At 66.0% G+C, this 56,411-nt stretch carries 49 protein-coding genes, 1 tRNA gene, 1 other RNA gene and 2 pseudogenes (1 of these 53 running past the window's edge); 19 read left to right on the top strand and 34 right to left on the bottom strand.

Annotation, left to right across the window (positions count from 1 at the left end):
- The 7 genes from HLH25_RS06650 to cas2 all read left to right on the top strand — a co-directional run.
- On the top strand, nt 1–40 hold the 3' portion of the coding sequence (locus HLH25_RS06650) for an alpha/beta hydrolase family protein (protein WP_182973335.1). 842 nt of this gene lie to the left of the window's left edge; only the last 40 of its 882 coding nucleotides appear in the window; its start codon lies off the left edge, out of view; its stop codon occupies nt 38–40.
- Between the two features lie 20 nt (nt 41–60).
- A complete protein-coding gene (locus HLH25_RS06645) occupies nt 61–2,388 on the top strand; it encodes a CRISPR-associated endonuclease Cas3'' (protein WP_182973334.1) in 2,328 nt (775 codons plus the stop codon).
- A gap of 138 nt (nt 2,389–2,526) precedes the next feature.
- Complete coding sequence (cas5c, locus tag HLH25_RS06640; RefSeq protein ID WP_182973333.1) at nt 2,527–3,198, top strand: type I-C CRISPR-associated protein Cas5c; 672 nt, start codon at nt 2,527–2,529, stop codon at nt 3,196–3,198.
- Nucleotides 3,195–4,985 carry a type I-C CRISPR-associated protein Cas8c/Csd1 gene (gene cas8c / locus HLH25_RS06635; protein ID WP_182973332.1) on the top strand — a complete coding sequence of 597 codons (1,791 nt, stop codon included), beginning with the start codon at nt 3,195–3,197 and terminating at the stop codon, nt 4,983–4,985. The genes cas5c and cas8c overlap by 4 nt, the downstream gene beginning before the upstream one ends.
- The gene (cas7c, locus tag HLH25_RS06630) at nt 4,982–5,890 is read left to right on the top strand and encodes a type I-C CRISPR-associated protein Cas7/Csd2 (protein WP_182973331.1); all 909 of its coding nucleotides are present in this window, start codon (nt 4,982–4,984) and stop codon (nt 5,888–5,890) included. The genes cas8c and cas7c overlap by 4 nt, the downstream gene beginning before the upstream one ends.
- 67 nt (nt 5,891–5,957) lie before the next feature.
- On the top strand, nt 5,958–6,374 hold the full coding sequence (locus HLH25_RS20850; protein WP_456305501.1) for a hypothetical protein: 417 nt from the start codon (nt 5,958–5,960) through the stop codon (nt 6,372–6,374).
- A 3-nt stretch (nt 6,375–6,377) separates the two neighbouring features.
- Nucleotides 6,378–6,668, top strand: a complete 291-nt coding sequence (cas2, locus tag HLH25_RS06615; protein ID WP_182973330.1) for a CRISPR-associated endonuclease Cas2 — start codon at nt 6,378–6,380, stop codon at nt 6,666–6,668.
- A gap of 464 nt (nt 6,669–7,132) precedes the next feature.
- Here the strand turns inward: cas2 and HLH25_RS06610 are convergent, their stop codons facing one another.
- The 23 genes from HLH25_RS06610 to rnpB form a co-directional block, all read right to left on the bottom strand.
- Nucleotides 7,133–8,263, bottom strand: coding sequence for a Gfo/Idh/MocA family protein (locus HLH25_RS06610; RefSeq protein ID WP_182973329.1), 1,131 nt, complete (start codon nt 8,261–8,263; stop codon nt 7,133–7,135).
- Nucleotides 8,264–8,341: 78 nt separating this feature from the next.
- Entirely contained in the window at nt 8,342–9,664 is a 1,323-nt protein-coding gene (locus HLH25_RS06605) for a pepsin/retropepsin-like aspartic protease family protein (RefSeq protein ID WP_182973328.1), read from the bottom strand.
- 137 nt (nt 9,665–9,801) lie between these two features.
- On the bottom strand, nt 9,802–11,955 hold the full coding sequence (ligA, locus tag HLH25_RS06600; RefSeq protein ID WP_182973327.1) for an NAD-dependent DNA ligase LigA: 2,154 nt from the start codon (nt 11,953–11,955) through the stop codon (nt 9,802–9,804).
- Nucleotides 11,956–11,963: 8 nt separating this feature from the next.
- On the bottom strand, nt 11,964–13,673 hold the full coding sequence (gene recN, locus HLH25_RS06595) for a DNA repair protein RecN (protein ID WP_182973326.1): 1,710 nt from the start codon (nt 13,671–13,673) through the stop codon (nt 11,964–11,966).
- 40 nt (nt 13,674–13,713) lie between these two features.
- Nucleotides 13,714–14,688 carry an outer membrane protein assembly factor BamD gene (locus HLH25_RS06590; protein ID WP_182973325.1) on the bottom strand — a complete coding sequence of 325 codons (975 nt, stop codon included), beginning with the start codon at nt 14,686–14,688 and terminating at the stop codon, nt 13,714–13,716.
- Between the two features lie 195 nt (nt 14,689–14,883).
- Nucleotides 14,884–15,864, bottom strand: coding sequence for a UDP-3-O-acyl-N-acetylglucosamine deacetylase (lpxC, locus tag HLH25_RS06585; RefSeq protein WP_182973324.1), 981 nt, complete (start codon nt 15,862–15,864; stop codon nt 14,884–14,886).
- Between the two features lie 947 nt (nt 15,865–16,811).
- The gene (ftsZ, locus tag HLH25_RS06580) at nt 16,812–18,269 is read right to left on the bottom strand and encodes a cell division protein FtsZ (RefSeq protein WP_182973323.1); all 1,458 of its coding nucleotides are present in this window, start codon (nt 18,267–18,269) and stop codon (nt 16,812–16,814) included.
- Between the two features lie 80 nt (nt 18,270–18,349).
- Nucleotides 18,350–19,741, bottom strand: a complete 1,392-nt coding sequence (gene ftsA, locus HLH25_RS06575) for a cell division protein FtsA (RefSeq protein WP_182973322.1) — start codon at nt 19,739–19,741, stop codon at nt 18,350–18,352.
- Nucleotides 19,738–20,889: a cell division protein FtsQ/DivIB gene (locus tag HLH25_RS06570; RefSeq protein ID WP_182973321.1), complete on the bottom strand. Its 1,152-nt coding sequence runs from the start codon at nt 20,887–20,889 to the stop codon at nt 19,738–19,740. The genes ftsA and HLH25_RS06570 overlap by 4 nt, the downstream gene beginning before the upstream one ends.
- Nucleotides 20,890–20,939: 50 nt before the next feature.
- Complete coding sequence (locus HLH25_RS06565; RefSeq protein WP_182973320.1) at nt 20,940–21,896, bottom strand: D-alanine--D-alanine ligase; 957 nt, start codon at nt 21,894–21,896, stop codon at nt 20,940–20,942.
- Nucleotides 21,893–22,870, bottom strand: a complete 978-nt coding sequence (gene murB, locus HLH25_RS06560) for a UDP-N-acetylmuramate dehydrogenase (protein WP_182973319.1) — start codon at nt 22,868–22,870, stop codon at nt 21,893–21,895. The genes HLH25_RS06565 and murB overlap by 4 nt, the downstream gene beginning before the upstream one ends.
- Nucleotides 22,867–24,306 (bottom strand): UDP-N-acetylmuramate--L-alanine ligase, encoded by a 1,440-nt coding sequence (gene murC, locus HLH25_RS06555; protein WP_182973318.1) that lies wholly within the window; start codon nt 24,304–24,306, stop codon nt 22,867–22,869. The genes murB and murC overlap by 4 nt, the downstream gene beginning before the upstream one ends.
- Complete coding sequence (gene murG, locus HLH25_RS06550) at nt 24,303–25,505, bottom strand: undecaprenyldiphospho-muramoylpentapeptide beta-N-acetylglucosaminyltransferase (RefSeq protein ID WP_182973317.1); 1,203 nt, start codon at nt 25,503–25,505, stop codon at nt 24,303–24,305. Before murG ends, murC begins: the two co-directional genes overlap by 4 nt.
- Nucleotides 25,502–26,665: an FtsW/RodA/SpoVE family cell cycle protein gene (locus HLH25_RS06545; protein ID WP_182973316.1), complete on the bottom strand. Its 1,164-nt coding sequence runs from the start codon at nt 26,663–26,665 to the stop codon at nt 25,502–25,504. Before HLH25_RS06545 ends, murG begins: the two co-directional genes overlap by 4 nt.
- Nucleotides 26,665–28,059: a UDP-N-acetylmuramoyl-L-alanine--D-glutamate ligase gene (murD, locus tag HLH25_RS06540; RefSeq protein WP_182973315.1), complete on the bottom strand. Its 1,395-nt coding sequence runs from the start codon at nt 28,057–28,059 to the stop codon at nt 26,665–26,667. The genes HLH25_RS06545 and murD overlap by 1 nt, the downstream gene beginning before the upstream one ends.
- Nucleotides 28,056–29,147 (bottom strand): phospho-N-acetylmuramoyl-pentapeptide-transferase, encoded by a 1,092-nt coding sequence (gene mraY / locus HLH25_RS06535; protein ID WP_182973314.1) that lies wholly within the window; start codon nt 29,145–29,147, stop codon nt 28,056–28,058. The genes murD and mraY overlap by 4 nt, the downstream gene beginning before the upstream one ends.
- Nucleotides 29,147–30,541: a UDP-N-acetylmuramoyl-tripeptide--D-alanyl-D-alanine ligase gene (locus HLH25_RS06530; protein ID WP_182973313.1), complete on the bottom strand. Its 1,395-nt coding sequence runs from the start codon at nt 30,539–30,541 to the stop codon at nt 29,147–29,149. Before HLH25_RS06530 ends, mraY begins: the two co-directional genes overlap by 1 nt.
- Nucleotides 30,538–32,010 carry a UDP-N-acetylmuramoyl-L-alanyl-D-glutamate--2,6-diaminopimelate ligase gene (locus HLH25_RS06525; protein WP_182973312.1) on the bottom strand — a complete coding sequence of 491 codons (1,473 nt, stop codon included), beginning with the start codon at nt 32,008–32,010 and terminating at the stop codon, nt 30,538–30,540. Before HLH25_RS06525 ends, HLH25_RS06530 begins: the two co-directional genes overlap by 4 nt.
- Nucleotides 32,007–34,061 (bottom strand): peptidoglycan D,D-transpeptidase FtsI family protein, encoded by a 2,055-nt coding sequence (locus HLH25_RS06520; RefSeq protein ID WP_259657211.1) that lies wholly within the window; start codon nt 34,059–34,061, stop codon nt 32,007–32,009. Before HLH25_RS06520 ends, HLH25_RS06525 begins: the two co-directional genes overlap by 4 nt.
- Nucleotides 34,062–34,112: 51 nt before the next feature.
- Nucleotides 34,113–35,033 (bottom strand): cell division protein FtsL, encoded by a 921-nt coding sequence (gene ftsL, locus HLH25_RS06515; protein ID WP_182973310.1) that lies wholly within the window; start codon nt 35,031–35,033, stop codon nt 34,113–34,115.
- Nucleotides 35,030–36,043, bottom strand: a complete 1,014-nt coding sequence (gene rsmH / locus HLH25_RS06510) for a 16S rRNA (cytosine(1402)-N(4))-methyltransferase RsmH (protein WP_182973427.1) — start codon at nt 36,041–36,043, stop codon at nt 35,030–35,032. The genes ftsL and rsmH overlap by 4 nt, the downstream gene beginning before the upstream one ends.
- A 5-nt stretch (nt 36,044–36,048) precedes the next feature.
- Nucleotides 36,049–36,522 carry a division/cell wall cluster transcriptional repressor MraZ gene (mraZ, locus tag HLH25_RS06505; RefSeq protein ID WP_182973426.1) on the bottom strand — a complete coding sequence of 158 codons (474 nt, stop codon included), beginning with the start codon at nt 36,520–36,522 and terminating at the stop codon, nt 36,049–36,051.
- A gap of 352 nt (nt 36,523–36,874) precedes the next feature.
- Nucleotides 36,875–37,287: RNase P RNA component class A (gene rnpB, locus HLH25_RS06500), an RNA gene on the bottom strand.
- An 88-nt stretch (nt 37,288–37,375) separates the two neighbouring features.
- On the opposite strand from rnpB, the gene HLH25_RS06495 reads away from it, so the two are divergent.
- On the top strand, nt 37,376–38,350 hold the full coding sequence (locus HLH25_RS06495) for an alpha/beta hydrolase (RefSeq protein ID WP_182973309.1): 975 nt from the start codon (nt 37,376–37,378) through the stop codon (nt 38,348–38,350).
- Here the strand turns inward: HLH25_RS06495 and petA are convergent.
- Genes petA through zwf form a run of 3 tightly spaced genes read right to left on the bottom strand, consistent with a single transcriptional unit; the run spans nt 38,334 to nt 40,967 of the window.
- The gene (petA, locus tag HLH25_RS06490; protein ID WP_182973308.1) at nt 38,334–38,990 is read right to left on the bottom strand and encodes a ubiquinol-cytochrome c reductase iron-sulfur subunit; all 657 of its coding nucleotides are present in this window, start codon (nt 38,988–38,990) and stop codon (nt 38,334–38,336) included. The genes HLH25_RS06495 and petA overlap by 17 nt on opposite strands.
- A 34-nt stretch (nt 38,991–39,024) precedes the next feature.
- Nucleotides 39,025–39,489 (bottom strand): hypothetical protein, encoded by a 465-nt coding sequence (locus tag HLH25_RS06485; protein WP_182973307.1) that lies wholly within the window; start codon nt 39,487–39,489, stop codon nt 39,025–39,027.
- Entirely contained in the window at nt 39,486–40,967 is a 1,482-nt protein-coding gene (gene zwf, locus HLH25_RS06480) for a glucose-6-phosphate dehydrogenase (protein ID WP_182973306.1), read from the bottom strand. The genes HLH25_RS06485 and zwf overlap by 4 nt, the downstream gene beginning before the upstream one ends.
- Nucleotides 40,968–41,221: 254 nt before the next feature.
- Between zwf and HLH25_RS06475 the strand changes: the two genes are divergently transcribed.
- Together HLH25_RS06475 and HLH25_RS06470 are read left to right on the top strand one after the other, a co-directional pair.
- Nucleotides 41,222–41,497: a DUF2312 domain-containing protein gene (locus HLH25_RS06475; RefSeq protein ID WP_114727655.1), complete on the top strand. Its 276-nt coding sequence runs from the start codon at nt 41,222–41,224 to the stop codon at nt 41,495–41,497.
- Between the two features lie 293 nt (nt 41,498–41,790).
- A complete protein-coding gene (locus HLH25_RS06470) occupies nt 41,791–42,501 on the top strand; it encodes a hypothetical protein (RefSeq protein WP_182973305.1) in 711 nt (236 codons plus the stop codon).
- Between the two features lie 337 nt (nt 42,502–42,838).
- On the opposite strand, the gene proB is transcribed toward HLH25_RS06470, so the two are convergent.
- From proB to rplU, 4 genes are all read right to left on the bottom strand, one after another.
- The gene (proB, locus tag HLH25_RS06465; protein ID WP_182973304.1) at nt 42,839–43,987 is read right to left on the bottom strand and encodes a glutamate 5-kinase; all 1,149 of its coding nucleotides are present in this window, start codon (nt 43,985–43,987) and stop codon (nt 42,839–42,841) included.
- Nucleotides 43,966–45,018, bottom strand: coding sequence for a GTPase ObgE (gene obgE / locus HLH25_RS06460; RefSeq protein ID WP_182973303.1), 1,053 nt, complete (start codon nt 45,016–45,018; stop codon nt 43,966–43,968). Before obgE ends, proB begins: the two co-directional genes overlap by 22 nt.
- A 123-nt stretch (nt 45,019–45,141) precedes the next feature.
- Nucleotides 45,142–45,411 carry a 50S ribosomal protein L27 gene (gene rpmA / locus HLH25_RS06455; RefSeq protein WP_114727575.1) on the bottom strand — a complete coding sequence of 90 codons (270 nt, stop codon included), beginning with the start codon at nt 45,409–45,411 and terminating at the stop codon, nt 45,142–45,144.
- A 69-nt stretch (nt 45,412–45,480) separates the two neighbouring features.
- On the bottom strand, nt 45,481–45,795 hold the full coding sequence (gene rplU, locus HLH25_RS06450; RefSeq protein WP_182973302.1) for a 50S ribosomal protein L21: 315 nt from the start codon (nt 45,793–45,795) through the stop codon (nt 45,481–45,483).
- A 280-nt stretch (nt 45,796–46,075) separates the two neighbouring features.
- On the opposite strand from rplU, the gene HLH25_RS06445 reads away from it, so the two are divergent.
- Nucleotides 46,076–46,165, top strand: a tRNA-Ser gene (locus tag HLH25_RS06445).
- Between the two features lie 264 nt (nt 46,166–46,429).
- Here HLH25_RS06445 and HLH25_RS06435 read toward each other — a convergent pair.
- Nucleotides 46,430–47,157 (bottom strand): annotated as a pseudogene (locus HLH25_RS06435) (IS5 family transposase).
- 239 nt (nt 47,158–47,396) lie between these two features.
- On the opposite strand from HLH25_RS06435, the gene HLH25_RS06430 reads away from it, so the two are divergent.
- Nucleotides 47,397–48,245 (top strand): hypothetical protein, encoded by an 849-nt coding sequence (locus HLH25_RS06430; RefSeq protein WP_182973301.1) that lies wholly within the window; start codon nt 47,397–47,399, stop codon nt 48,243–48,245.
- Here HLH25_RS06430 and HLH25_RS06425 read toward each other — a convergent pair.
- From HLH25_RS06425 to HLH25_RS06415, 3 genes and pseudogenes are all read right to left on the bottom strand, one after another.
- A complete protein-coding gene (locus HLH25_RS06425; RefSeq protein WP_246401545.1) occupies nt 48,171–48,809 on the bottom strand; it encodes a hypothetical protein in 639 nt (212 codons plus the stop codon). The genes HLH25_RS06430 and HLH25_RS06425 overlap by 75 nt on opposite strands.
- A gap of 833 nt (nt 48,810–49,642) precedes the next feature.
- Nucleotides 49,643–50,488, bottom strand: a pseudogene (locus HLH25_RS06420) (IS5 family transposase).
- A gap of 103 nt (nt 50,489–50,591) precedes the next feature.
- A complete protein-coding gene (locus tag HLH25_RS06415; RefSeq protein ID WP_182973299.1) occupies nt 50,592–51,821 on the bottom strand; it encodes an AraC family transcriptional regulator in 1,230 nt (409 codons plus the stop codon).
- A 10-nt stretch (nt 51,822–51,831) separates the two neighbouring features.
- On the opposite strand from HLH25_RS06415, the gene HLH25_RS06410 reads away from it, so the two are divergent.
- From HLH25_RS06410 to HLH25_RS20750, 7 genes are all read left to right on the top strand, one after another.
- Nucleotides 51,832–52,827, top strand: coding sequence for an amine dehydrogenase large subunit (locus HLH25_RS06410; RefSeq protein WP_182973298.1), 996 nt, complete (start codon nt 51,832–51,834; stop codon nt 52,825–52,827).
- Nucleotides 52,827–53,342: a MauE/DoxX family redox-associated membrane protein gene (locus tag HLH25_RS06405; RefSeq protein ID WP_182973297.1), complete on the top strand. Its 516-nt coding sequence runs from the start codon at nt 52,827–52,829 to the stop codon at nt 53,340–53,342. Before HLH25_RS06410 ends, HLH25_RS06405 begins: the two co-directional genes overlap by 1 nt.
- Before the next feature lie 22 nt (nt 53,343–53,364).
- On the top strand, nt 53,365–53,964 hold the full coding sequence (locus HLH25_RS06400) for a thioredoxin fold domain-containing protein (protein WP_182973296.1): 600 nt from the start codon (nt 53,365–53,367) through the stop codon (nt 53,962–53,964).
- Between the two features lie 64 nt (nt 53,965–54,028).
- Nucleotides 54,029–54,568, top strand: coding sequence for a methylamine dehydrogenase light chain (locus HLH25_RS06395; protein ID WP_182973295.1), 540 nt, complete (start codon nt 54,029–54,031; stop codon nt 54,566–54,568).
- Between the two features lie 29 nt (nt 54,569–54,597).
- Nucleotides 54,598–55,011 (top strand): c-type cytochrome, encoded by a 414-nt coding sequence (locus tag HLH25_RS06390; protein WP_182973294.1) that lies wholly within the window; start codon nt 54,598–54,600, stop codon nt 55,009–55,011.
- The gene (locus HLH25_RS06385) at nt 55,008–55,451 is read left to right on the top strand and encodes a c-type cytochrome (RefSeq protein ID WP_182973293.1); all 444 of its coding nucleotides are present in this window, start codon (nt 55,008–55,010) and stop codon (nt 55,449–55,451) included. Before HLH25_RS06390 ends, HLH25_RS06385 begins: the two co-directional genes overlap by 4 nt.
- Nucleotides 55,452–55,654: 203 nt before the next feature.
- Nucleotides 55,655–56,305 carry a TonB-dependent receptor plug domain-containing protein gene (locus tag HLH25_RS20750; RefSeq protein ID WP_375288961.1) on the top strand — a complete coding sequence of 217 codons (651 nt, stop codon included), beginning with the start codon at nt 55,655–55,657 and terminating at the stop codon, nt 56,303–56,305.
- The last annotated feature ends 106 nt before the right edge of the window (nt 56,306–56,411 follow it).

Below are 56,411 nucleotides of genomic sequence, written 5' to 3'. Positions count from 1 at the left end.
CGGCAGGTTGGTGACGTGGCTGGCGCAGTTCGGGCGGTGATCTGATGCCGGGAGGCGGTTGTGGTGATTTACGCGCATTCGCTCGATGACCGGGGCGAAGACGATTGGGAACGATTGGCGTGTCATCTGAAGAATGTGGGCGCACGGGCCGCGATCCATGCGGCCCCTTTCGGGGCGGCGCAACTCGCCCTGGCGATGGGGTTGCTGCACGATATCGGAAAATGCTCGGTCTCTTATCAGGAATATATTCGTCGTCCGGTTGATGGAAAGGGAACGAAGGGGCCGGATCACAGCACGGCCGGCGCGCAAAGGGCTGTGGAGATTTATGGGCGGCTGGTCGGCCGATTATTGAGTTTCGGCATTGCCGGGCATCATGGCGGATTGATGAATGGCGACGGCCATGAGGGCGGTAGCCTGACATCCCGCCTGGGCAAGACCGTGGAGCAGCATGACGGATGGCAGACCTGTACCGGGGGGGTGCCGAAAGACCTCCAGCAAAGCATGAGGCCGCCCCGCCGCAATGATATCGATGCGGCATTTTCGTTGCCTTTTCTGGCGCGAATGCTGTTTTCGTGCCTGGTCGATGCCGATTTTCTGGAAACGGAGGCGTTCTACAGCGCAGCGGAAGGGGGCGATCCGCCTGAGCGCGGTGGTCGGCTCTTGCCGGATCATGTTCAAACAACGCGTGCGTTCCTGGCGCGGCATCGCCGTGACGATACGGATGTCAACCGCCTGCGTTCGCGCATTCTCGACCATGCGAATGCCAGGGCGGGGCTGGAGCCGGGTCTGTTTACGCTGACGGTGCCGACCGGTGGGGGCAAGACGCTGACCTCGCTCAGCTTTGCCATGGAACATGCCGCCGTCCATGGCCTGCGGCGGATTGTCTATGTCATTCCTTTTACCTCGATTATCGAACAGACGGCTTCGGTGTTTCGGGATGATGTGGGGTTGGGCGATGCCGTGCTGGAACATCATGCCAGTTTCGACTGGGACCAGCGGCGGCCGGCGAGCGATGACAGCGAGCATGAAGGGGCGAGCGGGCTGGAAAAGTTGCGCCGTTCGGCCGAGAACTGGGATGCTCCCGTGGTCGTCACTACGGCGGTCCAGTTTTTTGAAAGTCTGTTCGCCGCGCGGACCGGCAGGGCACGCAAGCTGCATAACCTTGCGAAAAGCGTTATCGTCCTTGACGAGGCGCAGTCGATTCCGGTGCATCTTCTACGCCCCTGCCTTGCGGCGATCGAGGAACTGGCGAAAAATTACGGTGCCAGCGTGATTCTCTGCACGGCGACGCAGCCTGCCTTGCGGCGGGACGATGCGGCGATGTTCAAGGGGGTGGACAAGACGCCGGACGGGCTGGTGATTCCTGAAGACCGCGAACTGGCGCCCGACCCCGCGCGATTATACGAACGCTTGCGGCGGGTGACGGTGGAGTGGCGACGCGATGCCGTCACGGATGCCGAGCTTGTCACGCATTTTGCGAAACGCGAACAGATGCTGTGCATCGTCAATAGTCGTAACCATGCGCGGCTGTTGTTCTCGCGCCTGCGCGAGGAAGGACAGGACGGCGCGGTGCATCTGACGACATTGATGTGCGCCCGTCATCGCCAGGACGTTCTGGAAAAGATACGTGGGGATCTGGCGCACGGAAGGGGCGTGCGGCTGGTTGCGACCAGCCTGATCGAGGCCGGAGTCGATATCAGCTTTCCCGAGGTGTGGCGTGCGGCGGCCGGGTTGCCAAGTCTGGCGCAGGCGGCGGGGCGCTGCAACAGAAGTGGCGAGTTGGGGCCGTTGGGAGAGGCATTCGGCCGGGTGGTGTTGTTCGAGTCTGCGGAGCATCCGATTCCCGATGCCATCAATGCATTTTATGGCCCGGCCCGCACGGTGTTGCGGCAGGAGAGGGCCGACCCGCTGGGGTTGGATGCGGTGCGGGAATATTATCGCGAACTCTATTGGCGGAAGGGAGAGGCGGCGCTGGACGCGGCCACCCTGGAAGGGCGCGATTACCCCATATTGAAGGCGTTGGCCGATACCCTGAGGGGGCTGGCGTGGCCTTTTGCCGATATCGCGCGTGCCTTTCGCATGATCGATCAGGCCATGGACCCGGTGATCGTGCCGTTCGATGACGAGGCCGCTGAGGCCATAGCGGTTCTGCGCGGGGCACCGTTTCCTCCGCGGGCAGTGGTACGCCGGTTGCAGCGTTATGTCGTGCCGGTCCCTTCCCGCGTGCGTCTTGCCATGATCGGGGCACGGGCGGTGCAGTGCATCCGTCCGGATGTTTATGGCGATCGGTTTGCCGTTCTGGAAAATCGCTCGCTTTATGACGAACAGTCGGGATTGCGCTTGGACGACCCCTCATGGCGGGCTGGAGAGGATAATATTTTCCAGTAACGGAGACGTGGTCGGTGGGACGATTGTCAATGTTCTTGGGCGTGATTGCGCCTGGACATAATAAATGCTCATCATTGTATCGAACGGATACCATGCTGGATGCGCGTGGTGTCGGACCCGTTCAGGTTGAGGAGCAGTATGAGCATCCGATTGCATGTCTGGGGGGAGAGGGCCTGTTTTACACGGCCGGAACTCAAGGTCGAACGTGTCAGTTATGATGTGATAACCCCTTCGGCGGCACGCGGTATCCTGGAAGCCATTCATTGGAAGCCGGCGATATGTTGGCATATCGACCGGATCCATGTGCTGAAGCCGATCCGTTTTCAGTCGATACGCCGCAACGAAGTCGGAGCAAAGGCCAGTGCCGCGAATGCGGCCAGCGCCATGAAGCGTGGCACGACCCAGGGGGTGGGCATCGTCGTGGACGAAAACCGCCAGCAGCGTGCCACGCTGGCGCTGGTGGATGTGGGCTATGTGATCGAGGCGCATTTTACCCTGACCGCGAAAGCGGGGCCGGAGGACAGTGCGGCCAAACATGCTTCGATGTTCAACCGCCGGGCCGCGCAGGGGCAGTGTTTCCATCGTCCTTGCCTTGGCACGCGGGAGTTCGATGCGGAATTCGCGCTGGTGACGGATGATGAAGCGTTTCCGGTATGCGAACTGGCGGCGGACAAGCGCACGGTCGATTTCGGCTGGATGCTGCACGATATCGATTTTGCCCATGACAGGGCATCGCGCTTCTATCGTGCGGTGATGGAAGATGGCGTGATCGACGTGAATGCCTGCCTGGCGCGCGGGGCGGCGCGATGACGATCCTTCAGGCGCTGGAAGGGTATTATCATCGTCTGGCCGAGCGCGGCGCGGTTGCATCGCCGGGATGGAGTTCGGAAAAATTTGGCTGGTGCATTGAGATCGGTGCCGACGGCGGACTGGTCGATGTCATCGATCTGCACGATACGCGCGGCAGGAAGCCGAAGGCCGTGCTTTATCAGGTGCCGGCGGCCGTCAAGCGGACCGTGGGAATCGCGCCGAATTTCCTGTGGGACAAGACGGCCTATGTTCTGGGGCGGACGGCGGGGGCGGGAAAACGCACGGCCGAAGAGCACGCCAGATTCGTCGCATTCCACCGGCTGCGCCTGACGGGGCAGACGGACGAAGGGCTGCTGGCGCTATTGCGGTTTCTGGAACGCTGGCGACCCGAGCATTTTGATGACGAGACGCGATTCAGGCCCGAAATGCTGGATGCGAACGTCATGTTCCGGTTGGCGGGCGAACGGCTCTTTATTCATCAGCGGCCTGCGGCGCGTGCGTTGGTCGAGAAGGGCGAAGCAGATGGTGGGGGTGAGACGGCTTTCTGCCTGATTACCGGCGAGCAGGCGCCGATTGCGCGCCTGCATCCGAGCATCAAGGGCGTGGAAGGTGCCCAGACGGCAGGTGCGGCGCTGGTTTCGTTCAATCTCGATGCCTTTACTTCGCTGGGCAAGGAGCAGGGGGCGAATGCGCCGACCAGTGAGGTGGCGGCCTTTCGGTATGGGGCGGCGCTGAACCATCTGCTGGCCCGCGACGGGCCTAATCGGGTTCGCCGGCCGATCGGGGATGCGACGGTGGTGTTCTGGGCCGATGCCAGCGATGCGGAGGGAAGCCATGCCGAGGCGGCCGACGCGGCGGAAAGCTGGTTTGCCGGGGTGAACGACCCGCCAACCGACGCTGAAGAAGAGGTGAAGATCGGGCGTGACATGGACGCCATCGCGCAGGGACGGCCGCTTGCGGACCTGCGCCCCGACATTCTGCCGGGCACGCGCTTTTTCGTGCTGGGACTGTCGCCCAATGCGGCGCGGCTGTCGGTGCGCTTCTGGCTGACGGGAGCGTTCAGCGAATTCGCCGGGAATCTGGCCGCGCATTACCAGGATTTGCATATCGAACCACGGCCCTTCCATTGGGGTGGCGCGCCCTCGGTGTTTCGCCTGCTGGTCCGGACCACGGCCCTGCTTCAGGACGCGAAGAATATTCCGCCTCAGTTGGCGGGTGAGGTGATGCGGGCGGTGCTGACCGGTGGGCGCTATCCGCAAAGCCTGCTGGCGGCGGTGATGATCCGCCTGCGTGCCGGGGACGACCCGCTTTCCGGCTGGCATGTCGCCGTCATTCGCGCCGTGTTGAGACGCGACCATCGCAAAGACCGCAAAAAGGAGGATGTGCCCGTGAGCCTGGCACCGGACGAGCCTAACAGGGCCTATCAATTGGGGCGGCTGTTCGCGGTGCTGGAAGCCGCGCAGCGCATGGCCCTGGGCAAGGTCAACGCCACGATCAGGGATCGCTATTTCGGTGCGGCCTCGGCCACGCCGGCGACCGTCTTTCCGCTGCTGCTGCGCGGGGTGCAGAACCATCTGGCCCGTTTGCGCAAGGACGGCAAAGGCGATTGGGTGGAGCGCGACATAGCCGACATTCTGGACCGGTTGCCGCCGGACCTGCCGCGATCACTGCCGCTGATCGAACAGGGGCGTTTTGTCGTGGGGTATTACCACCAGCGCAAAGAGCAGTTCAAAGGCCGGCCCGACGTGGCCGCTACGATTGAGGACGACGAGGGAAGCGATCAATGAGCACGCCTGTTACCAACCGTCATGAATTCGTCCTGTTCTTCGACGTGACCGATGGCAACCCCAACGGCGACCCTGACGCGGGCAACATGCCGCGTCTCGACCCCGAAACCAATCAGGGGCTGGTGTCGGACGTGGCGTTGAAGCGCAAGGTGCGCAATTTCGTTGCCCTGGCTTCGGATCATAAAATTTATATGTCCGAGGGCGCGACGCTGAACAAAGAGCATGCCGAAGCCTGGAAGGCGATCATGCCCGATGTCACCAAGGCCGACGAGATGAAGAAGCTGCCGAAGGACGAGGCCAAGGCGCGGGCACTGACCGCGTGGATGTGCGCGAATTTCTGGGACATCCGGACGTTCGGGGCCGTGATGACGACCGGTGTGAATGCCGGGCAGGTCCGGGGGCCGGTGCAGTTCTCGTTCGCCCGTTCGGTGGAACCGATCCTGCCGCTGGAGATTTCCATTACCCGTATGGCGGCGACGACCGAGGAGCAAGGCGGGCGTACCATGGGGCGCAAGCATATCGTGCCCTACGGGTTGTATCGGGTGCATGGCTTCGTTTCGGCGCCGCTGGCATCGCACCCTGTGAAGGGTACCGGCTTTTCGGAAGACGATCTGGCATTGCTGTGGCGGGCGCTGGAGCAGATGTTCGACCATGACCGGTCCGCCGCGCGGGGCGAGATGGCGACGCGCACGCTGATCCTGTTCCGCCATGCCAGCGCGTTGGGGAATGCTCGGGCGCAAAGCCTGTTCGACCGGGTGAGCGTGCAGCGGGTGCATCAGGGTTCGGTGCAGCCGGTCGGCAGCCCGGCGACCGACAATTGGCCGGCGGCGCGGCAATGGGCGGATTATCAGGTGTCGATCGATCGCGAAAACCTGCCTGCGGGCGTGGAGATTATCGAACGATAGGAAAAAGGCGGGTCTCGGTTGGCGCGAGACTGGCACGAAGCGGTCGGTGGCCATCGGGGGAAATGAGATGGTAGGGGGCCGTCCGCCCGACCCCGCTGCTGAGGATGCGCTCGTGCCTTTGTCGGCGTTGCAGCATTATCTTTTCTGCCCTCGGCAATGTGCGTTGATCCATGTGGAGCGGGTCTGGGCTGAAGATGGTGCGACGGCTGAGGGGCGGCTGATGCATGAGCGGGTGGATTCCGGGCGGCCGGATCGGCGGGCCGGAGTGCGGACCGTGCGGGGGATGGTGATCCGTTCGCTGGCGCTGGGCGTGGCGGGCAAGGCGGTGCTGGTGGCGTGGCAGGAGCGCAAAAAGGAGGAACTGCGCCACCCTTTTCTGGGTGAAAGCCTGTCTTTCGGTCTTGTCGTCCATGTGCAAGCGCAATTGCTTGCGCGCCATCTGCGCGGCGACCTGGATGGCTATCCCGCTTTTGTCTGGAAGTGAGCGATGCTGGTGTTGATAACCTATGATGTGAATACGCAGGATACGGCCGGGCGAGGCCGGCTTCGTCGGATCGCGAAGGCTTGCCTGGATTTTGGACAGCGCGTGCAGAACTCGGTGTTCGAGTGTGAAGTTGATCCGGCACGTTGGGCCATGCTGAAAGCGAGCCTGGTCGCGGAAATCGATCCGAGCAAGGATAGTTTGCGTTTTTACCAGTTGGGTGCATCGGGGAAGCGCCGGGTGGAGCATATCGGGGCAAAGCCCGTGCTCAATCTGGATGGCCCGCTTTTATTTTGATTCCCGCGAACCGATAGCTGTTGATAAAATGACGGTTGGTTCGCGATGTGTCTAACATATTGATTTTTTGTGCTTTAATCTTCCAAGGGGGAATGCTTTCGCCGGTGGTGGCACTGGGAGAGCCTGCATTCGCGCTGATCGCCCATTTTCATGTTTTTTATCATGATGTAACGCTGCGCGGGGTCGCCCTCACGCGGGGGCGTGGATCGAAACCAGGCATTGAGGAGCGGCAGGATGGTGTTCGGACGTCGCCCCTTACGCGGGGGCGTGGATCGAAACGTCGGGGCCGTCAACGTCTACAACCAGGTGCCGGCGTCGCCCCTCACGCGGGGGCGTGGATCGAAACCAGATCGGCATCCAGCAGTTGGGCAAGAATGCCGGGTCGCCCCTCACGCGGGGGCGTGGATCGAAACGTGATCTGGTGCGTGCCCGGCTCCCGGCCTGAAAGGGAGCGGGCTGAAGCGTCAGGGCTGGTTCTTGACGGTGTGATCATGCAGCCCGCTGCTGAGGGCCAGGATGACTTCCGTCAGGTGCAGGGAGACCCGTCCTGAGAACAGGGGAGGGTGGCCTGACCGGATGCCCTCCGCCTGGGCCTGGATGCCGCGTGCGAAGTCGATCTTGGAAGGGTAGGACGGAACCCGCATGGCCTGTTTGCCCTTGGGGTAACCGATGCTGTGTCCGCGATAGAAGCGGATCGGCAGTTTGCGGCCCAGCCGGCTTTCCAGCCCGTCGGTCAGAGTGTCCAGCAGGGAGCGGCGATAGTTGCGTTGCAGGTTGATGGCCGAGCGGTTGTCCCACAGATCGCGCACGATCAGGCTGCCCTGTTCCCCGAGGATTGTCAGGGAGCGATCCCGCGGGGCGGCCAGGCCACTTGTGAGGCGCGCGACCACGCCCGAGCGGAAAGTCAGGCAGCCGACGGAAAAATCCGGCCCCAGCGGGTGCTCGCCCACGCCCTTGTCACGGAAAGTCAGGGCGGATGATGCCGCGACATGCGTGATCGGGCCGAAAAGCCCATACAGCCAGCTTAGCGCGTAGCCCGCATGTTCGAGCGTGCATCCGACCTCGAATTCATGCAGGCCGGGCCATGGTGCGCCCGACCGGTTGCGCCACCGCCGCCAGTCGTCGCGAAAGACCGGGCCATCGTCCATTTCCGCATAGACCAGGTTGGGACGCCCGATCTCTCCCTTTTCCATCAGGTCGCGGACCAGCATGAAGGCGTCGCTCAGGCCGTTGGCGGGAGCCCCGCAAAGGAGGCGGTTTTTCTGTTCGGCCAGGAGGGCCAATGTTTCAGCCTCTTCCACGGACATGGCCATGGGTTTTTCGCAGTAGACATGCTTGCCGGCGTTCAGCGCGGCCATGTTGACGGCGAAATGACTTTCGGGCGTCGTCAGGTTGACGACGATATCGATCGTCTCGTCACCCAGCAGCGCGTCCAGTCCCGCGTAGGGCGCGACCGTGTAGAAGGTGCAGAACTGGCGTAACCTTTGCGGGTCATGGTCCCATGCGCCTTTCAGGCAGAGTTCGGGATAGTTCTGCAAGGTGGCCATGTAATAGTCGGCGACGTACCCTGTCCCGACGAAAGCGATGTTGGTCATGATGTTCCCGTTCGGCTTGCTGGGGTTCCGGCGGCCCGGTCTGTTCGGGAGCAGCGTGCCAGCCCGTTGGAAGAGGCGCTATCTGAAACAGGCGACGCCTTCCGTGCGGTCGAACTGCAACGCGCCGTATCGGAAGGCCCCGAACGTGATGGCCGGCGGCATGGACCAGTCGCCCAGTTCGTATTTGACATCCGCCTCGTGCGAAACCGCCCCGATGCGGAGGGTTTGCGGCCGGATGGCGATATGCTGCACAAAGCGGCCCTGCATGGTCTCGACCTCCTCGGACTGGAGGTGCCCCGTCAGTGCCGCCGGGAAGCTGCGCAGGCGCACGGTCAGGACTTCCAGCGTATTGTCGCCCGTATCGACCAGCGCATGTCCCTCCGTCCCGTCATGGGAGACCGGGAGCAGGAGCGACATGGTCATGCCGTTTCGCATGGATCGCAGCGTCATTCTGTCGGTGCAGGCGAGTGGTGTGCCGCGCCCGAAATGCAGTGCATGTTCCGAGAACACGACGTGACGGAGTTGCGACAATTGCTGCATGCCGACAATGACGGTGCTGGCCTGGCTGATCGTCATCATCTGGTTGGTGAGCGTCGTTCGTCCGATTGTCAGGGCGGGGACGAGGACGATCTCCGCCGTGCGGGTGCGGGTCGATCCGTCACTCTGCTGCCCGATATGGCCGACGACCGTGAAATGCTGCTGGCGGGCCATGGCGGCGGGGATGGACCCAAGGAACGACCCGGTATCGAAGATGGCCTGGGTCCGGATGTCGCCGAGTGTGATCGGACCCTGTGCGAGGGGGAGGCTGCGGCCGCCGATGCGGACATGGGACGCTTCGAAATCCACATGTTCGCTTTCGGGGCCGGAAACCGATGGTTGCGGGATCGTGTCGGCCGGGACCGATAGGGTGAGGGGGTCGATATTGCGGAATTCGAGGTCCGGCAGACGGTAGAACTGGCGGATCGGCGCGAAATAGACCTGCACGAGCCGGTCGTGCGCCCGCGCCCAGTCCTGGGTGCGGCCTTCGAGCATCAGGTTGCCGACACGCACCGTCTCGAACAGCAGATCCAGGGGATTGATGCTGCGGGCCGGATCGCCCAATGGCCCGGCCGCTTTCCTGGCTCGGTCGAGGAAAGCGTCGGAGCCCGTCAGGTCGCCCTGCACCCGTGCGAGGGCGGCATCGCACAATCCTGCCATGACGACATACGAGGCGGATGCGGCCGGGATGCGCTTGCCGAGCCCGTCATGGATGGCATGGAGTTGCGCGGGGTCGCCATGTTCCATGGCCGTGAGGATGCCGTAACTGTCGCGAATGGAAATATAGGCTTTGCCATTGGGATCGTGCTGGATCAGGTCGGGGTCGAACGCCTGCACGGGAGCCTGGCTGGCGGAGGTCGCCATCGCACAGGGGGCCATGGCCATCAGCGCGCAAAACGCGGCCGCACCTGAAAGCTTATCGCGCGAAAGATGCATCTTGAGCCGGACCCTCGTCATGGTGCGGCGATGGCGGCGAACATGCCTTCATCGCACGGAGATTTTCAGGCCGGCGGCAACCCCGCCAGTTCGCGCCAGCCGGGTTCGTCGAGCGTATCAAGGCCGAGTTCGGCGGCTTTGCGGGCCTTGGAGCCGGCGTCGGTACCCAGGACGACGAGGTCGGTCTTCTTCGAGACGCTGTCGGTGACGCGGGCGCCGAGGCGTTCGGCGATGGCCTTGGCCTCCGGGCGGGTCATGGTCGTCAGCGTGCCGGTGAAGACGATGGTCTTGCCCGACAGGGTGCCTTCGCTCTGCGGCTCCTCGTCCTCGATCGTCGTGAGCATGGCCGTGAGATCGTCGAGGGTGGCGAGGTTGTGGGATTCCAGGAAGAACGATGCGAGTTCGTCGGCGATCGCGCCGCCGATGCCGGTGATCGAGCCCAGCGCGAGGCGGGCGTCGGAGCCGATGGTGGTGGCGGCCAGCATCTGCGCGCGCCAGTTGGCATAAGAGCCGTAATGGCGGGCCAGCAGGCGGGCGTTGCTGGAACCGATGCGGCGGATGCCCAGCGCGTAGATGAAGCGGGCCAGCGGGATGGTCTGGCGGGCGCGGATCGCGGCCGTGAGGTTGCGGGCGGACAGCGCGCCCCAGCCTTCGCGCCGGGCGATATCTTCCTCGTGGTTCGGAAGACGGAAGATGTCGGCGGGGGTTTTCAGAAGGCCGTCCGCGTGGAATTCGGTGATCGTGCGTTCGCCCAGGCCGTCGATGTCGAAGGCGTCGCGGGAGACGAAATGGATCAGCCGTTCCACCACCTGCGCCGGGCAGGTGAGGCCGCCGGTGCAGCGCCACACGACCTCGCCGGGCGGGCGCTCGGCATGGGCGTGGCAGATGGGGCAGGTGTGGGGGAAGGCGAAGGGGGCGCCGCGCGGCGGGTCGCCTTCCTTGCGCGGGACCACGCCGAGGATCTGCGGGATGACGTCGCCCGCGCGCTGGATCTGCACCAGGTCGCCCGCGCGGACATCCTTGCGCTCGATTTCGTCTTCGTTATGCAGCGTCGCGCGGGTGACGATGACGCCGCCGACATTCACCGGCTCCAGGATCGCGACCGGGGTGAGGGCGCCGGTGCGGCCTACCTGGATGTCGATATGGGTGAGGCGGGTGATGGCCTGTTCGGCGGGGAATTTCCACGCGATGGCCCAGCGGGGGGCGCGGCCGACGAAGCCCAGGCGATCCTGCAAGGCGAGATCGTCGATTTTATAGACCACGCCGTCGATGTCGTATTCCAGGCCCGAGCGTTCGCGGGCGATGTCGTCCATGAAGGCTTCGGCCTCGGTGGCGCTTTCGACGATCTTCGACAGCGGGTTGACCGTGAAGCCCCAGTCGCGGAGCCGGTCGAGATACCGGGCGTGCGTATCGGCCACGCGCTCCGACGAGAAGCCCTGGGCGTAGGCGAACAGCGAGAGCGGGCGGCGGGCGGTGATGGTGGGGTCGAGCTGGCGCAGCGAGCCGGCTGCCGCGTTGCGCGGGTTGGCGAACAGTTTCTGGCCCGCGCTGGCCTGGGCCTCGTTGATCGCCAGGAAGGCGGGTTTGGAGAGGAAGACTTCGCCCCGGATTTCGATCAGGGCGGGGGCCGGGCCCTTGAGGGTGTGGGGCAGATCCTTCAGCGTGCGCAGGTTGGCGGTCACGTCCTCGCCCTCGGTGCCGTCGCCGCGTGTGGCGCCGCGCACGAAGCGGCCATGTTCGTAGGTGAGGCTGATCGACAGGCCGTCGATCTTGGGCTCGGCGACGAAGCGCAGGGCGCGCGTCCTGTCCTCGTCCAGGCCGAGGAAACGGGCTGCGCGGGTCACGAAGGATTCGAATTCCTCGCGGTCGAACGCATTGTCCAGCGACAGCATCGGCACCAGGTGGCGGTGCCGGCTGAAGGTGGGGGCGGGGGTGACGCCGACATGCAGCGAGGGGCTGTCGGGGCGGCGCAGTCTGGGGAAGCGTTCTTCGATCGCGAGGTTGCGGCGGCGCAGCGCATCATATTCGGCGTCGGTGACCGCCGGGGCGTCGTGTTCGTAATAGGCGCGGTCGAGCCTGGGGAGCAGGTGGGCCAGGCGTTCCAGTTCGGCGGCGGCCTGGGCTGCTGTCAGGTCCTTGGGGTCGAGTGCCGCAGAATCGGGCGTGGCGGAATCGGGCGTGGCGGGATCGGGGGTGTCGGCGCCGGGAGCGGGGGACATGGGGGCAATTACCCTTGCAGGAGGCTGTCGGCCGCCGCCCGCGCGGCCTCGGTGATGGTGTCGCCGGCCAGCATGCGGGCGATTTCCTCGCGGCGTTGCTCGGTCGATAACGGTTCGGCCCTTGTTTCGGTTCGGCCCTTGGCGACCGATTTGCTGATGCGCAGATGGGCGTTGCCGCGCGCCGCGACCTGCGGGCTGTGGGTGACGACCAGCACCTGGACATCCTGCCCCACACGCGACAGGCGCTCGCCAATGGCCGACGCGGTGGCGCCGCCGACGCCGGAATCGACTTCGTCGAAGACAAGCGTGGGGACGGCGGAGCGGCCGGCCAGTACGACTTTCAGGGCCAGCATCAGGCGCGACAGTTCGCCGCCTGATGCGACCTTGGCCAACGGGCCGGGGGGCTGGCCGGGGTTGGCGGCGATCTGGAAGGCGGCCTGTTCGCGTCCGCGCGCGTTCCAGGCTTCGGGTGGCAGGGCGGGGAGGGTGACGAAGAAGCGGGCGCGTTCCAGCCGCAGGGGTTTGAGTTCGGCGGTGACGGCGGATTCCAGCCGGCGGGCGGTCTTTTCGCGCGCTGCCGAGAGCAGGCCGGCGGCGTCCTCGAAGCGGGCGCGGCGTTCGCGGACCAGTTGTTCCAGCGCGCCGATGCGGACATTGCCGGAATCCAGCGCCGCCAGCCGGTCGCCCAGCGCCGTGAGTAGGCCCGGCAGTTCGGGCACCGAGACGCCGTGCTTGCGGGCGGCCGCGCGCAGGGCGAACAGGCGTTCCTCGGTCTGTTCCAGCAGGCGGGGGTCGGAATCGGCCTCGGCGGCGAGGCGGGAGAGCAGGGTTTCGGCCTCGCCCAGGGCTTCCTCTGCGCGTTCGAGCGCGGCCAGGGCCTCGTGCGCCAGGCGGTCGGCGCCGTCGGGCGCGCTGGTGTCGCCGGGGGCGGGGAGCAGGCGTTGCAGGGTGCGGCTGGCGCCGCGCAATGCGGCGGCGGGGCCGGAGGAGCGGCGGTCGCGCGGCGAGAGTTCGGACAGGGCGGCGGCGATGGCCTCGCCGCGCCGTTCGCCCTGTTGCAGGCTCTGGCGCATGCCGGCCAGCTGGGTTTCCTCGTCCTCCTGCGGGGCGAGGGTGGAGAGGTCTTCGACCGACTGGCGCAGCCATTCTTCTTCGCGCGCGGCACTTTCCATCGTGGCGCGGGCGGCGGCGAGTTCGGCCGTGGCGGCCATCCACGCGCGGTAGGCCGTGGCGGTGTCGGCCCGCAGGGCGGCGGGGACGCCGAAGGAATCGAGCAGGTCGAGGTGAGTGCCCTGGTCGGCCAGGCCCATCTGTTCGTGCTGGCCCTGGATTTCGACCAGCAGGGAGGCCGCGCGGCGCAGCAGGCTCACGCCCACCGGCTGGTCGTTGATATAGGCGCGCGACCGGCCGTCCACGGTGACGATGCGGCGGACGACCAGCGGTTCGCGCGGGTCGTCGATGACGATTCCCTGTTCGGCCAGTTGGGCGGGGAGCGGGTGGTCGGCCGCCAGTTCGAAACAGGCGGTGACGCTGGCCTGCTCGGCGCCGGCCCGCACCAGCCCGGCGCTGGCGCGTTCGCCCAGCGTCAGGCCCAGGCTGTCGAGCAGGATCGACTTGCCGGCCCCGGTCTCGCCCGTCAGCACGGTGAGGCCGGGGGCGAACGGCAGGTCCAGCCGTTCGATCAGTACGACATCGCGGATCGAGAGATGGGTCAGCATCGGGTTGCCCCGTATGGTGCGAGGAAGGCCCCCACGCCCGTCAGAAGACGGAGTGCCATACGCGCGAGAAGAAGCCGCGCCGGGCACGGACCTCGGATGGCGGCGGCGGCGCCTTGGCCAGCGGCCGGGCACCGTCGGCATCGGCATCGGCCGATTTTGCCGAGACCTTGTCGGGGCCGGCATGCGGCGCCGGGGTGTCGGCGGAGAGCAGGTGCTTGCTGCGCAGTGTATCGTAGGCGTAGCGGTACCATTTGCTGCCCGGATAATTGTAGGACAGCACGGCGGCGGTGCGGTGTGCCTGGTCGGTCAGGCCCAGGTCGAGATAGACCTCGACCAGCCGTTCCAGCGCTTCGGGCACATGGTTGGTCGTCTGGAAATCCTGCACCACGCGCTGGTAGCGGTTGACCGCCGAGTGATAGGACCGCTGCTGCTCGTAATAGCGGCCGACCAGCATTTCCTTGCCGGCGAGATGGTCGCGGCAGAGATCGACCTTGAGCTGGGCATCACGCGCGTAGGGGGATTGCGGGAAGCGGGTGATGACTTCTTCCAGCGCGTTCATCGCCTCGATCGTGCCTTGCTGGTCGCGCTGCACCTCGGCCACCTGCTCGTAATAGCAGAGGGCGCGCAGGTAGAAGGCGTAGGCGGCATCGGGGCTGGTGGGGTGCAGTTCGAGGAAGCGGTCGAGCTGCTGCACGGCCTCGGGATACTTGTCTTGCAGGTAGTAGGCGTAGCCGCCCATCAACTGCGCGTTCGCGACGTAGGCGGAATAGGGGTAGTTCTGTTGCAGCACGTCGAATTCGGCCGCCGACAGGGCGTAGCGCTGGTCGCGCAGGGCGTCGATGCCGTTATTGTAGAGCGTCTCGACCGGAGGGACGTGCGATTCCAGGTCGTTGATCGTCTTCTTGTCGCCGCCACATGCCGCGAGCGACAGGATGACGGCGATCGAGGCGTATCGGGCGGCGTGACGGCCGGCCGAACGGTCAACGGAATGGTTTCGAATGCTGCGCAGGGACATGCCGGCTCTTCCAGTTCGGTCTGCCTTATATCATGCGGCGGGCCGGGGTGAAGGCCACGGCGGCGTTTTCAATGCGATCCGGGCTGAATTTGGTCGATTGAGGGGAGGCCGCGACCGTGATGGCCGCATGCGCGAAGGCATGGAAAACGCGCGCCGAATCGCCGCCGGCGCGCGTTGTCCGGCAGGGGTGGGGGATCAGGCCGCGGCGCGGAGGGGCTGGGGACGGAGCGTGCGCGTCTGAAACCGCCAGTTGCCGGCCTCGGCGAACAGGGTCCGGAGCAGCCGGTTGTTCAGCGCGTGGCCGGATTTGTGCCCGGTGAAGACGCCGTTGAGGGTGGCGCCGGCCAGATAGAGGTCTCCGACCGCATCGACCATCTTGTGGCGCACGAACTCGTCGGGGCGGCGCAGGCCGGAGGGGTTGAGGATCGCGGCGCCATCGACGACGACGGCATTGTCCAGCGAGCCGCCGCGCGCCAGGCCGGCCGCGTGCAGGGCCTCGATTTCCTGCCGCAGGGTGAACGTGCGGCAATTCGCGATCTCGTCGCGGAAGCTCCGGCGGTCGAGCCGGGCGGTGAAGCTCTGTTCGCCGATGGCGGCGGCGGGGAAGGCGATGGACATGGCCAGCGCCAGTCCGGGTTCGCGCGCGGGCCGCAACTCGGCGAACGCGTCGCCGTCGGTGACGCGGACGGGGCGCAGCACGTCGATCGCCGCGCGGGGGGCGGCCTGCTCGGCCAGCCCGGCGCAATCGAGCAGGAAGACGAAATCGGCCGCCGAACCGTCGAGCACCGGCAGTTCCGGCCCGTCAACGTCGATCAGCACATTGTCGATGCCGGTGGCCGACAACGCGGCCATCAGGTGCTCGATGGTGGCGACGCGCAGGGCGGGGTTCGCCGGATCGCCGATGACGGTGGACAGTCGCGTGTCGATGACATGATCGAAGCGGCCGGGAATGGTGCGGCCGTCGAGATCGACGCGGCGGAAGAGGATTCCGCTGTTTTCGGCCGCCGGGTGGAGGGCCAGCCTGATCCGCAGGCCAGTATGCAGGCCGATGCCGACGCAGGAAATGCTCTGGCGGAGCGTGTGCTGGCGGGCGGAGCGGGTGGGGAGGGGACGTGCGGAAACGGTTTCGCCCATCGGTGACGATTCCTGTTCCGACATCATCAGCATTCCGTCCATTCCAGTCCCCTGCCGTTATTCCCGCTGCTTCTGGCCTGGCTGTTACAGAACCGACAGCATGAACAGCATGATCTGTAATCGTAGGAAAGCGGGAGTGCGAGTCACTGTTTATTGCCGACTATTACGGCTTAACGAGCTGAAACAAAAAGAAAAAATAAAGTCACAAAATTGACGTGGTGGGAACCGGGAAGGGGGATTTGAGTTATTGCCGGCCGGTTCGGAAGTTTGGGCCTGGATGGGGGATGCCTGGCCGGAAATGTGGGCTGGTGAGCGAGAGCGGCCCTTCAGGGATGCGGCCGGCGTGTATTTTCGGGCATCGCGGTGGAGCGGCTTTGATGGCCGTGGGCAGCGCCGCGCGGAGAGGGCGGGTCCGGAGGGGACCGTGGCCGGAAATGTGGGCTGGTGAGCGAGAGCGGCCCTTCAGGGATGCGGCCGGCGTGTGTTTTCGGGCATCGCGGCGGAGCGGCTTTGATGGCCGTGGGCAGCGCCGCGCGGAGAGGGCGGGTCCGGAGGGGACCGTGGCCGGAAATGTGGGCTGGTGAGCGGGCGTTGTCCGTGAGGGTGGTGCCCTGCGTGTATTTTCGGGCGTCGTCGCGGAGCGGCCTTGATGGCCGTGGGCAGCGCCGCGCGGAGAGGGCGGGTCCGGAGGGGACCATGGCGGGAAATGTGGGCTGTTGAGCGGGCGTTGTCCGTGAGGGTCGTGCCCGGCGTGTGTTTTCGGGCATCGCGGCGGAGTGGCCTTGATGGCTGTGGGCAGCGACGCGCGGAGAGGGCGGGTCCGGAGAGGACCATGGCCGGAAATGTGGGCTGGTGAGCGAGAGCGGCCCTTCAGGGCCGCGGCCGGCGTGTATTTTCGAGCATCGCAGCGCAGCGGCCTTGATGGCCGTGAGCAGCGAAGCGCAGAAAATGCGCGTCGGATCGCCACCAGCGCGCATTTACGGCCATGGTCAGGGTTGGCGGCGTAGGAAGGCGGGAATATCCAGCCCGACTTCCTCGCCCGTGGCCGGGCGGACCGTGGCGGCGGGTTCCTGTTCCGGGAGGGCCGGTTCGGCGCGCTGGGCGTCGGGTGCCGAGGCGGGACGCCCGCCGCGCAGGACGCCGGTGACGATGTTGAACAGGCTGCCGCGCGGGGCCGCCGGCTGGGGCTCGGGCGCGCGGGGCTGTTCGGAGAACAGGGACGAGCGCGGGGACGGGCGAGCGCCCTGATGCAGTGTCTGCTGCGGCGTCGAATGAGGCGAGGGCGCCGCGACCGGCGGGGTGTTCATGAAATTCGGCGCCGGGTGACGGGCGGCGGCTTCGGCCTGGGATTGCGCGTGGGCCTGGGCATGGGCCTGGGCTTCGGCGGCGGTGGGCTGGGCGGCGGCCGGGGCGGCGACCTCGGCGGGCTGCGGGGGGGCGGCTTCGGCGGGCAGCGGCTCGGCCGTGCGCGGCGGGGGGCTGTCGATGCCCGTGGCGACGACCGAGACGCGGATGCGGCCGTTGAGCGATTCGTCGATCGCCGAGCCGAAGATGATGTTCGCGTCGTCGGCCACTTCCTCGCGGATGCGGTTGGCGGCCTGATCGACCTCGTACAGCGTCATGTCGTCGCCGCCGGTGATGTTGATCAGCAGGCCGCGCGCGCCGGCCATGGAGGTGTCTTCCAGCAGCGGGTTGGAGATCGCGTCCTCGGCGGCGGCAATGGCGCGGTTGTCGCCCTCGGCCTCGCCGGTACCCATCATCGCCTTGCCCATTTCGGCCATGACGGTGCGGATATCGGCGAAATCGAGATTGACCAGGCCGGGGGCCATCATGAGGTCGGTGACGCCGCGCACGCCCATATACAGGACGTTGTCGGCCATCTTGAACGCGTCCTTCCAGCTTGTTCGCTCGGTGGCGAGGCGGAACAGGTTCTGGTTGGGAATGACGATCAGCGTATCGACATATTGCTGAAGCTCGGCGATGCCGGCATCGGCCGATTTGGTGCGGCGACCGCCTTCGAAGGTGAAGGGCTTGGTGACGACGCCCACGGTGAGGATGCCGCGCTCGCGCGCCATGCGCGCGATGACCGGCGCCGCGCCCGTGCCCGTGCCGCCGCCCATCCCGGCGGTGATGAACACCATGTGCGCGCCTTCGAGATGGCGCGCCAGTTCGTCGGCGGCTTCCTCGGCGGCGGCGCGGCCGATTTCCGGCTTGGCGCCGGCGCCCAGGCCCTGGGTGAGGTGCGGGCCGAGCTGGACGCGGCGATCGGCCTTGCTGTGGGACAATTGCTGCGCGTCGGTGTTGGCGACGACGAATTCCACCCCCTGGAGTTGCAGATGGATCATGTTGTCGACAGCGTTGGTCCCGCCGCCGCCGACGCCGATCACGGTAATCCGCGGCGTGAAATCGGAGTGGCTCTGCTGCGGAATGCTGAGATTCAGGGTCATGGACGTCTCCCAGGACGAGTCGTTAGTGTCTCGATGCCGATTCGCGTGTAACATTTCAGGGGATATTCTGAATCATCTTCTTATACCCTGTCTCGTATGAATTCCACGACGCGGCGAACGAAACCGCGTGGCCGGGGCTCGGAAAAATCCATGTCGCCCAGTGCGCCGCCGCCGCCCGCCGCCCAGGCCAGCAGGCCGGCCGACGTTGCGAAGGAGGGCCAGGCCGCCGGGTCCTCGGGCAGCCCGCGAATGCCGTTCGGTCGGCCTAGCCGCACCTGGCGGTTGAGGATGCGCGCGGCCATGTTGCCCACGCCGTCGAGCAGCGACGCGCCGCCCGTGAGCACCACGCGCCCGTCGGTGGCGCGGCCGACGCCCGCCGATTCCAGCCGGTCGCGGACCATCTCCAGCGTTTCCTCGATTCGTGGCCGGATGATGGAGACCACCTTGGAGCGGGAAATCGTGACGAATTGATGTTCGTTGTCGCCGATGAGCTGCACCGGCAGGAGATCCATGTCGTCGTCGGCCGAGAGTTCCGCCGAGCTATACATGGTCTTCAGCCATTCCGCGCTGTCGATCGAGGTGGACAGCACATGGGCGATGTCGCGCGTGACGTGCATGCCGCCGACCGGCAGGCAGGCGGTGTGCAGCAGGTGGCCCTCGCCGAAAATGCCGATCGAGGTGGTGCCGCCGCCCATGTCGACCACGGTGACGCCCAGTTCGCGCTCGTCTTCGTCCAGCACCGCCAGGCCCGAGGCGAGGGGGGCGGAGACCAGTTCCTCGATCTTGAGTTCGGCCCGTGAAAGCACGGTTTCCAGATTGCGCAGGGCGGTGGTCGAGGCGTCGATGACGTGTAGCCGCGAGGTGAGCTGGTCGCACAGATGGCCGCGCGGATCGGGGACGCCGGCGGTTTCGTCCACCGAGAAATCCAGCGGGATGGTGTGGATGGTCGAACGGCCCTCGGACATGGCCCGCATCTGGCCTTCGGTGACCACGCGCCGGACATCCGACGCCGTGATCTCGCGCCCGCCGACCGGCCAGCGGACATTGAAGAGCCGGCTTTCCGGGTGGCCGCAGGACAGGTTGACATAGACGCGGTCCAGCCGGCGCTCGGCGGCGTCCTCGGCCTGGCCGACGGCGGCGCGGATCGCGGCCTCGGCCTCGTGCAGGTTGACGATGCCGCCGCTGCGCACGCCGTGCGAGCGGCGCCAGCCATGGCCCAGCACGCGCAGCGAGCCGTCGGCCTCGCCGCGCCCGATCAGGCACATGATCTTGGTCGAGCCGATATCCAGCACCCCGAACGTGCCCTGCCGCCAGGCGCGCGGCGGCGTGGGGTCGTCGGGTGGCGGCAGGGCCACGCTGCGGCCGGAGTGGGTGGGCGGCACCAGGGCCTGTTCGCGCCGGCGGGAACGGCGGCGGCGCGCCGGGCGCGGGGCGGGTTCGGTACCCTGCGGGACCACGACCAGATCGTTCATGTGCGCCTCCTCGCTTCGGGTTCGTCATTCGGCGGCAGGTTGGGGACCGGGGGAGGCAGGGCCTTGCGGGGCTGGGCCAGCCCGGATGGGGACGGTGAGGTGGCGGCCGGCGGTACCGGGGATCGGACGTGTGACCCGGTGGCCGGCGGGTGGGTGGAGGCCCGTTCATCGGCCGGTGCTGCCGTAGGCGCTGCCGTGGGCGAGGTCTTGGGCTGTGCCTTGGGGGCGGGCCTTGGCGGCGCGGTGCCCTGCTGGCCGTCATGGGCGGCGGCCGGTTTCGACGTGCCCGGATTGGCCGGGGATTGCGGGGTTGCCGCGGGCTGGCTCTCGGGGGCGGGCGGGGGGGGCTGTTCCACCACCATCCGGTCGGGCAGGCGCAGGTCGATGCTGATGACCGGGCGGTCGAGCAGCTTCATGGCGGCCTGGAGCTCGGCCAGCCGTTTGAGGGCCGGGAGGTCCTCGCCTTCGGGGAGCAGGACGGTGGTGCCGTCGTGCAGCGTCAGGTTCCACCGGCGCAGGCCGACGCGGACGGCGGCGGCCACATGGTCGCGCACCACGGGCTGGGTTGCCAGCGCGTCGACCAGCGATGCGGCGGCGGTGTTGGCGCCCAGCCCGACCACCAGCGGCAATTGCATGAATGCCTGCGCGTCCTTGCCCGTCATGCCCTGGTCGCGCACCGGGTTGCCGGCGCGGTCGATCAGCATGAAGCGGCCCTGGTTCTGCCACACCGCGAAGGGGCTGCGTTCGGTCAGGCGTACGACGATGGTGCCGGGCAGGTGGCGTTCGACCACCGAGTGATCGACGAAGGGCAGGGCGTCGATTCGCTCGCGTGCGCCCTCGACCGAGAAGCCGAGGACCGGATCGCCCACGCGCACGCCCAGGGCCTCGCGCAGAGAATCCTCGTTGGTGAGGACGCGGCCGCTGATCTGGATATCGGTGATGCGCAGCGGCAGCATGCTGACCAGCCGGGCGCGGATCGGGGCGAACCGTTCCTCGGACTTCATGTCGTGCACCACCACCGCGCCGCCGGCCGCGACGGCGAGCAGGACGATCGCCAGTCCGAGCGGGCGCACCATGCGCCGCTGCCGCCGCAGGAAGATCGACAGCCGTGAAGGGCGATCGTCGCGGTTTTCTCCTGTCCGTCTCATCGAGGGGGCGTGGGGCGGGTCATGGGAGGGTCAGCCGCCCGGCCGCGCGGTCATGTGCGGCATGTGGCGTGCTCGACCATCCAGCGGCAGAGCGCGCCGTAGCCGATTCCCTGCGTCTGGGCCTGTTCGGGCAGCAGGGAGGTGGGCGTCATGCCGGGCTGGGTGTTGACCTCCAGGATCACGAGGCGGCCGGGGCCGTCGCCGCATTGCGTGTCGTCGTAGCGGAAATCGGTGCGGGTGGCGCCGGTGCAGCCGAGCGCGCGGTGGGCGGCGGCGGCGAGGTCCAGCGCCTGGGCGAAGGCGTCGGGGTGAATGCGCGCGGGCAGGACGTGCTGCGATCCGCCGGTCTGGTATTTGGCGGCGTAGTCGTAGAATTCATGCCCCGTGGCGGGGTTGGGGGTGATGTCGGTGACCGTCAGGGCGCGGTCGCCCATGACGCCGACCGTCAGTTCGCGGCCGGGGATGAATTCCTCGACCAGGGCGTGCGGGCCGTGGGTCCAGGCGGCGGCGATGGCGGCGCGGCGGTTGGAGCCGGTGCGTACGATCTCGACCCCCACGGACGAGCCCTCGTTCAGCGGCTTGATGACGTAGGGCGTGGGCAGGGGATCGGCGGCGGGGAAAGCGGCGATGTCGATCACCGTGCCTTCGGCGACCGGCAGGCCGGCGGCGAGGAAGACCGCGCGGGCGGCGGCCTTGTCCATCGCCGTGGCCGAGGCGCGGATGCCGGAATGGGTGTAGGGGATGTCCATCCAGTCCAGCACGCCCTGGATCGCGCCGTCTTCGCCCAGGCGGCCGTGCAGGGCGTTGAACACCACGTCCGGCCGGTGGGTGGTGAGGTCGGCCACGATCGCGCCCAGGTCGGGGCCGGCGTCGAGCACGCGGACCTCGTACCCTTCCTCGCGCAATGCGGCGCTGATGCCGGCGCCGCTGGAGAGGCTGACCGTGCGTTCGGCGGAGATGCCGCCCATCAGGACGGTGACGCGCCGGGCCGGGGTGCGGGTGGTCATGGTGTGTCTCCCGTGTCGGGCGAGGCGGCGTCGGCGGGTGGGGTGGCGCGGCCGATGCGCTTGATTTCCCATTCCAGCAGGATGCCGGTGCGGGCCTGCACCCGCGCGCGGACCGTCTCGCCCAGTTCTTCGAGGTCGGCGGCGGTGGCGTGGCCGGTGTTGAGCATGAAATTGCAGTGTTTTTCGCTGATCTGCGCGTCGTGCAGGGCGAGGCCCCGGCAGCCGGCGGCGTCGATCAGTTCCCACGCCTTGCCGTGCTCGGGGTTGCGGAAGGTGGAGCCGCCGGTGCGCGCCCGTGTGGGCTGCGACTCTTCGCGCGACTGGCGGATGGTGGCGATGGCCTGGCGGATTTCCGTCGGGTCGGCCGGGATGGCGCGCAGGCGGGCGCGGGTGACGACGGCGCCGGCCGGCAGGCGCGAGCGGCGGTAGCCGAAGCCCAGCGCCGGGCCGGACAGGCGGGCGGTGCTGCCGTCGCGGGTGACGATGTCCGCCCAGTCGAGAACGGTGGCGATGTCCGAGCCGTAGGCGCCGGCATTCATCGCCACCGCGCCGCCGATGGAGCCGGGGATGCCGGCGAGGAATTCCAGCCCCTTGAGGCCGGCGCCGGCCGCGTGTTCGGCCACCACCATGTCCAGGGACGCGGCGCCGGCGATCAGCCCGTCGGGCTCGACCGTGATGTCGGCGAAGCCGCCGCCGAGGCGGATGACCAGCCCGTCGATGCCGCCGTCGCGCACGATGACGTTGGAGCAGGCGCCCAGGATCGTGACCGGCAGGTCCGGCGGCAGGAGGCGCAGCGCGTGGGCCAGGTCTTCGGCGTCGGCCGGTTGCAGCAGCAGGTCCGCTGGGCCGCCGACGCGGAACCAGGTGCGCGGGCCAAGCGGCGCGTCCGCGCTCAGCCGGCCGCGCAGGCCGGCGAGGCTGGCGCGCACGCTGTCGGTCCAGCTCTGTTCCGTGGTGGTGGCCGGTGTGGTCATGCCGCGCAGTCTCCCTTGCGGGCATTGGGGTTTTGCAGGGCGGCGAGCTGGGCGGGGAGGGCCTGCGCCCAGTTGGTGATGCTGCCCGCGCCGAGGCAGACGACGAAATCGCCCGGTTTGGCGATGGCGTGGACCATTTCCGCCAGATGTTCCGGGTCGGGCAGCGGCACCACCGAACGGTGGCCGCGCTCGCGCAGGCCGTCGACCAGCGTGTCGCGGTTGATGCCGTCAATCGGGGCTTCGCCGGCCGCGTAGACATCGGCCACGATGACGGTGCCGGCGTCGTTCATGCAGGTGCAGAATTCGCCGAACAGGGTTTGCAGGCGCGAATAGCGGTGGGGCTGCACGATGGCGATGACGTCGCGCGCGCCGGCCTGGCGGGCGGCCTTGAGCACGGCGGCGATTTCCACCGGGTGGTGGCCGTAATCGTCGATGACCGTGATGCCGCCGGTCTCCCCCGTGCGGGTGAAGCGGCGCTTGACGCCCCGAAAGCCGGCGAAGGCGGAACGGATGGTGGCGTCGTCGATATCCATCTCGACCGCCACGGCGATGGCGGCCAGCGCGTTCTGCACGTTGTGGTGGCCCAGCATGGGCAGGCGGAACGGCCCCGCGCGGCGGGTGCGGTTGCGGTTGCGGTTGGTGACCACGACCTCGAACGTCGCGCCCAGCTTGTCGGTGATCACCTTCTCGGCCCGGATGTCGGCCTGCGGCGAGAAGCCGTAGGTGACGATGCGGTGGTCGGACAGGCGGGGGATCATCTGCTGCACCGCCGGGTGGTCGATGCACAGGACCGCGAAACCGTAGAAGGGGATGTTCGACACGAACTGGTCGTAGGCCGCCTGCATGGCTTCCGCCGTGCCCCAATGGTCGAGATGTTCCGGGTCCATGTTGGTGACCACGGTGATGACCGAGGGCAGGCGCAGGAACGAGCCGTCGCTTTCGTCGGCCTCGACCACCATCCAGTCGCCCGAGCCCATGCGGGTGTTGGTGCCGTACGCCTCGATGATGCCGCCATTGATGACGGTGGGGTCGAGCTTCGCGGCTTCCAGTACCGCCGCGACGAGGCTGGTGGTCGTGGTCTTGCCATGGGTGCCGCCGACCGCGACCGACCAGCGCAGGCGCATCAGTTCGGCCAGCATTTCCGCCCGGCGCACGACGGGGATCAGGCGGGCGCGGGCGGCCACGACCTCGGGATTGTCGCGCTTGACGGCGGTGGAGGTGACGACGACCTGCGCCTGACCCAGATTGGCGGCGTCATGGCCGATGGCGACGGGGATGCCGGCCGCGCGCAGGCGCAGCACGTTGGCACCCTCGGCGATGTCCGACCCCTGCACCGCGTAGCCCAGCATGTGCAGCACCTCGGCGATGCCGGACATGCCGATGCCGCCGATCCCGACGAAATGAATGGTGCCGATGGAAAGGGGCAGGGCTCTCATGAGGTGGTCTCCGTCTTGGCGGCTGTCGGTGTCGCGGCAGGGTGGGCGGCAGGGTGGGCGGCTGTCGGATAGGCGGGGTCGGGGCGGGGATGCAAGAGTCCTTCGACCAGATCGGCCAGACGGCGTGCGGCATCGGGCCGGCCCAGGGATCGGGCGGCGGCTGCCGCGTCCGTCAGGATCGTGGGGGCGGACAGCAGGGAGTCCAGTTGCCTGGCCAGAGTCTGGGCGGTGAAATCGGGCTGGCGGATCATCCACGCGGCGCCGGCGGCGACCAGGGATGCCGCGTTGGCGCCCTGTTCGTCGCTGGCGGCGATGGGCAGGGGCACCAGGATCGCGGGGCGGCCGGAATCGGTCAGTTCGGCCACCGAGGAGCCGCCGGCGCGGCCGATGACCAGGTGCGCCGCCTTCAGCAGGGCGGGCACGTCGGCGAAGAAGGGGGAGATTTCGGCGGGGATGCCCAGGGCCGCGTAGGCGGCGCGCACGCGCTCGATATCCTCGGCGCGGGCCTGCTGGGTGATGCGCAGGCGCGCGCGCAGGGCGTCGGGCAGGCGGGAGATGGCGTCCGGCACCACGTCGCTGAAGACGCGGGCGCCCAGGGAGCCGCCCCAGACCAGCAGGCGGATTTCGGCCTTCGGCGGGGTGTAGGGCTGGTCGTGCAGGGCGGCGATGGCGTCGCGCACCGGCATGCCGGTCAGGGTCGTCCTGGCATCCTTGGGCAGGCGGGCGACCTGGGGGAACGAGGTGGCGATGCCGTCGGCGAAGCGGGCGAGCTGGGCGTTGGCCTGACCCAGCACGGCGTTGCCCTCATGCAGGACGATCAGCGGGCGGTGGCGGCCGAGCAGGCGGGCGCCCAGCAGCGGCGGCACCGAGGGGTAGCCGCCGAAGCCGACCACCGCCGCCGCGTTCAGCCGGCGCAGGATCGCGCGGGCCTGGAGCGTGCCCTGTGCCAGCGCCAGCGCGGCGCGGGCGGCGCGGGCCAGCCCGTGGCCGGCGATGCCGGCGCCGGGCAGGACGAATTGCTGCCCCTGCGCGAAGATGCCGTGGTCGCGGGTGCCGGCGCGGCGGTCGGTCATCAGCGCGATCGGGTGGCCACGGTCGGCCAGCGCGCGGGCCAGGGCCTCGGCGGGAATGAAATGGCCGCCGGTGCCGCCGGCGGCGATGACGATGGGGCGGCGCGGGGTGGGGGGAGGCGGGCTCATGCGGTGGCCTTTCGTGCCGCGAAGCTGGACCGGCCGCGTGGAATCCGGCTTTCGCCCATGCGGTGCCGCGTCAGGGCCAGCACCATGCCGATGGTCAGCGCCACCGACATGGCCGAGGAGCCGCCATAGGAAATGAACGGCAGCGTCATGCCCTTGGTCGGGATCAGGTGCAGGGTCGAGCCCATGTTGACGAACGCCTGCAGGCCGAAACCCGTGATGAGGCCCACGGTTGCCACGACGATGAACGGGTCGTCCTCGCGCAGCAGTTTCAGCAGGGTGCGCACCACGATCAGGCAGAACACGCTGATGATGAACAGGCAGACCAGCATGCCGAATTCCTCGCCCGCGACGGCGAAGACGAAATCGGCGTGGGCGTCGGGCAGCAGGTCCTTCACCCGGCCCTCGCCGGGGCCGCGGCCCATCAGGCCGCCATTGCCGAAGGCGCGGAGCGCGGTGTCGATCTGGTAATGGTCGCCGACATTGGGGTGCAGGAAGCGTTCGACGCGCGAGCGGACATGGGGGAAGGCCACGTAGGCGCCGAGGAAGGCGGCCACCATGCAGCCGGCCCCGGCGCCGACGAAGAAGATGTTCAGCCCGTCGATGAAGAGCTGGGCCATGAACACCGTGGTGATGACGCTGAGCATGCCGATGTCGGGTTGCGATTTGAGCAGCAGCAGGATGACCGCGAACAGGCCCAGCGCGATGGGCATGCCCGGCAGCAGGCGGCGGTAGCGGCGTTCGGTCAGCAGCCACGCGGTGACGACGGCGAAGCAGGGCTTGAGAAATTCGGAGGGCTGGACCGACATCATCGGCAGGGCGATCCAGCGCCGGGCGCCCTTGATCTCGATGCCGTGGACCAGGGTGAGCGCGGTCGCGGCGGTGGCCAGGACGAAGCCCGCCAGCGCCAGCCGCCGGATGCCGCGCGGCGAGAGCAGGGAAGTCGCCACCACGATCAGGCCGGCCAGGGTGAGGAAGACCACCTGCTTGAGGATGAACATGTCGCGCGAGGCGCCGATGCGCGTGGCCACGGCCGGGCTGGCGGCCAGCATCAGCACATAACCGAAGCCGATGAGGATGCAGACGCACGACAGCGTCACCCGGTCGACATTGCGCCACCAGCGGGCCAGGAAAGAGGTATCGACGCGCGAGATGGCGGGCATCAGCCTTCCCCCTTCGTTCCGGCCAGTCCGTGGACGAGGTCGGCGAAATGCCGGCCGCGATGTTCGAAGCTCTTGTACTGGTCGAAGCTGGCGCAGGCGGGCGAGAGCAGGACGGTCGTCGCGCCTGTCTGGCGGGCCAGGTCGTGCGCCAGGGGGACCGCGGCCTCCATCGTGCCCGCCAGCGTGTAGGGGACGTGATGCGCGGCCAGCGTTTCCGCCAGGGCCGGGGCATCCCGCCCGATCAGCACGGCGTGGGCGATGCGGGGGAAATGGGGGGCCAGATCCGCGATGCCGCCGGCCTTGGCGACGCCGCCGGCGATCCAGACCAGCCGGTCGTAGCAGTTCAGGGCGCGGGACGAGGAATCGGCGTTCGTGGCCTTGCTGTCGTCGATGAACAGGACGCCCTCGATGGTGGCGACCGGCTTCTGACGGTGGGGCAGGCCGACGAAGGAGCGCAAGGCGGGGGCGATGGCGGCGCGGGGTACGCCCAGCGCCAGGGCCATGGCGGTTGCCGCCGCCGCGTTTTCGGCATTGTGCGCGCCGGGCAGGGCCGGGGCTTCGGCGAGATTGGCGATTTCGCCTGTCGGGTCGCGCAGGATGCCGCCTGCGCCGGACAGGTCGGCATCGGGGGACTGGCCCGAGACGGTCAGCACCCGGTCGCCGCTGGCGGCCAGCTTGTCGACCATGCGGGAGACGGATGCGTCCGGTGTTTCGCCGAAGCCGATCACGGCGAGGTCGCCGCTGCGCTGGCTGTCGAAGATGTGCCATTTGGCGTGCAGGTAGCCGTCCATGTCGCCGTGGCGGTCCAGATGGTCCGGCGTGAGGTTGAGCAGGCACGCGACGGTGAAATGCAGGTCCTGCAACCGTTCCAGCATGTAGGACGACATTTCCAGCACATACACGCCGTCGTCCGGCAGGCAGGGGAGCGAGAGCGAGGCCGGGCCGAGATTGCCGCCCGCCGCCACCGGGATGCCGGCCGTGGCCAGCATGTGTGCGAGCAGGGCGGTGGTGGTCGATTTGCCGTTGGTGCCGGTGATGCCGGCGAAGCGGGCGCGCGATCCGGCGCGGCGCACCGCCTGATAGAGCAGGTCGGCGTCGGACAGGATGGGAATGCCGGCCTCGCGCGCCATCAGGGCGGCCGGATGGGGCTTGGGCAGCACATGCGGGATGCCCGGCGACAGCACCAGCGCATCCATGCCGTCAAGGGATTCGAACGGCGCCAGGGTGACGCCCGGAATGTCGCCGAGGGCCTGGCGGGCGGCCGCGTTGTCGTCCCACGCCCGCACCGAGGCGCCCATGGTGGCGAGGGCGCGAACGGCCGGTGCGCCGTTGTTGCCCAGGCCCAGCACGGCGTAGCGCCGGCCGGCGAACAGGAGGGGTGGAAACGACGTCATCGCAGCTTCAGCGTGGCGAGGCCACACAGTCCCAGCACGATGGAGACGATCCAGAAACGGATCACGATCTTGGGCTCCTGCCAGCCTTTCTTTTCGAAATGATGGTGCAGCGGCGCCATCAGGAACACCCGTCGGCCCGTGCGGCGGAACCAGAAGACCTGGATGATCACCGAAAAGGTCTCGACCACGAACAGGCCGCCGACGATGCACAGCACCAGCTCGTGCTTGACCGCGACCGCGACCGCCCCCAGCGCGCCGCCCAGCGAGAGCGAGCCGGTATCGCCCATGAATACCGCCGCCGGCGGGGCGTTGAACCACAGGAAGCCCAGCCCCGCGCCCACCAGCGCCGAGCAGAAGACGCAGAGTTCGCCCGTGCCGGGGACCGCGTGCAGTTGCAGGTAATCGGCGAAGACGTGGTTGCCGACCAGATAGGCGATCAGCCCGAAGACCAGGGCGGCGATGATCACCGGCACGATGGCCAGCCCGTCCAGTCCGTCGGTGAAATTGACGGCGTTGCCGAAGCCGCTGATCGTGATCATGGCGAAGATCGGGAAGGCGTAGCCCAGCGGCAGTAGCCAGTCCTTCATGAACGGGAAGGCCAGGTGATTGGCCAGGTCGGCCGGCATCAGGCTTTGCAGCCAGTAGCCGCCGATCAGCGAGATGGCGAATTCGCTGCCCAGCCGGGCGCGCTTGGACACGCCGGCCGTGTTGCGGCGGGACAGTTTGAGATAGTCGTCGGCGAAGCCCACGGCGCCGAAGCCGAGCGTGATCAGCAGGACCGCCCAGACGAAGCCGTTGGTGAGGTCCGCCCACAGCAGGGTCGAGACGAACAGCGCGATGAGGATCAGCACGCCGCCCATGGTGGGGGTGCCGGCCTTCTCCAGAATATGGCGTTCCGGCCCCAGGGCGCGGATCGGCTGGCCGCCGCGCTGGATGCGGCGCAGTTGCGCGATCAGCGGCTGGCCCAGCAGCAGCGAGATGACCAGGGCCGTCAGGCAGGCCGCGCCGGCGCGGAACGTGATGTAGCGGAACAGGTTGAGCACCGAGATATGCGCGCCCGCGTGATGCTGGACCAGATCGTAGAGCATCAGCGCGTTTCCGTCTCGCCGGCGGTCAGGACCGAGATCACGTCGCGCATGCGGCTGCCGAGGCTGCCCTTTACGAGGACGGTGTCGCCGGGGGCCAGCGCGGCCCGCACCGTGGGGGCCAGGCTGGCCGCGTCGGGCGCCCATGCGCCGCGTCGGGAAGAGGGAAGCAGGTCGAAGAGATATTGCATGTTCGGGCCGGAGCAGAAGACGAGGTCCGCATGTGCCAGGGCGGCGGACAGGAGGGATTCATGCTCGGCGCGCGCGAAGGCGCCGAGTTCGCGGATATCGCCCAGCACCGCCACGCGCCGGGCGGTGGCCAGCAGGTCGAGCACCGCGAGCGAGGAGCGGATGGAGAGCGTGGAAGCGTTGTAGCTCTCGTCGAGCAGCGCCGCCTGTCCGTTCAGGATCGGGGCCAGTTGGCCGCGCCCGGCGCCGGGGCGGAAGGCGGCCAGTGCTGTGGCGGCTGTCGGGATATCGGCGCCGAGGGCCGCCACCGCCGCCAGGACGGTGGTGGCGTTGCGTGCCAGGTGGCGGCCGGGGGCGTTAAGGCGCAGCGGAAACGGCTGGCCGGCGATGGTGATGACGCAATCGCTGCCGTCGCCCGCGAGCGTGAGGCGGGACAGGACGGCCATGCTGTCGGGCGCTTCGCCCACGCGCCACAGGCGGGCCTCGGCCCCGGCGGCCTGTTCGGCGAAGATCGGCTGGCCCTCGGCATCGTCGGGGACGATGGCGGTGCCGCCGGGGGGCAGGGCGGCGATCAGGCTGGATTTTTCGCGCGCGATGGCCTCCAGGCTGCCCATATGGCCCAGATGCGCGCCGGCGATGGTGGTGATGAGTGCGATGTCGGGCCGGACGAGGGCCGCCAGCGGGGCGATTTCGCCCGGATGGTTCATGCCCACCTCGCACACGCAGAACGCGGCGTCTTCCGGCAGGCGGGCCAGTGTCAGGGGCACGCCCCAATGGTTGTTGTAGGAGGCGGCTGCGACATGGGTGGGGCCGAGGGCGCTCAGCGCCAGGCCCAGCATGTCCTTGGTCGTCGTCTTGCCCACGCTGCCGGTGACGGCGAGCATGCGGCCGGTGAAGCGGGCGCGGGCGTATCGGGCCAGGGCATTCAGCGCCGCCAGCGTGTCGGGGACGGCCAGCATGCGCGGGTCGGTGGGGGCGAGGCCGGTGGCCGCCGGGTCGTGGACCAGCACGGCCGCAGCACCGCGTTCCAGCGCCGTGCGGACATGGGCGTGGCCGTCGCTGCTGTCGCCGACCAGGGCGACGAACAGGTCGCCGGGGGCGAGCGTGCGGGTGTCGATGGAAACACCGGTCACGGTGACCGGTGCGTGGCCGGGGAAATGGCCGCCGGTCGCGGCTTCCAGCGCGTCGCGGGTCCAGAGCGCGCTCATGCGGCCACCCCGGCCATGTGGCGGATGACCGATACGTCGTCGAAGGGGTGGGTGGTGGCGCCGATGGTCTGGCCCTGCTCGTGGCCCTTGCCGGCCACCACCAGCACGTCGCCGGATTGGAGCATCGACAGGCCCTCGGCGATGGCGCGGGCGCGGTCGCCGATTTCGATCGCGCCCGGTGCGCCGGCCAGGACCTCGCGACGGATCGTGGCCGGGTCTTCGGTGCGGGGGTTGTCGTCGGTGACGATGGCGATGTCGGCGCGGTTGGCGGCTTCCTGCCCCATCAGCGGGCGCTTGCCGCGATCGCGGTCGCCGCCGGCGCCGAAGACGGCGATCAGCCGGCCGGTCGCGTGCGGGCGCAGGGCGTCCAGCAGGCGGGCCAGGGCGTCTGGCGTATGGGCGTAATCGACATAGGCGGCGGCGCCGTTGGGCAGCAGGGCCGCGCGCTCCATGCGGCCGCGCACGCCGGTCAGGGCGGGGAGAAGGGCGATGGCCTGGGCCAGTCCGTCGGCGCCCGGTGCGGCGAGGGCGGCGGCCAGCAGGGCGTTGTCGGCCTGGAAGCGGCCGGGGAGCGCCAGGGTGACCTCGTGGATGGTGCCGCCGACTTCCAGCCGCAGGTGCTGGCCCTCGGGCAGCGGCGTGCTGTCCAGCAGGCGGATGGCGTCGCCTTGCGTGCCGACCAGCCGCAGGTCGAACCGGCGGCGGGTGGCGATGGCGCGCAGGGCGGCGAGGGTTTCCGGCTCCATGTCGGCATTGGCCGCCGCCAGCGCGCCCTCGGGCAGCAGCCGGTCGAACAGGGCCAGTTTGGCGGTGCGGTAGGCCGCCAGCGTGCCGTGATAGTCGAGATGGTCGCGGGTGAGGTTGGTGAAGCCGGCGGCGGTGAGGCGCAGCCCGTCCAGCCGGTGCTGTTCCAGCCCGTGGGACGAGGCCTCGATGGCGACATCCGCCACGCCGCCGCGCGCCATGGCGGCGAGCGTGTCGGCCAGGCCGACACTGTCGGGCGTGGTCAGGATGGGGCCGGTGGGGGGCAGGGCGACCGGGGCGATGACGCCGAGCGTGCCGATGCTGGCGGCCTGGTGGCCCTGATAGACCCAGATCTGACGCAGGAAATCGACCGTGCTGGTCTTGCCGTTGGTGCCGGTGACGGCGACGATCCGGCCCGGTTGCGCGCCCGCGAAGGCGGCGGCCAGCAGGGCCAGCGCCTGTCGTGGCTTGTCGGCATGGATCAGCGGGATGCCGGGGGCCGCCTCGGGCGGAACGTCGCGCGGGGCGACGATGGCGGCGGCGCCCGCCGTGACGGCGGCGAGGATGAAGGCGCGGCCGTCGGCCCGCGTGCCGGGGATGGCGACGAACAGCGTGCCGGGGCGCACCTTGCGGCTGTCGGCGGTGACCTGGCCGATCGCAGGGTCGCTGGCCAGGGGAGCGGACAGGCCGGCGGCGGCCAGCAGATGGGACAGGATGTGTGTCATCCCCGGACCTCCGGATGCGTGGGCCGTCTGGGGGCGGCCTGTTCGGCCCGCGCGGCGTGCAGACGCGCGCGCGGCGGCAGGGCGGCGGTGTGCGTGGCGTCGTGGGCCGGCGTTTTCGGCGCTTTCGGCTGGTTGCGCGGGTCGCCGGGGTCGTTGCCCGGTCCCAGCGGGCGGTAGCCGCGCGGCACTGCCGGTTCCAGCGGGATCGCCATGGCGTCGTCGACCGCCTGCGGGTTGGTCGTGTTGGGGAACAGGCCGAGCATCGGGCCGATGCGCGTCACGATCTTCGACACGGTGGGCGCGGAGTTCCACGCCGCCGTGGTCCAGCCGTGGGTCTGCGGGGTGGGCTTGGGACTGTCGAGCATGACATAGACGGCGTAGCGCGGGGCGTTCATCGGAAAGATGCTGGTGAACGCGGCGATGTTGACGTGTTTGAGGTAGCCGCCGTGCGGGCCGATCTTCTCGGCGGTGCCGGTCTTGCCGCCGACGAAATAACCGGGGGATTCCGCCGTCTTGCCGGTGCCCTTGGTGACGTCCAGGCGCAGGATGCGGCGCAGCAGGGCCGAGGTCTCGGGCGAGATGACGCGCGTGGCCCCCGGCATGGTGGCGGCGTCCACCTTGTCTTCGGTGGACGCCGCGGTGATGACGGCGGGCGTGAGGGTGGGGGGGGCGGCTTCCGCGACGGCCGGGGTGAGGCCAACCGGATCGTTCGCGTGGTCGGCGTCTCGGGCCATCAGGGTGGGATGGAGCAGGATGCCGCCGTTGACCGTGGCGGCGGTGCCGCGCACGATGGCCAGCGGGGGTTCGGCGACGCCATGGCCGAAGCCGACGGTCATGACCGTGGAAATGCCCCAGGTGCGGGGCACGATCGGCCGGCCGGCCTCGGGCAGTTCGATCGGCACCGGGGCGAAGAAGCCCATGTCGCGCAGCCAGGTCTGCTGACGCTGGGCGCCGACATCCAGCGCCATGTGGGCGGCGGCCGGGTTGGATGAATAGGCCATCACCTCGTTGAGCGTCAGCCATGGGGCGAAATGATCTGTCCTCATGTCCGAAATGGTGAAGCGGCCGATATGGATGGGGATGGAGGAAAACCGGTCCCACGGATGGGCGACGCCCAGTTGCAGCGCCATGGCGGCCGTCTGGAGCTTGAAGGTCGATCCAGGCTCGTACATGCCGGTGACGGCGCGGTTGAAGCGGGCGTCGGGGTCGGCGCGGCCGAAATCGTTGGCGTCGTAGTCCGGCAGGCTGACCATGGCGATGATCTCGCCGGTATTGACGTCCATGACGATGGCGCAGGCGCCGATGGCCTGGAACAGGTCCTTGGCCGCCGCCAGTTCCTCGCGCACCACCGCCTGGATACGCACGTCGAGCGACAGGCGCAGGGGGGTGCGGTCGCTGTCCAGGCGCTTGTCCATCGAGCGTTCGATGCCGGCCACGCCGTGGTCGTCGATATCGACCGCGCCCAGGATGTGGGAGGCGACGCGGCCCAGCGGGTAATGGCGGCGCTCGCCGGGTTCGAAATAGATGCCGGGGATGCCCAGATTGTTGATCGCGATTTCCTGCATCGGCGAGATGTCGCGCGCCAGGTAGACGAACTGCTTTTTGGTCGAGAGCCGGCGGATCAGTTCGGCTTCGTCCAGTTTTGGCAGGACGGTGCGCAGCTTTTTGGCCGTGTCCTGCGCGTCGATCATTTCCTGCGGGTTGGCGTAGACCTGCGCCACGGGCAGCGAGATGGCCAGGACCTGCCCGTTGCGGTCGGTGACCGTGGCGCGGTGGACCTGCGGCAATGCGAAATCCCCGGCCATCATGCCCTTGGGATCGCTGTGGGGGATCGGGGGGACCTGGGGGGCGATCTGCCGCTGTTCCGGCGCCATCGGCGCGATGACGGTGGCGAACGACAGTTTGAGCGCCACGGCGCCGAACAGGCCGAAGAAGCCGGCCGACATGATGAGCAGGCGCGATTGCGTGCGCTCGCGCGCCGTGCGGGTGCGCAGATCGTCGCCGGTGACCCGGACATCCATTCGCGCGGGCCGGGAAGGCCCGTCCCGCATATCGTCTGGTGTGTCGGTCGGGCCTTGGGTCATGTCACCTGTGGGGGGTCGTCAGTTGCTGACTGGAACGGGGGGAGGAAGTGCGCCGGAACGCGAGAAGCCGAGAGAGGAGCCTCTGCCGTATCCCCTTGCCTCCTCATACGGCTTGGGGGGCGCCGCCGGTCTCCAGGCCGCGACTGCGACCGGGAGCGGACGGACCGGTCTGGCCGATGCGTAACGAGGTTCGGAAGCGGCCGCTGGCGGTAGCACGGGGCGCGTGGCGTGGGCAACGGAGACGGCGGCATGGCGATCGACATTATGCGGCAAATCGGGCGAAACCGGGGCGGGGTGCGCCCTGGGGGCCGTGACATGGGCCGCCACCGCCGGAAGCGTGGCCTGGGCCATCACGATCGGGCGTTCGACCGGGTGTTCGACCAGCCGCTCGGGGTGCTGCGCGGGCGGAGTCGAAGCGGCGACAAGGATTCGGTGCGTCGTGACCGGAGGCGGCTCGGCGGCCGGCGTCGCGGGGCGCTGCGCCGCGGCCACAACCATCGGAGCCTGGGCGACATGGGCCGGCGGGGCCGCCGCCGCCATCGGGGCGGGGGGGGCGGCCGGGTGCTCGACGGGGGCCGGCGCCGGCGCATGGGAGGCCAGGCTGGCATCCATATGCGCGCGGGGATCGACCGCCGCCAGCGGACGCGAGCCGGGCGCGGGCAGGCGCTCGGCCAGCGAGGCCATCTGGATGAACTGGGTGGGCGCCATCGGGTGCATGTCGGGCAGGAAGCGCGCCGACAGGCTGCCCAGCCGGTCGGGCTGGTTCAGCAGCGCCCATTCCGCGCGCAGCATCGCCGTCTGCTCGCGGATATGCTGCGTGTCGCCGACGATCTGCGCGATCTGGTGGTCGAGCAGCGTCGTCTGATGCTTCTTGGAATAGAGGAACAATCCGGACAGGCCGGCCATCACGGCGCAGAGAAAGGTAAAGGATCGCATCATGGGCGACGCTCCGTGGGGCTGGTGGCTGGGATGTCCACGAGGGGCAGGCGTTCGATCGCGCGCAGGCGGGCGCTGCGGGCGCGGGAATTGGCGCGGCATTCGGCCTCGCCGGGGCGCAGGGTGCGCCCGGTGAGCAGCCGGAAGGAGGGGGCCTCGTCCCGCGCCTGGATCGAGCGGGGGTCGTAACGCGATGGACCGGGCAGGCGGCCCGCCGCGCGGTGCATGGCCTGCTTGACCAGCCGGTCCTCCAGCGAATGGAAGGACACGACGACCAGCCGGCCGCCGGGGGCCAGCAGATCCAGCGCCTGGTCCAGGCCCGAGCGGATCTGCCCCAGCTCGTCATTGACGTGGATGCGCAGGCCCTGGAACGAGCGGGTGGCGGGGTCGATGCCCGAGCGGTCGCCCGGCACGACCGAGCGGATGATCTCGGCCAGGCGGAACGTCGTCAGGATCGGCGCTTCGGCGCGGGCGGCGACGATGGCGCGGGCGACCCGGCGGGATAGCCGTTCCTCGCCATATTGATAGAGAATATCGGCGAGGTCGGATTCGGCCGTCCGGTTCACGATATCGGCCGCCGTGGGGCCGGTGTCGCCCATGCGCATGTCCAGCGGCCCGTCGTGACGGAAGGAGAAGCCGCGCGCGCCTTCGTCGATCTGGAAGGACGACACGCCGAGATCGAGCACCACGCCGTCCAGCGCCGGGGCGTCGCGCTCTTCCAGCAGGGCGCGCATGTCGCCGAATCCGCCCTCGACCATGTGCAGGCGGCTGGTGCCCTCGGCGGCGCGCAGTTCGGCCTGCAAGGCTTCGCCGCGCCGGATGGCGGCGGGGTCGCGGTCGATGGCCCACAGGGTGCAGCGGGCGGCGGCCAGGATGGCGCGGGCGTAGCCGCCGCCGCCGAACGTGCCGTCGAGATAGGTCGCGCCGTCCCTGGGGGCCAGCATCTGCAACACTTCCGCCAGCATGACGGGGACGTGGCCCGGCGGGGGCGTGGTGGTGAAGGGCGTTGTCATGGCGTTCATGCGTCGGCGTCCGGGCGCGGGGTGGGGCGGGCGCCGGAGAGTGCGCGCGAACGGGTGCGGGCTTCCGCGCGGCGGCGTTCGGCGGCGGCGGGTTCCCAGATCTGGAAAATCTTTCCCACGCCCATGAAGGCCACCGCTTCGGTCAGGCCGGCATGCTCCTTCAGCGGCTCGGGCAGGATGATCCGGCCTTCGCGGTCGGCATCCATCGGGTAGGCGTCGGCATAGAGGGCGGCGGCCAGGTCGTCATGGTCGTCGGAGAAGATGTCCATGCGGTCCAGGGGCTGGCTGAGCGCGGCGAAGGCGGCGGGCGGCCAGGCTTCGATGCAGGGATGCAGGTGCGAGGGGCGCAGGATCACCAGCGATTCTCCGGCGGCGGCCTGGCTGCGCAGCGCGGTGCGAAAAGCGGCCGGAATCGAGACGCGGCCCTTGGCGTCCAGGCGATTCTGATGGGTGCCGAGGAATACACTCACGCTCTGCGATGCTCCCTCGGCTGGAATGGTTGGTGGACGCAGGCGCGCCGGCGCCGGATGGGTGCCGTGCTGGGTTTGCATGGGATATCATGGGATTTTATGGGAGGTCAAATTAAACGCGCGGAAATTCTGGCGGAAAACCGCTGTTTTTTGAGAATTGTTCCAGTCGAGACATTGCCGGGCGCCAGTCTTCGCCCACGTTTCGGAGAGCAATGTCAATCAATGATGAATGTTTATGTTCTGTTCTAGTTTTGGTGAGATCAAAACGAGAACATGTATTGTTCGCAGGACTGCCGGCCGCGTGATGCGGACTCCGGCATGCGATGCGATGCGATGGAGACGTGGGGGAAACGAGGCCAGACGGTCTGTAAGCCGGGTTCTGTCCACCTTCCGAAGAAGGATGAGCGACCATTCCTCTGGGACGCGCCTCGCGGCACGCCTCACGCGACCAACCCGAACGACGGGGCGGAGGAGCCCCCGACGGTGCCGCGAGCGACCCGTCTGCCGTTCCTATTCGGTCTTGCTCCCGGTGGGGTTTGCCCTGCCGCCCGCGTTGCCGCGGGCGCGGTGCGCTCTTACCGCACCGTTTCACCCTTACCCGCACCATCTCCGGCGAACCGGAATGCCGTGTGGGCGGTCTGTTTTCTGTGGCACTTTCCCTGGGGTCGCCCCCGCCGGCCGTTAGCCGGCACCGTTCCTCCGTGGAGCCCGGACTTTCCTCCATCGCATGGAAACCCATGCAACAGCGGTCGCCCGACCGTCTGGCTGGCGGAAACTGACCGCGACGACGGGTTGCGTCAAGGGCGAATGCGCCGCATCAGACATAAGAGGGTCTGGTGGCGGAGGAACGCGCATGAATCGCTCGGGGACGGGGCGGGAGCAGCCCGGCGTGATGGCGCGCCTGCTGATGCGGCATCTGGGTGGCCGTGGCCGGTCCCGGCGGCAGGCGGGCCGGCCGCGTACGCTCGATACGCTGCGCCGGGTGCTGGACAAGCCCTGTTTTCCGCAGGCGCTTTCCAGCCTGCCGCTGCGGCAGGTGTTGGCCCTGCGGGTGCCGGGGGCGACGGAATTGCGGCCGGCCCGGCTGTATGTGCCCCGTGGGCGGGTGCGGGGTGCGGTGCTGTTCATGCATGGCGGCGGCTTCGTGCATTGCGGGCTGAATTCCCATCATGGGATCTGCTGCCGGCTGGCGCGGGAATCGGGGGCGGTGGTGCTGTCCTACGACTACCGTCTGGCGCCCGAGCATCGGTTTCCCGCCGCGATCGAGGATTGTCTGGCGGCGCTGGACTGGCTGGCGGGCGAGGCCTGGCGCTGGGGCGGCAAGGTGGCGGTGGCCGGGGACAGTGCCGGCGGCAATCTGGCGGCGGTGCTGGCGTTGCTGGCGCGCGACCGGGGCGGGCCGGACCTGGCGATGCAACTGCTGTATTACCCGTCGCTCTACGGGGCGCGGGATGTGCCGTCGCGCGAGCGGTATGCCGAGGGCTACATGCTCACGGCCCGGCTGATCGAATGGTATGGCGAGCAATATGCCCGCACGCCGGAGGACCTGACCCATCCGCTGCTGGCGCCGATCTTCGCCGATTCGCTGGCCGGGCTGCCGCCGGCGGTGATCGTGCCCGCGCAGTTCGATCCGCTGTGCGACGAGGCCACGGGTTATGCCGAGGCGCTGCGGGCGGCGGGCGGGCAGGCGGAGGTTCGCTGCTTTCCCGGCACCATCCACGGCTACCTGAACATGTATTCGTTCATGCCGTGGGGGAAGGCGGCGATCCGCTTTGGTGGGCGGCGCCTGCGCGCGGCCTTCGCCGGGGCGGTCAGATCTGCTGGATAGTCGAGAAGTCGAAATCCTTGCCTGGCGGGTTCTCGCCGATGCGGATCGTGGTGGGGGTGGGCATCGCGTACGGGGGGACCGGCAGGTTGTAGGGGGCCGGCGCGCCGATGAAGACGCGGCCGGCGAGGTCGAATTTCGAGCCGTGGCAGGGGCAGGCATAGCCGCCCGGCCAGTTGGCGACCGGCGTGGTGGGGTCGGGTGCCGGGGAATAGGTCGGCACGCAGCCCAGATGGGTGCAGATTCCAACCACCACGCCATAGGCGGGGACGATCGAGCGGTGCCAGTTGGCGGCGTAGGACGGCTGCTGCACCGTGCCCGAGGACGGGTCGCGCAGGCGCGTCGTCAGCGCCGCCTGTTGCAGCCGCGCCAGGGCTTCGGGCGTGCGGTGGGTGATGAAGACCGGGCTGCCGTGCCAGACCACCGTGATCTGTTGGCCGGGGGGGAGTTTCGACACGTCGACATCGATCGGCGGGCGGGCCGAGCCGGCGTCGCCGGGGCGCAGGCTGTCGAGGAACGGCCATGAGAAGGCCGCCACGCCCGCGCCGCCCGCCGCCACCGTCAGCAGGGTCAGGAAATCGCGCCGCTTGCCGGTGGCAGGGGCAACGGGGGCGGTGCTGTCGGTCGGGCTGGTCGTGGTCATGCGGTGTCTGTCGGGGCTCGGTCGGTAAGGCGTGTCACTTCGGCATCGGGTGGTATGTGCCCGGCGATCCCCAGTCGGTCTGCACGGTCTGGTCGATGCGGTTGACCTTGAGCGTGAACAGCTTGGGCAGCGTCTTGCCGTCGCCCGGGCAGGAGCCGGAATGTTTTTCCATCACGTCGAAACGCGCGGCATCCGGAGGATCGTTGCCGTTGACGATGAACAGCAGGCAGCGGCCGGGGGTGTCGGTCATGCCGTTATGCGTCACCACCGTGCGGAAATGCTCGACCAGCGCGGTGTCGTCGAACCAGTTCGCGTGACGGAAGGTGATCTGGTCCGCCGCCTGGTCCAGCCAGCCCATGCGGGCGGCGAGCGTGGCCAGCAGCACCAGCGGCACCACCATGGCCACCCGGCGGATGATGCGCTGGCGCATGGTGCGCCGGGGGCGGCGCGGCGGCGTTGTCCCCGGCGTGGCGGAGGTTATGGAGGTTGGTGTTTTCATGCCATGTCCTCGTGCCACGCGTGACCGTCCTGGGCCAGCAGGGCGCGTGCGGCTTCGGGACCCCAGCTACCGGCCGGGTAGGTGTGGAGCGGGGCTTTGTTCTCAGCCCAGCCGCGCAGGATCGGATCGATCCAACGCCATGCGGCCTCGACCTCGTCGCGGCGGATGAACAGGATCGGGTCGCCGCGCACCACATCCAGCAGCAGGCGTTCGTAGGCGTCGGGGTAGCGGGTACCGAAAGCCTTTTCGAAGGCGATGTTGATGTCGGCCGGGCGCAGGGCGAGGCTGTCGGTCGGGGTCGGGTCCTTGGTCGACACCGACAGGGTGACGCCTTCATCCGGCTGGATGCGGATCAGCAGCCGGTTGGCGCGCGGCTTGCCGGGGAAGATCGACCAGGGGGCCGCCTTGAACTGGATGACGATCTCGCTGCATTTCTCGGCCAGGCGTTTGCCCGAGCGCAGGTAGAACGGCACGTTGCCCCAGCGCCAGGAATGGATCTCGGCCCGGATGGCGACATAGGTCTCGGTGTCGCTGGTCGCGTCCTCGCCCAAATCTTCCAGATAGCTGGGCAGGGTGGTGCCGTCCGCGGTGCGGCCGCGCGCGTACTGGCCGCGCACCGTGAAGGTCGCCACGTCGTCGGGGGCGATCGGGCGCAGGGCGTGCAGCACCTTCAGCTTCTCGTTGCGCAGGCTGTCGGCCTCCAGCGAGCCGGGCGGGTCCATCGCCACCAGGCACAGCACCTGGAGCAGATGGTTCTGGATCATGTCGCGCAGCGCGCCGGATTTGTCGTAGTACGGACCCCGGCTTTCGACGCCCACCGTCTCGGCGGCGGTGATCTGGACATAGTCGATCGCGTCGCTGGACCACAGCCGCTCGAATACCGGGTTGGCGAAGCGCAGGGCGATCAGGTTCTGGACCGTTTCCTTGCCCAGATAATGGTCGATGCGGAAAATATGGTTTTCGGGGAAGTAGCGGCCGACATGGTCGTTGATCGCGTCCGCGCTTTCCAGGTCGGTGCCGATCGGCTTTTCCAGCACGACGCGCGACTGCGCCGTGACCAGCCCGTGGCTGCTGAGATTCTCGCAGATCTGGCCGTACAGGCCGGGGGCGGTGGCCAGGTAGTAGACGCGGATGCGGTCTTCCGGCGCCTCGGTCAGCAGGCTTTGCAGCGCCGGCCAGGTGCTGTCGGCTTCGGCGCCGTTCAGGCTGACATAATGGATCAGGTCGAGAAAGCGGCGCGCGGTTGCCTCGTCGAAATCGGCCGGCTTGACGAATTCGGTCAGGGCCTTTTCAGCACGGCCCTGATAGTCGGCGCGGGACAGGGGCGAGCGGGCGGTGCCGACGATGCGGGACTGATCGGGGATCTGTCCATCGCGGTAGCGATAATACAGTGCCGGCAGAAGCTTGCGCATCGTCAGGTCGCCGGTGGCGCCGAAGACGATATAGTCGAAAACATCGACGGGGGGGAGTTGGGGCATCGATTATGGCCTCCTTGCATCGGATCGGAGCATTATTGGGGCGCTGTGGCCCTGCGGGGACCGGCACCGTTGGGATGGGGACGACCTGCCTTGAACGGGTTTGGGCCGAGGCGCCGCGACCTGTCAAGTTGCCATTGACCGGCCGGCAACGTCACGATAAGCCCCCCGTTCCCTGACCGGTTGCGGCCCGGTCCCCTGATCGGGGGCGGATCGGAGGGCGAGATTTCATCCCCATGCTGGAGGCAGGCCGTTCCATGGACGCGGAAAATTTCGGTGATGACGACAAGGCGGCGGCGGTCGGCGGGATTGCGGCGGACCGGCTGCGCAGCATTATCGAGCGCGTCGAGCGCCTGGAAGAAGAGCGCAAGGCCCTGGCCGGCGACATCAAGGATATTTTCACCGAGGCAAAATCCGCCGGTTTCGATGTGAAGGTCATTCGCCAGATCATCCGCCTGCGCAAGCAGGAGCCGGCCGAGGTGGAAGAGCAGGAGACGCTGCTCGATATCTACCGCCGCGCCCTCGGCATGTAAAAAATCTGCCGTGAAAGCCGCTCTGCCGGCGATCCGACGCGCGTTTCCTGCGCTTCGGTGCTCACGGCCATCAAGGCCGCTCCGCTCCGATGCTCGGAAACACACGACGGGCGCGCCGCCGGGCGGCGCTCTCGCTCGGCAGACCGGCTTTCACGGCAGATTTTACGTCTCAGGGGCGGGGTCCCGAGGCGTGGTTGTTCTGGGGTTATAGGCGTTCACGCGATCCTTGCGCTGGTGGTGGCTGATCTGGTCACATGGGCGGTGGGGTTCGTACTTTCCGTGGTCGTGCGCAGATGCCGTTTCCGTTTTCCGACTGGATGCCCTGGTGGTTGCAGCTGGCGCTGCTGATTCTGGGGATGCTGTTCATTTTCCTCTGGATGCTGGTGCCGTTCGCGGTATTCGGCGTGAAGGGGCGGCTGGATGCCCTGGCGTTGCAGATCGAGGATCTGCAAGCCGAATTGCGGGTGCTGGCCGTTCGGCCCGAGGAGCGGGTGCCGGTTTCGCCGGCGGCCCCACGCCCCGCGCCCACTGCGGCGCCGGTGGTCGAGCCCGTGGTGCCGCCGCCGGCACGCGCGCCGGGACCTGTGGTGGCCAGCGACGCCTATGCGGCGCGGCCTGAGCGCCCGGTCTCGCCCCCCCGTCCGACCCATTTCGACCCGCCGCCTGCCGCCCCGGCCAGCGTGCGCGCCGCGCCGCCGGTCGAGCCGCCGGCTTATGCGCCGCGTTCGGGTGCGCCGGTTTCGCATGATACTGCGCGGCCCATGCCCTGGCATGACCGGCCGGCCGCCGCGCCACGCGACCCGGCTTACGTGCCGCCTGAAGCGGCGCGGCCGCCCGTGATGCCGCCGCCGGTTGCGCCCGTCGCGCCCGAAGCCGTGGACGAGGTGCCCGTGCGGCCGGTCTATCGCATGCCCGCCGGGCGTGAGGTGCGGGCGTCGCGTGAGGACGATTGGAGCGATCGGCCGCGATCCGAACCCTCTCTGCGCTGGCCGCCGCGTACCTGAGCCGGGTTACAACTCAAGCGTAGGCGGTCGTATTCAGCCTGAGCGGAGATGTGGGCTGGTGAGCGCGAGTGGCGTGCAGCGGCATGGCCGTCGTGTGTTTCCGAGCATCGGAGTGGGGCGGTCTTGATGGCCGTGAGCCCTGAAACGGAGGGAACGCGCGCCGGATCGCGTGCTGCCGCATTTGAGCCTGAGCGGAGATGTGGGCTGGTAAGTGAGAGTGGCGCGCAGCGGCACGGCCGTCGTGTGTTTCCGAGCATCGGAGCGGAGCGGCCTTGATGGCCGTGAGCACCGAAGCGGAGGGAACGCGCGTCGGATCGCCACCAGCGCGCATCTCCGCTCAGGCTGTGAAGACGAGGTCGTCGCGATGGATCATTTCGTCTCGTCCGCGCCAGCCTAGCAGGGTTTTGATGTCGTCCGAGCGGTGGCCGGCGATCTGGCGGGCGTCGGTGGCGCCGTAGGCTGACAGGCCGCGTGCGATCTCGTTGCCGTCCATGTCGGTGACCAGAACGAGATCGCCGCGTTCGAACGTGCCCTCGACCGTGCGCACGCCGGCCGGGAGGAGGGATGAGCCTGCCGCCAGTGCCCGCCGCGCGCCGTCGTCGATCGCTATCTGTCCGGCCGGGGCCAGGCCGCCAGCGATCCAGCGTTTGCGGGCCGAGCGCCCCTCGGGGAGGGGCAGGAACCACGAGCAGCGCGCGCCGTCGCGCAGGCGCGCCAGCGGGTGCGGGTCCTTGCCCAGCGTGATGGCCATGGCGCAGCCTGCCTGGGTGGCGATGCGGGCCGCCATCAGCTTGGTGCGCATGCCGCCTGAGGAATAGCCCGGTGGCGGGGCGCCGCCCATGGCCTCGATATCGGCCGTCAGCGCGGTAATGACGGGCAGGTGGCGGGCGGTCGGGTCGATCCGGGGATCTGCGGTGTAGAGGCCGTCGATGTCCGACAGGAGCACGAGCTGGTCGGCGCCCGTCATTTCCGCGACCCGTGCCGCCAGGCGGTCATTGTCGCCGAAGCGGATTTCGGTGGTGGCGATGGCGTCGTTTTCGTTGATCACGGGGACGCAACCCAGCCCCAGCAGGGTGTCGAGCGTGGCGCGGGCGTTCAGGTACCGGCGGCGGTCTTCGGTGTCGCCGGGGGTCAGCAGCAATTGCGCCGCGACCAGCCCGTGGGCCGACAGGGCGTCGGTCCATGCCTGGGCCAGGCGGATTTGCCCGACCGAGGCGGCGGCCTGTTTTTCTTCCAGCCGCAGGGTGCGGCGGGTCATGCCCAGGCTATGTCGGGCCAGCGCGATGGCGCCGGAGGAGACGAGGATGATTTCGGTGCCGCTGCGTTGCAGGGCGGCGACATCGGCCGCCACGCTGTCCAGCCAGTCGGTGCGCGGGGTTGCGTTCTGCGAATCCACCACCAGCGCGCTGCCGATCTTGACGACGAGGCGGCGGGCTGTGCCCAGGCTGGGCAGTTCGGCGGATGTCACGGCGTGGGCTCGGGCCATTGGGCGGCGGCCGGTGGGGCCTCGTCGCGTTCGGCCTCGCGGATCGCGGTGACTTCGTCCTGCAACAGCCGCAGCACGTCGTCCAGCCCCTGGCGGGTGACGCCGGAGAGGGTGACGACCTTTGCGCCGCTGGCCTTTTCCAGCGCGCGGCGGCGGCTGGAAATCTGCTGCGGGGTCATGGCGTCGATCTTGTTGAGGGCGATGATCTCCGGCTTGGCGGCAAGGCCGGGATCGTAGGCTTCCAGCTCGTGACGGATGGTGCGCCAGGCTTTGACCACGTCGCCGGCCGCGCCGTCGATCAGGTGCAGCAGGACCGCGCAGCGTTCGACATGGCCGAGGAAACGGTCGCCCAGGCCCGCGCCCTCATGCGCGCCGGCGATCAGGCCGGGGATGTCGGCGATGACGAATTCCTCGGACACCGACAGGCGCACGACGCCGAGTTGCGGATGCAGGGTGGTGAAAGGGTAGTCCGCGATCTTGGGCCGGGCGGCCGAGACGACGGAGAGGAAGGTGGATTTGCCCGCGTTGGGCAGGCCGACCAGCCCGACATCGGCGATCAGCTTCAGGCGCAGCCAGATCCAGCGTTCCTCGCCCGGCCAACCCTTGTCGGCGCGGCGGGGGGCGCGATTGGTGCTGGTTTTGTAATGCGCGTTGCCGTGGCCGCCATCGCCGCCATGGCACAGCACGATGCGCTTGCCGGGTTCGTCGAGGTCGGCCAGCATCGTCTCGCGGTCTTCGTCGAAGATCTGGGTGCCGATCGGCACCTGGATCACGACTGGTGCGGCGGCGGCGCCCGTGCGATCGGAGCCGGCGCCGTTGCCGCCCTTGCGGGCGCGGAAATGCTGGGTGTAGCGGAAATCGATCAGCGTGTTCAGGTTGCTGGCCGCGACGAACACGATGTCGCCGCCGCGCCCGCCCTTGCCGCCGTCCGGACCGCCGAATTCGATGTATTTCTCGCGCCGGAAGGCCACGACGCCGTCGCCGCCGTCACCGGACTTTACGTAGATCTTGGCTTGGTCGAGGAATTTCATCGTAATGGTCCGGTGGCAGCGTGTGGTCCTGGTCGGGGATGATACCCCGCCATGACGCAAAAAGGGCCGGTCCCGAGGACCGGCCCTTCGCAGGGTCGAAAACGGTCCCGAGAAGCGGGGAGCTTACTCGGCCGCGATCGGCAGCGCCTCGACCGACACATGCACGCGCCCTTCGGCGCGACGCTCGAACTTCACGTGGCCATCGACCAGCGCGAAGATGGTGTGGTCGCGGCCGAGGCCGACATTGGTGCCTGGCTTCATCTTGGTGCCGCGCTGACGGAGGATGATGTTGCCGGCGATCACGCTCTCGCCGCCGAACTTCTTGACGCCGAGACGACGTCCGGCGCTATCGCGCCCGTTGCGGGATGAACCGCCTGCCTTTTTTTGTGCCATTGCCTGAACTCCTGACTCTGAACTGACCTGATAAGCCTGCCGGCGGCGCTGCTAGGCCGCCTGGCGGGTTCAGGCGGCGTTGATCTCGGCGATGCGCAGCACGGTGACGGGCTGGCGATGGCCGTTCTTGCGGCGGCTGTTCTGCCGGCGGCGCTTCTTGAAGATGATGACCGTGTCCAGACGGTCCTGCGCGATGACCGTGGCGGTCACGGTGGCGCCGGGGACCAGCGGGGCGCCGATCGTCGTGCCGCTCTCGCCGCCGACGGCGAGGACGTCGGTGAAGGTGATGGTGGAGCCGGCTTCGGCTTCCAGCTTCTCGACCTTCAGGATCGTGTTGGGGGAAACGCGATACTGCTTTCCACCGGTGCGAATGACTGCAAACATGCTCTAACCTGTCTTTCCGATCTCTTGGCGCGTGCGGCCCCGTGGTGGGACAGGCGACGCGACCCAGTCGCTTTTTTTTATTGGCCGTGCGGGCACGGCTACCCCTCGTCAGCGCGGGGGCGAGGTGCGGCTTTTACTGCCGGCTGCCGCGCGCCGTCAACCGCCGATTGACGGGGGGGCGGGGAGAGGGGCGAATATTATGTCGGAAAAACGCATCAAGGTCTCTTGCACGCCCTGCGGCACCACCCTATAAGCCCGATCCATCGCCGCTAGCGAAGACGGAGAGGTGCCGGAGCGGTCGATCGGGGCGGTCTCGAAAACCGTTGTGCGTGCAAGCGTACCGTGGGTTCGAATCCCACCCTCTCCGCCAGAGACCGCAGAAAACAGCCACTTTTTAGGTTGTGAAAATTTCCCACTGAAAAATTGTGCCTTAATTTCTGTGCAAATCCGTGCAAATGACCTTCCGGGGATAATTTGCACGAGGATCGTGGCGACACGGGACGGCAGTTATCCTGGCTGTGGAAGCCGGCCAGGTGTTCCGGGCCGGGTTCCTGTTCTATCGGGCGGACAATGGCGTCTGGCTGACCGAAGGTGTCTCACCGGACGACCTCACTTTCCAAGGGTCCGTCCAAGATCATGATCTATGATTACAGAGCTTTCCGAGCATCATCCGGACTGACGCCCATCGGAGGAAAGCGAGTGCATTGCGATTGAGGCACTCCCAATCCTTGCTGAGGCGTTGGCAGCGGTTCAACCAGGCGATGGTGCGTTCCACGATCCAGCGCTTGGGCAATGCCACGAATTTTCCGATGTCACAGCGCCGCACGATCTCGACATTCACAGAACGGCGGACATGAGCCAGTCCCTGCTGAAACTTTACCCCCTGATAGCCCGCGTCGGCGTAGAGTTTCAGAAGGAACGGATACAGTCCGAACAATGTCGCCATCAGCATGACACCGCCATCACGATCCTGGATATCGGCTGCGTGGACCGTTGCCTCCATCAACAGACCCTGCGTACCGACGAGGCCATGCCGCTTCCTGCCCGCGATCCTCTTGCCGGCGTCAAAACCGGATGGATCGCCGCTGTCGGACTGGCCTCATGGCCCGCCTGCTCCCGACAAAGGATGTAGAGCGCATGGTGCAGGCGATCGAGTGTGCCGTCGTGCTGCCAGCGGCAGAAATAGTAATTGACTGTGTTGCGCGGCGGAAGGTCTTTCGGGATCGTGCACCACTGGCAACCCGTTCCAGGAACATACATCAGGCCGTTCATGACCTCTCGTATATCCACTGTCCGCTTGTTGCCGCCACGCCGGGCAGTCGGGATCAGGCGAGCGATCAGTGACCATTCCTCGTCCGTCAGATCGCTCGGATAGCGAAGCTGGCTCCGGTCATATCGGGCACGGTTCTCGGCCGCTCACATCAGAAACTCCTGCGAACCGAGCGCGCTGACAGCGAAGCACAAACAATTCCAATGATTCAAGATGATCTTGGACGGACACTCAGCATCTTCCGAAACCAGAGCCATTTGTTATGTCTCGGGTTGCTGCCATATAGATAAAAGGCAAGTGTTGACCGATCTTGAATATAAAGAACGAGAAAATGATCCTAATTGTTAGTTCTGACGGAAAGATATTCTATGAAAATAGTCCTGATTTTCTTGAATACCTTGGGTATTTTGGTCGGGACGTTGATCTCGTCGCTTACGCGATCAACAATCTTGGTTTTGCAGCGATTGCGACATTTCCCCGCTATACACGCATCCGCTTTCAGCCTGCTCTGTTTCCTGCGCCCTGTCTTCAGACTGTACTCGAGATCATCCTGTATAATGGCGAGTCGCGCTTCGTCCTCGAGCGCGTTGGCACGCCGTTTGCTCCTTTTGAAGTCATACATAATCTTAACGATGCCGTCGCTCGTCTGATTTCTCTGCAAGCGGCGACTTCAGAGACATTGGAGCCGCCGGGATCACCCACCATCATCGGCTTGTCCCTCGATCGGATCCAGGATCCGAAGCGCATCGGTATGCGCAAAGCATTGGATATCTGGGAACAGGAAAGCCGCTATGTTACGACCAAAAATATATCCCAGATACGCGAAGACACAGCATTTGGAAACGGTGGCATGGCATGGATGCCGGATCGCGATCGGTGTCTGATTGAAGCATGGCCCAGCAGCTACAGATCATATGGGGAGAACTCATGTGATGACTTCATCGGCCGTGACATCAGGGACTTACCTGACAGCGCATATGTTGTTCCAACAACTCGCGGCTATTTTACCGCTGCTCAGCACCAGACACCGCGCCTGGAGCTCATCGAAGCGCTTGTGACACGCCACGATGGCTCCAGGTTCTGGTCCCGTTATGAGAGGCTCATTTTACCTTGGCGCACGAGCGCGACGGATACCTTCGTCACGTCGATTCCTTTGATCAGGCTGATCCGGGCCTATTAAACTATTCAAAACATGCTCCGTGAGCATATTCGGCGTTTCCCATATCAGATTGCTTTCAAAGGTGCGCCAGCCACCGACGATCATCATTCCTGGCTGGATGGGCGGGTAGCCGTAGAGAGGAAGCAGAGCACGTGTCATTGGCCCAGTCTCAATCATACCGATGGCGAAATCGGGGCGCCATGTTGCGAGAGAAATACTCCGCATCAAAGCAATGCTCAGCACTGGCAATTGCTTGCGACGGAATGTCGGATGCGACCACAAACCGCCGACGAACACTACCCGGCCCGAAATTTCTCCAGCCGCAGGTGCTTCGGCGATCCATCGTTCGCCTGGGTCCATCTGGATGTCCGGGTCACGATAGGCGAAGCGGCCAGACTCCCATTCTTCGCGGAGCGTGCTTTGCGGCCAATCATACCGGCGCAGGATCAACGTCAGGACTGGTTCACCCTCACATTGTCCTTCGATGTAGATGGAGTTCCCCTCGTCAATACTAGAAACGCTAGGATCATAGACGGGTCCCAAGGGTTTCCAAGTGTCCTGATTCCTCTTGTTTACTTCATTCAAGCGACCGCTACCGCGCCCCATATGTAGCGATATTCCAATTTGGCGAGCTTCCTCTGCGAGTTGAAGAAAATATCGACCGAGCTCGATTCTGGGCCCGTGGTTTATCTCAATTGCGTCCAGGAGTGGACGAAGGACTGTTGGCATAAAAACCTCTACTCGGGCTTGATTGCCCGAATAGAGGCTGCTTATTTAATATTATTAAGTCATTAACTTATATCATTGATTCGCGAAGTTTGTTATTTGACTTTGTTCGCTTATATATAAATTTGACGTGCATATTATTTAACGATGTGGACCGACATCGGGATCCCGACAGGCGAGGACCGGACACCACTCTCTGGGAACAGGGCAAGGAGGTCCGTTTATTCTCCTCCTGACTCAATATGCGCGACCCACTCGCGGCCCGCCTCGGTGAGGGACAGACTGTGACCGGAGCCCGTGACGAGACCACGTTGACGGAGCCCTTCTTCCGTACGAGCCGTGCCGCCAGGCATTGCGCGGCCCTTCATGTGCGCCCACGCGGGTAAGCCCCGGTGAAGATCGCGCAGAACGCGAGCCATCGCCGAGGAGGGCGATACGCGCCGCACCTTTGAACTGTAGTCGAATTGAGCCATTCCACATCTCACTTTGAGTATGCAAAATATAAAACTTATTCTGCAATAATCAAGCATCAGATCTCTTCAAAAATGCCATTTCCCTGAGTGAGTAGTTTGAAATTGACCTGTGGGGTCACCATAGAAACCGCATCCTGTTTATCGTATCGAAAGATACTTCTTCCAGATTTACTTTGGCAAATAGCACTGGGAGGCAGTTTCGCGCAGAGTCGTCCAAGATCATGATGTATGATTACAGAGCCTTCTGAGCATCATCCGGACTGAGGCCCATCGGAGGAAAGCGAGTGCATTGCGATTGAGGCACTCCCAATCCTTGCTCAGGCAGTTGGCAGCGGTTCAACCAGGCGATGGTGCGCTCCACGATCCTGCGCTTGGGCAATACCACGAATTTCCGATGTCACAGCGCCGCATGATCTCGACATTCACACAACGGCAGACATGCGCCCGTCCCTGCTGAAACTTTGCCCCCTGATAGCCCGCGTCGGCGTAGAGTTTCAGAAGGAACGGATACAGCCCGAACAATGTCGCCATCAGCATGACGCCGCCATCACGATCCTGGATATCGGCTGCGTGGACCGTTGCCTCCATCAACAGGCCCTGCGTATCGACGAGGACATGCCGCTTCTTGCCCTTGATCCTCTTGCCGGCGTCAAAACCGGATGGATCGGTACTCCGCCCCCTTTTTCGGCGTTCTTGACGCTGTGGCTGTCGATGATCGCCGCTGTCGGGCTGGCCTCATGGTCCGCCTGCGCCCGACAGAGGGATGTAGAGTGGACGGTGCAGACGATCGAGTGTGCCGTCATGCTGTCAGTGGCAGAAATAGTAATTTACCGTGCTGCGCGGCGGAAGGTCTCTCGGGATCGCGCGTCATTGGCAACCCGTTCCATGAACATACATCAGGCCGTTCATGACCTCCCGTATATCCACCGTCCGCTTGGCGCCGCCACGCCGGGCAGCCGGGCTCAAGGGAGCGATCAGTGACCATTCCTCGTCCGTCGTCAGATCGCTCGGATAGCGAAGCTGGCTCCGGTCATATCGGGCACGGCTCTCGGCGGTCCACTTCAGAAACTCCTGCGAACCGGGCGCGCTGATAGGGAATCACAAACAATTCCAATGATTCAAGATGATCTTGGACGGACACTCAATAACCGAGGGCGATACGCGCGCTCTATCGGATCGACAAGGTATTGCGGATGGTCACGATCGGGAGTTCGCCATAGGTTTCGGCGTAATATCCCGCGAAACGTCCGAAGTGAAAGAATCCGCATTCCAGGGCGATCTGGGATACGCCCTTGCCGGCCTGCGCCGGATCGAGCATTGCGCGGCGCGCGCGATCCAAAGCCCGCTGACGAAGCCACAGGCGGGGGGAGACGCCCGTCGTCTGCACGAATGCCGCGCGCAGGATATGGGGCGGGATGTTCAGTTCCTCAGTCAGTCGGGTCACGGACATGATCGCGTCATCATAATCGTCGATGAAACGCTGGGCCTTGAGGAACAGGCTGTATGAGAAAGTCCCGCGGAGCGGGGCAATGCTGGCTTTCTGCTGAATCTCGGTGAGGATGTCTTTGACACGATCGAGGAGGATTTCGGACAGGACCTGATCGGTCCGCCCGGACAAGCGTATCTTCGGCTGCCATGTGCCGGCGAAAAGGCTCGCAAGCCATGCCGACATCTCCGCGATGTGAAGGGAGGGGGCGACCGGTGTGATGGCACCGAATTTCCGGAAATCAAATTCCGGCAGATCGGTTTGTTGGACAAGCAGGTAATAAGCGCGGCAGTTTTCCGCGCCGCTTACGGTGATTTCCCTGCCGCCGACATGGACGAAAGCCTTGTCCGATCGGACTTCCCCATTGATCGTACCCAATTCGCTCCGATGGGCGGGGAAAACGACCGCGATCGTGCCGTCCGGCGGACATGTCGTCTGGCCGACCGATACATTGATCGTTTCCTCGATGAGCGTCAGCTTGCCGAAGGTCAGAACCGAGACCGTTCCTTTGAACGTACCCTTCCCCAACTGTATATAGCGCTGATTCCACAGCGGGAGTCCTGACTCCTGAAAGGAGGGCGCAAAAAAAACATGGGTCGTTGAATCCAGCCCTTGTGCCATCTCTGTAACCAGCGGTTTCCTTTTTGAGGTCGAAACAGAATATACGACGTTCGAACGTTTCCATACAGGAAAAATTTTCGAAAATGGATATCGAGCCTCCCGCCGTTCTGCTCCGATAACGGAACGAATGCTGGAGGTGAAAGCCGCGATGAGTAAAAAGTCCTCGGTCTGGTTCTGGTTGGCTGGTCTGGCTTTGCTTCCTGTCGGAGCCTGGGCTGATGATGCGGCTTTTGTACCTGAAGTGGTGAGCGTGAAGGAGAGGATGTCGCCGGGTCCGAATGTCTTTGTCAATCAGATGGATATGGCGACCAGTACGATCTATATCTTCTCGACGAAGGATCTGACGTTGAAGGGGAACGTCAGCGGAGGGTCCTGGGGACTGGCGACATTGTCGCGTGATGGCAATACGGCTTACATGGCATCGGGGTTTCTGAGCCGTGTTGCGTATGGCACTGGTGAAGACGTTCTGCAGATTTTTGATGTTCCGACAAATACGGTTAAAAAGGAAATAATACTTCCTTATAAATTGACGCAATATACGCCCGACGCCGCGCAGTTGCGTTTGAGCGCGGATGAAAAATTCATCTATATCCAGAACGCCACCCCCGCGACGTCGGTGACCGTCGTGGATCTGGAAAGGGGAAAAGTCGTAAAGGAAATCCCTTCGCCCGGCTGTTACGGCATTTATCCTATGGAAAGCGGATATGGCTATTCGGCGATCTGTAGCGACGGGAGCTTTGCGACATTCAAGCTGAGCCCCGATGGGCAGAGTTTTACGAGCCAGAAGAGCGAGAAGATCTTCGATGTCGATGAAGATCCGATTTTTCTGGCGTCCGCTCGTGTCGATTCCGATCTGGTGTTCCTGTCCTACAATGGAAATCTCTATCGCGTATCCGATGCGTCCGGCGTCATCAGGAAAGTCGATGTCATAGCTGCGACGAAAGGCGTTCCCGGCAGTTGGGGGGCCTCCGGCTATGGTGTGATGACCTATGACAGCGAGACGGGCATCATGTTCATGGCCATGTCCTCCAATCGTCATGAAGGCACGCATCATCATGGTGCGACCGAGATCTGGGCATATGACATGAAGAAAAAGAAGATCGTATCCCGCTCTCCTGTAAAGGATATTTCGACGATCGGCGTCGTGAAGGGCGAGCAGACGAATCTCTTCGGTCTGGATATCAAGAAGAATATTATCGTAAAATACGATATCAACCCGAAGAACGGCTATTCCCTGAAGCTGTCCGCGCAAAGGACCGATTTCGGGTTCGCGACCATGATTATGGGTGCGCATTGATGTCAATGCTTTCCGTATCGATATCGACGTTGATCGCGTTGGTGTTTCTGCGTGCGTTTTTCCATAAGATATCGGGATTTACGGTTTTTACCGGTTACGTCGAAGATTACAGGTTGATTCCTTTGCGGCTTGTACGCGCGGCGTCCGCATCCATCGTGGGTGCGGAGTTGCTGGTCGTCTTCAGCCAGGAATTGCCGGCGTTACGGATGTTCGGTCTTTCGTTGGCGGCTCTGCTTCTGTTTTTTTATTCCTTTGGGATTTCCATAAACATAAATCGAGGCCGTATAAATATAGAGTGTGGATGCGGTGGTGGAGCGCAGGTGCTGTCGTGGCCGCTGGTCGTTCGTAACGGCATTCTTCTTGGGTTGATCGCGATCGCGATGACGCAACAGAGTTCGTCTTCGGGTGGTCTGGATTATGCCGTGGCGGCTTTCGGCGGGTTTTTGCTTTGGGTCGTCTTTCTGCTCGGTGATCAGATCATTGCCAATTCGTCCATGGTGACGCGCGCCAGCTAGCTTCTGTCTACAGGGATTTGTCATGAAACTCGTTGTCTTCCTTCTTGTGATTCTGACTTTCGTCGTGCTGGCGTTGGCGATCGGTCTTTGGACTCTCGCGCGCCAGGTTGGAATTCTTTTCGAGAGAATTTCTCCCATGGGCGCGCTGGTCAACGATTCCGGTCCCGAGGTGGGGCAACGCACGCCCGAATTCAGTCTTCCGAGCCTTACGGGCGGGCAGGCCGTCATAGGGCCGAAATCCCTGCGATCGACGCTGGTATTCTTTCTGTCGCCGACCTGCCCGATCTGCAAAAAGCTTCTGCCTATATTGGATTCGGTTCGGAAGTCGGAAGGTCAATGGCTGGATGTCATCCTGGCCAGCGATGGCGAGGATGGGCAGCACAAACGCTTTATCGAAAATGCCCGACTTTCCAGCTATCCGTATGTCGTCTCGGCGGAACTTGGGCTGGCCTATCGTGTCGCACGCCTGCCCTATGCGGTGCTTTTCGACGAACACGGCATCATCCGCGCCAAGGGGCTCATCAACAGCCGGGAACAGTTCGACAGTCTGTTCAATGCTTTCGAGATGAAGGTCGGTTCGATCCAGGCTTATCTCGATGACCGGGCGGTAGCGCAATACTGATCCGAGTGTCTTCGGACTCACTCTTTAACCCTTATTGCCCGTTCAAAATATTGGAACATTTCTGATGGATAATCTGATCGATAGTCTGCTTTCATGGGTCGATACCCGTGCGGAAGCGCGTATGCGGCGCCTGGCCGGACGTGCCGGAAGACGGAGTTTTCTGCACAAGGCGGGGGGGATTTTCGTCGGGGGGGCGGTTTTGCCGATGCTGCCTTACGATAATTCCAACGGCGTCGCTCACGCGCGGGATGTCAGTGATCCCAACGCCATCCCCGATAATTGCGACTACTGGCGGTATTGCTCGCTCCATGGATCGCTGTGCAGCAAGTGTGGGGGAAGCGTGACGCAGTGTCCGCCTGGAACGACGCCCTCGAAGGTTGCCTGGGTCGGGACATGCAGGAATCCGAAGGATAACAAGAATTACCTTGTCTCCTACAACGATTGTTGCGGGAAGGCCGGGGCCTGCGGCGAGGAGTGTACGCGTCAGGAACGCGATCGCCCCGGATATCGCATGGGGCTTGCGAGCGAGTCGAGCTGGTGTATCGCGAATGGAGGCAGTGGCGTCCACTGCACTGTTGCCGTGGTCGTGGGGATGGCGGAATGAAGTATTCGGCCGGTATTTTCTGTCTGGCGTTGACCCTTCTGGCGTCGTCGGCCTATTGCGCCGATACCGGAAAGGACCTGTTTCTGAACAATTGCGCTGCCTGCCATCAGAGCAACGGCAATGGTCAGGCGGGTCTCGCGCCACCCCTGACGAACAAGCGGCTCTGGCAGGGGATGGGCGATGGCAGAACCCAATATATCGCGGGTGTTGCGTTGACCGGCCTGGTCGGAAAGATCGTATCGGAAGGGGAGACATATTCGGATCTTGCCATGCCGCCGCAGAATCATCTGAGCGACGGCGAACTGGCTCTGGTTGCCAACTATATATTCAACGATCTGAACGGTATCGACACGCATGCCGCGGGGGAGGATTTTGCGCGCACGCGTGCGGCGCCGCCGTCTCATGCCAAAATCATGATGATGCGGGACGCTGCGTTAAAATGATTCGGACAATCCTCGGGGCGGGGCTGCTGGTTCTGGCGTCTTCATGCGCGGCGGTGGCAATGCCGACGCGAAATGAATATCTGCTCAAATGCTCCGGATGTCATCTGGCTGATGGCGAAGGGATGCCGTCACACGGCATACCCAATTTTATCGGCCAGGTGGGCATGTTTGCCGATATTCCCGAAGGGCGTGCCTATATCATGCATGTTCCGGGAGTTGTCGGGTCGAGCCTGAGCGATCAGGACATATCGGCCGTGCTGAATTACATCATGAAGACTTTCGCGGGAAAGTCCTTGTCGCCGGACTCCAGGCCGTTCACGGCGGAGGAGGTGGCCAGGCTTCGCGCGGAAAATATCGGAAATGTTGTCGAGTATCGCAGGAAAGTCGCGAACATTCTTGCGGCGCGTGGTTTGACGGCACCTGCGTATCCCTGGCCTTGAGTGTGGTCTTTACAATGTCGGCCAAAAAGAAGGCATAGGGGCGGTCGGGTCTGAATTCCGTCTTTATTTATCCAGATCCGGTTTCCGGTGGAATATCGGCGGGCTGGGAGCGGGGACGATCAGTATAGATTCTAAACTTGTCTGTACTCATTCTGTGGGTCGGCGAGGGGACTGGAATATCTTTCTGTGAAAGGAGTGTTACGATGAAGAAACGAAATGCGTCTCTCGCGAATAGGGTCGATGGTGCCGTGTTCATGAAGACGGGGGCGCGACTTGTTATTCGCGGTGATGAAGAGGGCGTCGATTCCGATATGCGGCGGCATTCCAGTCCTGCTTTGCGTCGTCGGATGATTCTGCCTGTACTGTCGCTGCTGATGGCGTCGGGATGTGTTTCGGCTTATGGCGCGGATACCGTCAGCAAGAAAAATCATGCGCGGCCGGTCCACCGGAATGAAGCCGGAGGAAAGGGTGCGCCGCCCCGTGAGGAGGAGGTCAGCATTCAGGCTTCGCGTTTTCGCTCGCATGGTGCGGAATCAAGCGTGACGCGTCATGTCATGGACCGCTTTGTGGCCGGCACGAGCCCTATGCAGATATTGTCGGCGACCACGCCCGGTGTGACATTCGCGTCCGACGATGCCTTCGGTCTGGATACCCTGGCCAACACGCTTTATGTTCGTGGTTTCAATCAGAGCCAGATCGGGGCGACACTTGACGGAATCCCCATGGGGGATCAGGGATTCCTTCAGTATAACGGGCTCAACATCGATCAGGCTGAAATCCAGGACAATATTTCCGGGATGGAACTCTCGCAGGGCGGTGGTGTACCGGCCTCGGTTTTTGAGACAGTTAGTTGAAGCCTAAGCGGCGATAGCCGCATTGGCCAGAGCCTTGGCTCGGACTGCGTTGGGAGACATGAATCCGTGCCGTTCGAGCAGCCAGATTTCGTTGTATAGGTCACGG

Origin of the sequence: Gluconacetobacter dulcium, from assembly GCF_014174165.1 — a bacterium.
Taxonomy (GTDB): Bacteria; Pseudomonadota; Alphaproteobacteria; order Acetobacterales; family Acetobacteraceae; genus Gluconacetobacter; species Gluconacetobacter dulcium.
This window is presented reverse-complemented; position numbering and strand designations above follow the sequence as displayed.

What these genes read in the sequence shown, in the direction of transcription:
- cas2 (WP_182973330.1), top strand. Translation starts at nt 6,378, where the DNA reads ATGCTGGTGTTGATAACCTATGATGTGAATACGCAGGATACGGCCGGG.
- rplU (WP_182973302.1), bottom strand. Translation starts at nt 45,795, where the DNA reads ATGTTTGCAGTCATTCGCACCGGTGGAAAGCAGTATCGCGTTTCCCCC.
- lpxC (WP_182973324.1), bottom strand. Translation starts at nt 15,864, where the DNA reads ATGGACGGAATGCTGATGATGTCGGAACAGGAATCGTCACCGATGGGC.
- HLH25_RS06570 (WP_182973321.1), bottom strand. Translation starts at nt 20,889, where the DNA reads ATGAGACGGACAGGAGAAAACCGCGACGATCGCCCTTCACGGCTGTCG.
- murG (WP_182973317.1), bottom strand. Translation starts at nt 25,505, where the DNA reads ATGAGCCCGCCTCCCCCCACCCCGCGCCGCCCCATCGTCATCGCCGCC.
- HLH25_RS20850 (WP_456305501.1), top strand. Translation starts at nt 5,958, where the DNA reads ATGGTAGGGGGCCGTCCGCCCGACCCCGCTGCTGAGGATGCGCTCGTG.
- HLH25_RS06395 (WP_182973295.1), top strand. Translation starts at nt 54,029, where the DNA reads ATGGATAATCTGATCGATAGTCTGCTTTCATGGGTCGATACCCGTGCG.
- mraY (WP_182973314.1), bottom strand. Translation starts at nt 29,147, where the DNA reads ATGCTCTACGATCTGGTCCAGCATCACGCGGGCGCGCATATCTCGGTG.
- ftsL (WP_182973310.1), bottom strand. Translation starts at nt 35,033, where the DNA reads ATGATGCGATCCTTTACCTTTCTCTGCGCCGTGATGGCCGGCCTGTCC.
- cas5c (WP_182973333.1), top strand. Translation starts at nt 2,527, where the DNA reads ATGAGCATCCGATTGCATGTCTGGGGGGAGAGGGCCTGTTTTACACGG.
- rsmH (WP_182973427.1), bottom strand. Translation starts at nt 36,043, where the DNA reads ATGACAACGCCCTTCACCACCACGCCCCCGCCGGGCCACGTCCCCGTC.
- murD (WP_182973315.1), bottom strand. Translation starts at nt 28,059, where the DNA reads ATGACGTCGTTTCCACCCCTCCTGTTCGCCGGCCGGCGCTACGCCGTG.
- cas8c (WP_182973332.1), top strand. Translation starts at nt 3,195, where the DNA reads ATGACGATCCTTCAGGCGCTGGAAGGGTATTATCATCGTCTGGCCGAG.
- ftsA (WP_182973322.1), bottom strand. Translation starts at nt 19,741, where the DNA reads ATGAACGATCTGGTCGTGGTCCCGCAGGGTACCGAACCCGCCCCGCGC.
- HLH25_RS06525 (WP_182973312.1), bottom strand. Translation starts at nt 32,010, where the DNA reads ATGACACACATCCTGTCCCATCTGCTGGCCGCCGCCGGCCTGTCCGCT.
- HLH25_RS06495 (WP_182973309.1), top strand. Translation starts at nt 37,376, where the DNA reads ATGAATCGCTCGGGGACGGGGCGGGAGCAGCCCGGCGTGATGGCGCGC.
- HLH25_RS06400 (WP_182973296.1), top strand. Translation starts at nt 53,365, where the DNA reads ATGAAACTCGTTGTCTTCCTTCTTGTGATTCTGACTTTCGTCGTGCTG.
- HLH25_RS06485 (WP_182973307.1), bottom strand. Translation starts at nt 39,489, where the DNA reads ATGAAAACACCAACCTCCATAACCTCCGCCACGCCGGGGACAACGCCG.
- HLH25_RS06545 (WP_182973316.1), bottom strand. Translation starts at nt 26,665, where the DNA reads ATGCCCGCCATCTCGCGCGTCGATACCTCTTTCCTGGCCCGCTGGTGG.
- HLH25_RS06475 (WP_114727655.1), top strand. Translation starts at nt 41,222, where the DNA reads ATGGACGCGGAAAATTTCGGTGATGACGACAAGGCGGCGGCGGTCGGC.
- HLH25_RS06590 (WP_182973325.1), bottom strand. Translation starts at nt 14,688, where the DNA reads ATGTCCCTGCGCAGCATTCGAAACCATTCCGTTGACCGTTCGGCCGGC.
- HLH25_RS06605 (WP_182973328.1), bottom strand. Translation starts at nt 9,664, where the DNA reads ATGGCGACCTCCGCCAGCCAGGCTCCCGTGCAGGCGTTCGACCCCGAC.
- HLH25_RS06520 (WP_259657211.1), bottom strand. Translation starts at nt 34,061, where the DNA reads ATGCGGGACGGGCCTTCCCGGCCCGCGCGAATGGATGTCCGGGTCACC.
- HLH25_RS06565 (WP_182973320.1), bottom strand. Translation starts at nt 21,896, where the DNA reads ATGACCACCCGCACCCCGGCCCGGCGCGTCACCGTCCTGATGGGCGGC.
- zwf (WP_182973306.1), bottom strand. Translation starts at nt 40,967, where the DNA reads ATGCCCCAACTCCCCCCCGTCGATGTTTTCGACTATATCGTCTTCGGC.
- HLH25_RS06610 (WP_182973329.1), bottom strand. Translation starts at nt 8,263, where the DNA reads ATGACCAACATCGCTTTCGTCGGGACAGGGTACGTCGCCGACTATTAC.
- proB (WP_182973304.1), bottom strand. Translation starts at nt 43,987, where the DNA reads ATGGCCCGAGCCCACGCCGTGACATCCGCCGAACTGCCCAGCCTGGGC.
- cas7c (WP_182973331.1), top strand. Translation starts at nt 4,982, where the DNA reads ATGAGCACGCCTGTTACCAACCGTCATGAATTCGTCCTGTTCTTCGAC.
- HLH25_RS06430 (WP_182973301.1), top strand. Translation starts at nt 47,397, where the DNA reads ATGATCCTAATTGTTAGTTCTGACGGAAAGATATTCTATGAAAATAGT.
- rpmA (WP_114727575.1), bottom strand. Translation starts at nt 45,411, where the DNA reads ATGGCACAAAAAAAGGCAGGCGGTTCATCCCGCAACGGGCGCGATAGC.
- recN (WP_182973326.1), bottom strand. Translation starts at nt 13,673, where the DNA reads ATGCTGACCCATCTCTCGATCCGCGATGTCGTACTGATCGAACGGCTG.
- HLH25_RS06410 (WP_182973298.1), top strand. Translation starts at nt 51,832, where the DNA reads ATGGCGACCAGTACGATCTATATCTTCTCGACGAAGGATCTGACGTTG.
- murB (WP_182973319.1), bottom strand. Translation starts at nt 22,870, where the DNA reads ATGACCACACCGGCCACCACCACGGAACAGAGCTGGACCGACAGCGTG.
- HLH25_RS20750 (WP_375288961.1), top strand. Translation starts at nt 55,655, where the DNA reads ATGAAGAAACGAAATGCGTCTCTCGCGAATAGGGTCGATGGTGCCGTG.
- ligA (WP_182973327.1), bottom strand. Translation starts at nt 11,955, where the DNA reads ATGTCCCCCGCTCCCGGCGCCGACACCCCCGATCCCGCCACGCCCGAT.
- ftsZ (WP_182973323.1), bottom strand. Translation starts at nt 18,269, where the DNA reads ATGACCCTGAATCTCAGCATTCCGCAGCAGAGCCACTCCGATTTCACG.
- murC (WP_182973318.1), bottom strand. Translation starts at nt 24,306, where the DNA reads ATGAGAGCCCTGCCCCTTTCCATCGGCACCATTCATTTCGTCGGGATC.
- HLH25_RS06385 (WP_182973293.1), top strand. Translation starts at nt 55,008, where the DNA reads ATGATTCGGACAATCCTCGGGGCGGGGCTGCTGGTTCTGGCGTCTTCA.
- petA (WP_182973308.1), bottom strand. Translation starts at nt 38,990, where the DNA reads ATGACCACGACCAGCCCGACCGACAGCACCGCCCCCGTTGCCCCTGCC.
- obgE (WP_182973303.1), bottom strand. Translation starts at nt 45,018, where the DNA reads ATGAAATTCCTCGACCAAGCCAAGATCTACGTAAAGTCCGGTGACGGC.
- HLH25_RS06405 (WP_182973297.1), top strand. Translation starts at nt 52,827, where the DNA reads ATGTCAATGCTTTCCGTATCGATATCGACGTTGATCGCGTTGGTGTTT.
- HLH25_RS06530 (WP_182973313.1), bottom strand. Translation starts at nt 30,541, where the DNA reads ATGAGCGCGCTCTGGACCCGCGACGCGCTGGAAGCCGCGACCGGCGGC.
- HLH25_RS06470 (WP_182973305.1), top strand. Translation starts at nt 41,791, where the DNA reads ATGCCGTTTCCGTTTTCCGACTGGATGCCCTGGTGGTTGCAGCTGGCG.